General features: G+C 64.0%; 54 protein-coding genes and 1 pseudogene (2 of these 55 running past the window's edge). 19 read left to right on the forward strand and 36 right to left on the reverse strand.

All coding sequences use genetic code 11. From position 1 onward, the window contains the following. From ppsA to QMG80_RS10850, 3 genes are all read left to right on the forward strand, one after another. Positions 1-1821, forward strand: partial view of a phosphoenolpyruvate synthase gene (gene ppsA / locus QMG80_RS10840; RefSeq protein ID WP_085772839.1) — the 3' portion only. It extends 594 nt beyond the left edge of the window; 1821 of the gene's 2415 nt are visible here — the last part of the coding sequence; its start codon lies beyond the left edge, outside the window; it ends in the stop codon at positions 1819-1821. A gap of 140 nt (positions 1822-1961) precedes the next feature. Then, the gene (locus tag QMG80_RS10845; protein WP_210190832.1) at positions 1962-2651 is read left to right on the forward strand and encodes an aldolase/citrate lyase family protein; all 690 of its coding nucleotides are present in this window, start codon (positions 1962-1964) and stop codon (positions 2649-2651) included. Between the two features lie 8 nt (positions 2652-2659). Beyond that, positions 2660-3610 carry an RgsD C-terminal domain-containing protein gene (locus QMG80_RS10850; RefSeq protein ID WP_085772841.1) on the forward strand — a complete coding sequence of 317 codons (951 nt, stop codon included), beginning with the start codon at positions 2660-2662 and terminating at the stop codon, positions 3608-3610. A gap of 39 nt (positions 3611-3649) precedes the next feature. Here QMG80_RS10850 and QMG80_RS10855 read toward each other — a convergent pair whose 3' ends face one another. From QMG80_RS10855 to QMG80_RS10900, 10 genes are all read right to left on the reverse strand, one after another. Then, on the reverse strand, positions 3650-3796 hold the full coding sequence (locus QMG80_RS10855) for a hypothetical protein (protein WP_158658849.1): 147 nt from the start codon (positions 3794-3796) through the stop codon (positions 3650-3652). A gap of 2 nt (positions 3797-3798) precedes the next feature. Continuing rightward, positions 3799-5187: a pyruvate dehydrogenase complex E1 component subunit beta gene (locus QMG80_RS10860; RefSeq protein WP_085772842.1), complete on the reverse strand. Its 1389-nt coding sequence runs from the start codon at positions 5185-5187 to the stop codon at positions 3799-3801. Between the two features lie 199 nt (positions 5188-5386). Continuing rightward, positions 5387-6382, reverse strand: coding sequence for a pyruvate dehydrogenase (acetyl-transferring) E1 component subunit alpha (gene pdhA / locus QMG80_RS10865; RefSeq protein ID WP_102938218.1), 996 nt, complete (start codon positions 6380-6382; stop codon positions 5387-5389). A 232-nt stretch (positions 6383-6614) separates the two neighbouring features. Continuing rightward, positions 6615-7259: a 50S ribosomal protein L25/general stress protein Ctc gene (locus QMG80_RS10870; protein WP_085772844.1), complete on the reverse strand. Its 645-nt coding sequence runs from the start codon at positions 7257-7259 to the stop codon at positions 6615-6617. A 199-nt stretch (positions 7260-7458) separates the two neighbouring features. Beyond that, a complete protein-coding gene (locus QMG80_RS10875; RefSeq protein ID WP_245299973.1) occupies positions 7459-8889 on the reverse strand; it encodes an ArsB/NhaD family transporter in 1431 nt (476 codons plus the stop codon). Further along, complete coding sequence (locus tag QMG80_RS10880) at positions 8889-10196, reverse strand: MFS transporter (protein WP_085772845.1); 1308 nt, start codon at positions 10194-10196, stop codon at positions 8889-8891. Before QMG80_RS10880 ends, QMG80_RS10875 begins: the two co-directional genes overlap by 1 nt. Before the next feature lie 310 nt (positions 10197-10506). Then, complete coding sequence (locus tag QMG80_RS10885) at positions 10507-11160, reverse strand: FABP family protein (protein ID WP_085772846.1); 654 nt, start codon at positions 11158-11160, stop codon at positions 10507-10509. A gap of 155 nt (positions 11161-11315) precedes the next feature. Further along, positions 11316-11807, reverse strand: a complete 492-nt coding sequence (locus QMG80_RS10890; RefSeq protein ID WP_085772847.1) for a DUF4405 domain-containing protein — start codon at positions 11805-11807, stop codon at positions 11316-11318. 135 nt (positions 11808-11942) lie between these two features. Next, a complete protein-coding gene (locus QMG80_RS10895; protein WP_085772848.1) occupies positions 11943-12554 on the reverse strand; it encodes a PadR family transcriptional regulator in 612 nt (203 codons plus the stop codon). A gap of 196 nt (positions 12555-12750) precedes the next feature. Next, complete coding sequence (locus QMG80_RS10900; RefSeq protein ID WP_158658850.1) at positions 12751-12909, reverse strand: hypothetical protein; 159 nt, start codon at positions 12907-12909, stop codon at positions 12751-12753. Positions 12910-12913: 4 nt separating this feature from the next. Here QMG80_RS10900 and QMG80_RS10905 point away from each other — a divergent pair, with 4 nt between their 5' ends. After that, positions 12914-13180 (forward strand): hypothetical protein, encoded by a 267-nt coding sequence (locus QMG80_RS10905; RefSeq protein WP_085772849.1) that lies wholly within the window; start codon positions 12914-12916, stop codon positions 13178-13180. 389 nt (positions 13181-13569) lie between these two features. Here QMG80_RS10905 and ssb read toward each other — a convergent pair whose 3' ends face one another. Next, positions 13570-14094 (reverse strand): single-stranded DNA-binding protein, encoded by a 525-nt coding sequence (gene ssb / locus QMG80_RS10910; protein ID WP_085772850.1) that lies wholly within the window; start codon positions 14092-14094, stop codon positions 13570-13572. Positions 14095-14343: 249 nt separating this feature from the next. Between ssb and uvrA the strand changes: the two genes are divergently transcribed. From uvrA to QMG80_RS10925, 4 genes and pseudogenes are all read left to right on the forward strand, one after another. After that, on the forward strand, positions 14344-17397 hold the full coding sequence (uvrA, locus tag QMG80_RS10915; RefSeq protein ID WP_085772851.1) for an excinuclease ABC subunit UvrA: 3054 nt from the start codon (positions 14344-14346) through the stop codon (positions 17395-17397). 109 nt (positions 17398-17506) lie between these two features. Then, positions 17507-18019: an STM3941 family protein gene (locus QMG80_RS10920; RefSeq protein WP_085772852.1), complete on the forward strand. Its 513-nt coding sequence runs from the start codon at positions 17507-17509 to the stop codon at positions 18017-18019. A 240-nt stretch (positions 18020-18259) separates the two neighbouring features. Beyond that, a pseudogene (locus QMG80_RS21715) lies at positions 18260-18382 on the forward strand (multicopper oxidase domain-containing protein); the annotation flags it as partial. Positions 18383-18584: 202 nt separating this feature from the next. Beyond that, positions 18585-19280 carry a class I SAM-dependent methyltransferase gene (locus QMG80_RS10925; protein WP_085772854.1) on the forward strand — a complete coding sequence of 232 codons (696 nt, stop codon included), beginning with the start codon at positions 18585-18587 and terminating at the stop codon, positions 19278-19280. A gap of 183 nt (positions 19281-19463) precedes the next feature. On the opposite strand, the gene hslU is transcribed toward QMG80_RS10925, so the two are convergent. Together hslU and hslV are read right to left on the reverse strand one after the other, a co-directional pair. Continuing rightward, the gene (gene hslU, locus QMG80_RS10930) at positions 19464-20768 is read right to left on the reverse strand and encodes an ATP-dependent protease ATPase subunit HslU (RefSeq protein WP_085772855.1); all 1305 of its coding nucleotides are present in this window, start codon (positions 20766-20768) and stop codon (positions 19464-19466) included. 89 nt (positions 20769-20857) lie between these two features. Then, complete coding sequence (gene hslV, locus QMG80_RS10935) at positions 20858-21424, reverse strand: ATP-dependent protease subunit HslV (protein ID WP_085772856.1); 567 nt, start codon at positions 21422-21424, stop codon at positions 20858-20860. A gap of 295 nt (positions 21425-21719) precedes the next feature. Between hslV and QMG80_RS10940 the strand changes: the two genes are divergently transcribed. Beyond that, positions 21720-22385, forward strand: coding sequence for a DUF6629 family protein (locus tag QMG80_RS10940; protein WP_085772857.1), 666 nt, complete (start codon positions 21720-21722; stop codon positions 22383-22385). A gap of 229 nt (positions 22386-22614) precedes the next feature. Here QMG80_RS10940 and QMG80_RS10945 read toward each other — a convergent pair whose 3' ends face one another. Next, the gene (locus QMG80_RS10945) at positions 22615-24501 is read right to left on the reverse strand and encodes an ABCB family ABC transporter ATP-binding protein/permease (protein WP_085772858.1); all 1887 of its coding nucleotides are present in this window, start codon (positions 24499-24501) and stop codon (positions 22615-22617) included. A gap of 126 nt (positions 24502-24627) precedes the next feature. Between QMG80_RS10945 and QMG80_RS10950 the strand changes: the two genes are divergently transcribed. After that, positions 24628-25224 carry an LOG family protein gene (locus QMG80_RS10950; protein ID WP_085772859.1) on the forward strand — a complete coding sequence of 199 codons (597 nt, stop codon included), beginning with the start codon at positions 24628-24630 and terminating at the stop codon, positions 25222-25224. 57 nt (positions 25225-25281) lie between these two features. On the opposite strand, the gene cimA is transcribed toward QMG80_RS10950, so the two are convergent. Genes cimA through cysS form a run of 5 tightly spaced genes read right to left on the reverse strand, consistent with a single transcriptional unit; the run spans position 25282 to position 29417 of the window. Beyond that, positions 25282-26877: a citramalate synthase gene (gene cimA, locus QMG80_RS10955; protein WP_085772860.1), complete on the reverse strand. Its 1596-nt coding sequence runs from the start codon at positions 26875-26877 to the stop codon at positions 25282-25284. Beyond that, a complete protein-coding gene (locus QMG80_RS10960; protein WP_085772861.1) occupies positions 26874-27407 on the reverse strand; it encodes a GNAT family N-acetyltransferase in 534 nt (177 codons plus the stop codon). Before QMG80_RS10960 ends, cimA begins: the two co-directional genes overlap by 4 nt. A 2-nt stretch (positions 27408-27409) precedes the next feature. Next, complete coding sequence (locus QMG80_RS10965) at positions 27410-27532, reverse strand: hypothetical protein (protein ID WP_280949996.1); 123 nt, start codon at positions 27530-27532, stop codon at positions 27410-27412. Continuing rightward, positions 27484-28005, reverse strand: a complete 522-nt coding sequence (locus tag QMG80_RS10970; RefSeq protein WP_085772862.1) for a DUF559 domain-containing protein — start codon at positions 28003-28005, stop codon at positions 27484-27486. The genes QMG80_RS10965 and QMG80_RS10970 overlap by 49 nt, the downstream gene beginning before the upstream one ends. Continuing rightward, positions 28002-29417: a cysteine--tRNA ligase gene (gene cysS / locus QMG80_RS10975; RefSeq protein ID WP_085772863.1), complete on the reverse strand. Its 1416-nt coding sequence runs from the start codon at positions 29415-29417 to the stop codon at positions 28002-28004. Before cysS ends, QMG80_RS10970 begins: the two co-directional genes overlap by 4 nt. 258 nt (positions 29418-29675) lie before the next feature. On the opposite strand from cysS, the gene QMG80_RS10980 reads away from it, so the two are divergent. Next, positions 29676-30656 (forward strand): zinc-dependent alcohol dehydrogenase family protein, encoded by a 981-nt coding sequence (locus tag QMG80_RS10980; RefSeq protein WP_085772864.1) that lies wholly within the window; start codon positions 29676-29678, stop codon positions 30654-30656. Positions 30657-30670: 14 nt separating this feature from the next. Here the strand turns inward: QMG80_RS10980 and QMG80_RS10985 are convergent, their stop codons facing one another. Next, positions 30671-32149: an outer membrane protein gene (locus tag QMG80_RS10985; protein ID WP_085772865.1), complete on the reverse strand. Its 1479-nt coding sequence runs from the start codon at positions 32147-32149 to the stop codon at positions 30671-30673. Between the two features lie 60 nt (positions 32150-32209). Further along, positions 32210-34147: a threonine--tRNA ligase gene (gene thrS, locus QMG80_RS10990; RefSeq protein WP_085772866.1), complete on the reverse strand. Its 1938-nt coding sequence runs from the start codon at positions 34145-34147 to the stop codon at positions 32210-32212. Between the two features lie 232 nt (positions 34148-34379). Between thrS and QMG80_RS10995 the strand changes: the two genes are divergently transcribed. Both QMG80_RS10995 and QMG80_RS11000 read left to right on the forward strand, forming a co-directional pair. Continuing rightward, positions 34380-35408: a hypothetical protein gene (locus tag QMG80_RS10995; RefSeq protein ID WP_158658851.1), complete on the forward strand. Its 1029-nt coding sequence runs from the start codon at positions 34380-34382 to the stop codon at positions 35406-35408. Between the two features lie 36 nt (positions 35409-35444). Next, positions 35445-35960 carry a hypothetical protein gene (locus tag QMG80_RS11000; protein ID WP_085772868.1) on the forward strand — a complete coding sequence of 172 codons (516 nt, stop codon included), beginning with the start codon at positions 35445-35447 and terminating at the stop codon, positions 35958-35960. Between the two features lie 32 nt (positions 35961-35992). Here the strand turns inward: QMG80_RS11000 and QMG80_RS11005 are convergent, their stop codons facing one another. Next, positions 35993-37900: a phospholipase D-like domain-containing protein gene (locus QMG80_RS11005; RefSeq protein WP_102938129.1), complete on the reverse strand. Its 1908-nt coding sequence runs from the start codon at positions 37898-37900 to the stop codon at positions 35993-35995. Between the two features lie 316 nt (positions 37901-38216). Here QMG80_RS11005 and QMG80_RS11010 point away from each other — a divergent pair, with 316 nt between their 5' ends. The 4 genes from QMG80_RS11010 (at position 38217) to QMG80_RS11025 (ending at position 42245) form a co-directional block, all read left to right on the forward strand. After that, entirely contained in the window at positions 38217-39254 is a 1038-nt protein-coding gene (locus QMG80_RS11010; RefSeq protein WP_085772869.1) for a sulfate ABC transporter substrate-binding protein, read from the forward strand. Between the two features lie 118 nt (positions 39255-39372). Beyond that, positions 39373-40221 (forward strand): sulfate ABC transporter permease subunit CysT, encoded by an 849-nt coding sequence (gene cysT / locus QMG80_RS11015; protein WP_085773822.1) that lies wholly within the window; start codon positions 39373-39375, stop codon positions 40219-40221. Continuing rightward, positions 40214-41158, forward strand: coding sequence for a sulfate ABC transporter permease subunit CysW (cysW, locus tag QMG80_RS11020; protein ID WP_085772870.1), 945 nt, complete (start codon positions 40214-40216; stop codon positions 41156-41158). Before cysT ends, cysW begins: the two co-directional genes overlap by 8 nt. 25 nt (positions 41159-41183) lie before the next feature. Next, a complete protein-coding gene (locus QMG80_RS11025) occupies positions 41184-42245 on the forward strand; it encodes a sulfate/molybdate ABC transporter ATP-binding protein (RefSeq protein WP_245300279.1) in 1062 nt (353 codons plus the stop codon). Between the two features lie 173 nt (positions 42246-42418). On the opposite strand, the gene QMG80_RS11030 is transcribed toward QMG80_RS11025, so the two are convergent. The 6 genes from QMG80_RS11030 to QMG80_RS11055 form a co-directional block, all read right to left on the reverse strand. Further along, positions 42419-42805 carry a hypothetical protein gene (locus tag QMG80_RS11030; RefSeq protein ID WP_085772871.1) on the reverse strand — a complete coding sequence of 129 codons (387 nt, stop codon included), beginning with the start codon at positions 42803-42805 and terminating at the stop codon, positions 42419-42421. Positions 42806-42944: 139 nt separating this feature from the next. Then, on the reverse strand, positions 42945-43676 hold the full coding sequence (locus QMG80_RS11035; RefSeq protein ID WP_085772872.1) for a cytochrome c biogenesis CcdA family protein: 732 nt from the start codon (positions 43674-43676) through the stop codon (positions 42945-42947). Positions 43677-43828: 152 nt separating this feature from the next. Next, positions 43829-44122, reverse strand: coding sequence for a hypothetical protein (locus QMG80_RS11040; protein WP_085772873.1), 294 nt, complete (start codon positions 44120-44122; stop codon positions 43829-43831). A 259-nt stretch (positions 44123-44381) separates the two neighbouring features. Further along, positions 44382-44711, reverse strand: a complete 330-nt coding sequence (locus QMG80_RS11045) for a hypothetical protein (protein WP_158658852.1) — start codon at positions 44709-44711, stop codon at positions 44382-44384. Between the two features lie 321 nt (positions 44712-45032). Next, a complete protein-coding gene (locus QMG80_RS11050) occupies positions 45033-45383 on the reverse strand; it encodes a hypothetical protein (RefSeq protein WP_158658853.1) in 351 nt (116 codons plus the stop codon). Positions 45384-45763: 380 nt separating this feature from the next. Continuing rightward, positions 45764-46159, reverse strand: coding sequence for a nuclear transport factor 2 family protein (locus QMG80_RS11055; RefSeq protein ID WP_085772876.1), 396 nt, complete (start codon positions 46157-46159; stop codon positions 45764-45766). Positions 46160-46272: 113 nt separating this feature from the next. Here QMG80_RS11055 and QMG80_RS11060 point away from each other — a divergent pair, with 113 nt between their 5' ends. Then, positions 46273-46830 carry a NifU family protein gene (locus QMG80_RS11060; RefSeq protein ID WP_085773824.1) on the forward strand — a complete coding sequence of 186 codons (558 nt, stop codon included), beginning with the start codon at positions 46273-46275 and terminating at the stop codon, positions 46828-46830. Between the two features lie 495 nt (positions 46831-47325). Here the strand turns inward: QMG80_RS11060 and nadC are convergent, their stop codons facing one another. From nadC to QMG80_RS11085, 5 genes are all read right to left on the reverse strand, one after another. Next, complete coding sequence (gene nadC / locus QMG80_RS11065) at positions 47326-48180, reverse strand: carboxylating nicotinate-nucleotide diphosphorylase (protein ID WP_085772877.1); 855 nt, start codon at positions 48178-48180, stop codon at positions 47326-47328. Then, positions 48177-49724, reverse strand: coding sequence for an L-aspartate oxidase (locus QMG80_RS11070; RefSeq protein ID WP_085772878.1), 1548 nt, complete (start codon positions 49722-49724; stop codon positions 48177-48179). Before QMG80_RS11070 ends, nadC begins: the two co-directional genes overlap by 4 nt. A gap of 5 nt (positions 49725-49729) precedes the next feature. Further along, positions 49730-50374 (reverse strand): DUF4202 domain-containing protein, encoded by a 645-nt coding sequence (locus QMG80_RS11075; RefSeq protein WP_085772879.1) that lies wholly within the window; start codon positions 50372-50374, stop codon positions 49730-49732. 51 nt (positions 50375-50425) lie between these two features. Beyond that, positions 50426-51508, reverse strand: a complete 1083-nt coding sequence (gene nadA, locus QMG80_RS11080; RefSeq protein WP_085772880.1) for a quinolinate synthase NadA — start codon at positions 51506-51508, stop codon at positions 50426-50428. Positions 51509-51917: 409 nt separating this feature from the next. Then, complete coding sequence (locus QMG80_RS11085) at positions 51918-52907, reverse strand: NF038122 family metalloprotease (RefSeq protein WP_085772881.1); 990 nt, start codon at positions 52905-52907, stop codon at positions 51918-51920. Positions 52908-53259: 352 nt separating this feature from the next. Here QMG80_RS11085 and pal point away from each other — a divergent pair, with 352 nt between their 5' ends. Further along, positions 53260-53775 (forward strand): peptidoglycan-associated lipoprotein Pal, encoded by a 516-nt coding sequence (gene pal / locus QMG80_RS11090; RefSeq protein WP_085772882.1) that lies wholly within the window; start codon positions 53260-53262, stop codon positions 53773-53775. Between the two features lie 570 nt (positions 53776-54345). Here the strand turns inward: pal and QMG80_RS11095 are convergent. From QMG80_RS11095 to pdxH, 3 genes are all read right to left on the reverse strand, one after another. Beyond that, entirely contained in the window at positions 54346-54603 is a 258-nt protein-coding gene (locus QMG80_RS11095) for a hypothetical protein (RefSeq protein ID WP_085772884.1), read from the reverse strand. Between the two features lie 79 nt (positions 54604-54682). Continuing rightward, positions 54683-55258: a TIGR02301 family protein gene (locus QMG80_RS11100; protein ID WP_085772885.1), complete on the reverse strand. Its 576-nt coding sequence runs from the start codon at positions 55256-55258 to the stop codon at positions 54683-54685. Further along, positions 55255-55299, reverse strand: the 3' end of a protein-coding gene (pdxH, locus tag QMG80_RS11105; RefSeq protein WP_085772886.1) for a pyridoxamine 5'-phosphate oxidase. It continues 570 nt past the right edge of the window; the window shows 45 of its 615 coding nt (coding positions 571-615); the start codon falls outside the window, past its right edge — the gene reads right to left on this strand; it ends in the stop codon at positions 55255-55257. Before pdxH ends, QMG80_RS11100 begins: the two co-directional genes overlap by 4 nt.

The following is a 55299-nucleotide window of genomic DNA, read 5'->3' on the forward strand; positions in this document are numbered from 1 at the left end:
GCGTCGGGCGTCTTGTTCACGCTCGACACGGAAACAGGTTTCGAGGACGTGGTGTTCCTGACCGGCTCCTACGGGCTTGGCGAGAATGTCGTGCAGGGCGCCGTCGATCCCGACGAATTTTATGTCTTCAAGCCGACCTATCGCGCGGGCAAGAGAAGCGTGCTCAAGCGCGAGCTGGGGGCGAAGAAGATCAAGATGATCTTCTCGGAAGGCGGCCTGACGACGACGCGCAATATGCCGACCGACGTGCGCGAGCGCCAAAAATTCTGCCTGAGCGATGAGGAGGTGCTGACCCTCGCCGGTCAGGCGATCACGATCGAGGACCATTACAGCGCGGTCGCGGGCGTGAAGCGGCCCATGGACGTGGAATGGGCGAAGGACGGGCTCGACGGGCGTCTCTACATCGTGCAGGCGCGTCCCGAGACCGTCGCCTCGCGTCGCGACCGCGCCGCGCTCGAAACCTATCGGATCGAGACGCGCACGCCCGTGCGAATCGAGGGTAGGGCGGTCGGAACGAAGATCGCGGTCGGCCGCGCCCGCGTTATTTCGCATTTGAGCGAATTGCCGCAATTCGTCCCCGGCGAGATCCTCGTCGCCGACTCGACCTCGCCCGACTGGGGCACAGTGATGAAATCGGCGGCGGGCGTCGTCACCAATCGCGGCGGCCGCACCTGTCATGCGGCGATCGTCGCGCGCGAGCTCGGCATACCGGCGATCGTCGGGGCCGACGGCGCGACGCGCGCGATCCGCTCGGGCGAGCTGATTTCCGTCTGTTGCGCAGAGGGGGACATTGGCCGGGTTTATGAGGGCGAGATCGGCTTCGTCGTCGAGCGCGTCGATCTTTCGCAACTGCCGCGTCCTCAAACCCATGTCATGCTCAATGTCGGCAATCCCGAGCTCGCCTTCGCGCTCTCGCGCCTCCCCAACGATGGAGTCGGCTTGGCGCGCATGGAGTTCATCGTCGCCGAGTCGATCAAGGCGCATCCGATGGCCCTGGTCCATCCCGAGCGCATCGCCGATGCGGAGGAGCGCGCCGAGATCGCGCGACTGACGGCGAACGACGCGAGCCCGAAGGAGTTCTTCGTGCGCCGGCTCGCCGAAGGGGTTGCGACCATCGCCGCCGCTTTCTATCCCAAGCCCGTCGTGCTGCGCATGTCCGACTTCAAGAGCAATGAGTATGCTCAGCTCCTCGGGGGACGCGCCTTCGAGCCTGTGGAGGCCAATCCGATGATCGGCTTTCGCGGCGCCTCGCGCTATGCGCATCCGGCCTACAAGGAAGGCTTTGCGCTCGAGTGCGCTGGCGTCAAGCGCGTGCGCGAGGAGATGGGCCTTACGAACGTCAAGCTGATGATCCCCTTCTGCCGAAGGATCGACGAGGCCGAACGCGTCGTGGAGACCATGGCCGAGCTCGGCTTGAAGCGCGGCGAGAACGGGCTCGAGATCTATGTGATGTGCGAGATTCCCAACAATGTGCTGCTCATCGACGCCTTCTCGAAGCATTTCGACGGCTTCTCGATCGGCTCGAATGATTTGACGCAGCTTACCCTCGGCGTCGATCGCGACTCGGAGATCGTCGCCTTCGACTTCGACGAGCGCGATCCCGGCGTCAAAGAGATCATCCGTCTCGCGGTCGAGGGCGCGCGGCGCAATCACCGCCATTGCGGCATTTGCGGTCAGGCGCCGTCGGACTATCCCGAGATCGCCGAGTTCCTGGTGCGGCTCGGCATCGACTCGATCAGCCTCAACCCCGATACGGTGCTCGCGACGACGCGGCGGCTTCTCGAGGTGGAGAAGGCGCTGGGGAGACCGGCGCGAGGGTAGGGCGCGCGCTTGCGCCCTCCCACGTTACGCCGCGCTCGGCTCGCTGGCGTTCGAGAAAATCGCCGGCGCCAAATTGAAGGTTTATGATAAAGAGTGATGTGACAGCGAAGACTACGAAGAGCGCCGCAAGCATGTCGCCAATGAGAAGCTGTCTGATCATCCCGAGAGCGCACGTCGCGGAAACGATGTTTACATTCGGCGCCGGCGCGTTGATCTTCGACTTTGCCGACAGCGAAGGAATAAAGCGGCACGCCTCGCTCATCCGCCGCGCGCGCGAGACGCTATGCCCGTCGCGGCTTCTCGCTCGCCTGCCGCGGCTCGACGATCCTGCGTTCGATCTCGCGCTCGAGACGCTGCGCGGCGCGGCTCCCGACGGCGTCGTGCTGCAAGCGGCCGAAGGCGCGGAGACTGTGCAGCAGCTCGGCTCGCGGCTCGCGGTCTTCGAGGCGGAAGCGGATGTGGCCGACGGCGCGATCCGCATTGTCGCCGAGCTCTCGACGCCAGCAGGATTGCTTTCCTGCGCCGCCTTGGCCCGCGCCTCGCCGCGGCTCCACGCCTTGCTCTTCGGACGCGCCGCTTTGGCGTCTGCGCTCGGGACGGAGGAGAATTCGGCCCCCGTGGAGACGGCGCGCGCGCTGCTTGCTCTTGCGGCCGCGGCGGCGGGAGCGCTGGCGCTCGACGCGCCCTGCCGCGACCCCGGCAAGCTCAAGGAAGAATGTGTCGCCGCGCGCCGCGACGGGTTTCTCGGCAAATGCGCGGTGAGCCCGAAAGACATCGGCGTTATCGAGAGCGTCTTCAGCGCCGATAAATCGCCCCATTCCCCGCGCTAGCTCCCGCAATGAAACGCCTCGCGTCGCTCCTCTGCCTCCCCCTTGCGCTTCTGGCCGCGCCCAGCGCCTTTGCCCAAAGCGCCGCGCACGCGCGCCCCGCAAAATCATCGGGCGAAGCCCCCGCCGGCGGCGTGCGCCTGTCCGCCGCGCTGACGGCCGGCGAGGCGGCGAGCATCAAGGGCGGCTTGATTTGGCGCGTCTTCGATGAGCAGGCGCAAGCCGACGGCTCGCACCGCCTCGTCGCGGAGTCGCGCGAGGCGACACCGAGCTTGGCGCTGCCGGACGGGGCTTATGTCGTGCATGCGTCGCTCGGCCTCGCGGGCGCGACGAAACGCGTCGTCGTCGATGGACGCTTCGCGCATGAGCAGCTGATTCTTAACGCCGGCGGGCTCAAGCTCATCGACAAGCTCGGCGACGCGACGATCCCGGCGCAACGGCTCGCCATCTCGATCTATGTGCCGGAGCGCAACAATTCGGAGGCGAAGCTCGTGCTCGCCAACGCCCGCGCCGGCGAGGTCATCTCGCTTCCCGAAGGCCCCTATCACATCGTCGCGACTTTGCTCGACACGAGCGGCGCGGCGCCGGGCGAGAACAATGCGACCAATTCGGTCGTGACCACCGATTTACGCGTGCCGGCCGGCAAGCTCATCGAGGCGACGCTGCGCCATCGCGCCGCGACGATCACGCTGAAGCTCGTCAACTCGCCGGGAGGCGAGGCGCTCGCCAACACGTCCTTTTCGGTGCTGACGCCCGGCGGCGACGTGATCCGCGAATTGATCGGCGCCTTTCCCTCTCTGGTGCTCGCCGAAGGCGAGTATGTCGCCATCGCGCGCCACGACGGCAAGACCTATCAAAACAGCTTCAAGGTCGTCTCGACGAAGGACTCGGATGTCGAGGTGGTCGTCGGCAAGAGCTTGCCCAAGCAGCCCGACTCGGTCGAGCCGGCAGGAATGCAGTAGGCGGCGCGCCCAGTCCCAGCCCCGCACGGGAGCAGGGGATTAGCCGCCCGCGGTTGTTCCGCCCGAGAGGCCGAACAGCGCCTTCAACAGATCGACGGCAAAGTCGCGCTCCTCGAGCCAGAGGTAGAGCAGAGCAGCGGCCGCGAGCGCGGCGACGATCAGGGCGTCGCGCGTGCGAAAGGGCATGATCAGCGATAGGTCACGGCCCGCGCCGCGGCGACGATCTCGTCGATCGACGGCAAGGCGAGCTGCTCCAGATTGGCGGCGTAGGGCATCGGCACGTCCTTGCCGGTGACGCGCGCGACGGGGGCGTCGAGCCAGTCGAACGCTTCTTCCTGCACGCGCGCGGCGATCTCCGAGGCGATTCCGCAGCACGGCCAACCCTGCTCGATCGCGACGACGCGATGCGTCTTCTGGACCGACTGGACGATCGTTGCGACATCCATCGGACGCAGCGACCGAAGATCGATGACCTCCGCCTCGATGCCGTCCTTGGCGAGCGCCTCGGCCGCGCCGAGCGCGAAAGTCACGCCGATCGAGAAGGAGACGAGCGTCACGTCGCGGCCCGGCCGCGCGACGCGCGCCTTGCCGATGGGGATGAGGAAGTCGTCGAGCGCGGGCACGTCGCCCGACTTGCCGTAGAGGATTTCATTCTCGAGGAAGACGACGGGATTGGGATCGCGGATCGCGCTTTTGAGCAGCCCCTTGGCGTCGGAAGGATTCGACGGCGCGACGACCTTCAAACCTGGCACTTGCGCGTACCAGGCCGCGTAATCCTGGCTGTGCTGCGCGGCGACGCGCGCAGCGGCTCCGTTGGGGCCGCGGAACACGATCGGGCAATTGATCTGCCCGCCCGACATATAAAGCGTCTTCGCCGCGGAATTGACGATGTGGTCGATGGCCTGCATCGCGAAATTGAAGGTCATGAACTCGACGATGGGCCGCAAGCCCGCGAAGGCCGCGCCGACGCCGAGCCCCGCAAAGCCATATTCGGTGATGGGCGCATCGACGATGCGGCGCGCGCCGAATTCCTGCAGCAGGCCCTGCGTGACCTTATAGGCGCCCTGATACTCGCCGACCTCCTCGCCGAGCACGAAGATCGCCTCGTCGCGCCGCATCTCCTCGGCCATCGCGTCGCGCAGCGCCTCGCGCATGGTCATCTGCAGCATGCGCGTGCCGGGCGGAACCTCGGGCTGCGCAATTTCTGGCTCAGGCGTTGGCGTTGGCTTCGGCGCCGGCGTCGCGACGGTTTGGGCCGGGGCGGCAGGAGTCGGCGCCGCGGGGGCCGGCGCCGGCGGCTGCGGGGCCGGGCCTGGCGGCGCCTCAGCGGCTTCTCCCTCCAGCGCGATGACCGCGATCGGCGTGTTGACGGCGACATTTTCGGTCCCGCCCGGCACGAGGATGCGGGCCAGCACGCCTTCGTCGACGGCCTCGACCTCCATCGTCGCCTTGTCGGTCTCGATCTCGGCGACGACGTCGCCGGATTTAACCGGGTCGCCTTCGTTCTTGAGCCATTTGGCGAGCTTGCCGCTCTCCATCGTCGGCGAGAGCGCGGGCATGAGGATGTTGACGGTCATGCGTGAAGGCCCCGAATTTCAAAAGCTCGATGGCCCCCTCCCCAACCCTCCCCCGGTTCCCGGGAGAGGGAGCAGACTCGAAGCTTGACGAAGAACTTGCGCAACGTCGGCCGTCCCCTCTCCCGCGAGAGCGGGGGAGGGAAGGGGAGGGGGCGACGGCCGTCGCCAACCAGCCGCGTAATTATTTGCGCTTTGACGTTCACGCCCACACATCCGTGTAAAGCTCGCTCGGATCGGGCTCCTTGTCGGCCGTCGCGAAATCGGAGGCTTCGGAGACGATCTTGCGCACCTCGGCGTCGATTTTTTTCAGCTCGTCCTCGGACACGCCGCCCGCGATGAGGCGCAGCCGCACCTGCTCGATCGGATCATGCTCCTCGCGCATGCGCGAGACTTCCTCCTTGGAGCGATATTTCGCCGGATCCGACATGGAATGGCCGCGGTAGCGATAGGTCTGCGCCTCAAGGATGTAGGGACCGTTGCCCTTGCGGCACCAGTCGATCGCCTCTCGCGCCGCGCTATGCACCGCGCGCACGTCCATGCCGTCCACCCGCGCGCCCGGAATGTTGAAGGCGACGCCGCGTTTGGCGAAATCGGACTGCGCCGAGGAGCGCTCGACCGAGGTGCCCATCGCATAGCGGTTGTTTTCGACAATGAAGACAACCGGCAGGCGCCAGAGCTCCGCCATGTTGAACGTCTCGTAGACTTGGCCCTGATTGGCGGCCCCGTCGCCAAAGAAGGTCAGCGACACGCGGCCGTCGTCGCGATAGCGATTGGCGAAAGCCACGCCGGCGCCGATCGGGACCGGCGCGCCGACGATGCCGTGCCCGCCGTAGAAATGCTTCTCGCGCGAGAACATGTGCATCGAGCCGCCCTTGCCCTTGGAGACGCCGTGGCGGCGCCCTGCAAGCTCGGCCATGACGGCCCTCGGGTCCATGCCGCAGGCGAGCATGTGGCCGTGGTCTCTGTAGGAGGTGACGATCTGGTCGCCGTCCTTCGCCGCCATTTTGACGCCGACGACGACCGCCTCCTGGCCGATGTAGAGATGACAGAAGCCGGCGATGACGCCCATGCCGTAGAGCTGCCCCGCCTTTTCCTCGAAACGGCGGATCAACAGCATCTTGCGAAAGGCGGCTCGCTCTTCGTCGAGCGAGAAGGACGGCCCAGCTTGTGGAGTAGTGTCCGTGCCGGCCGTCATCGCTCCCCCGTCGTAAAGTCTGTAGAAGCCGAACATAGACCAAGAGTCGGCCGAAAACGAGCCGCCTCTAGAGCACGACGCGAAAAAGTGGAGACCGGTTTTTCGCACAAATCGCGCTGCTCTAAGGCGAAATTGCGAAAGGCTCCAAGCGAGAACCGCGCCAAGGCGGAAAAACGAAAAAACCCTCCTCGCGTCGCCGGGAGGAGGGTCGAAGGACGGCCTCGCGGCCCCCTTATTTCTTGGCGGGAGCCTTGGCTGCGCCTTTGGCGGGCGCGGCTGCCGCGGCTGCGGGCGCCGCCTCCTCACCGCCGCCGACGGGCGGCGAGATGCTCACCACGGTGAAGTTCTTGTCCGGGTTCGTGGGCTTCGCCCCCCTGGGCAGGGCGATGGCGCTGATGTGGACCGAATCGTTGAAGTCCAATCCGGTCAGATCGATGGTGATCGCCTCCGGAATATCGTCGGCCGGGACCCACATCTGGATCGTGTGGTAGACGATGTTGAGCGCGCCGCCGCGCTTAAGGCCGGGCGAAGCCTCCTGATTGACGAAATGCACCGGCACTTCGAGCTTGACCCGCTGGCCGGGCTTCAAACGCAGGAAATCGACGTGAACCGGAAAATCCTTCACGACATCGAGCTGATAGTCGCGCGGGATGGCGCGCTCCTTCTTGCCGTCGATGTCGAGCTCGAAGATCGTCGTGAGGAAGTGCCCCGCGAAGATGAGCCTCGTGACGTCGCGCGAATTGAGCGAGAGCGGGGTGGGATCTTCGCCGCCTCCGTAGAGGACGGCGGGCGTGCGGCCTTCGCGGCGTGTCGAGCGGGCGGCCCCCTTGCCTGTCCCGCTGCGAACCGCGGCCGCGAGAGTCTTGGTCTCGGCCATGGCTGGTTCCTTTAGTCAAAAGAAAAGCGCGCCTCTCGCCTCCAGGGGTGTCGGAAACACGGCGCGCGGCGCCAGTCTATAGGGGAGGGCGGGGAGAGAGGCAAGACGGGGCAAACAGGGTCAAGAACGGCGGCGGGGTCGGCTCGCCGCCCCGAGAGAGGCGTCCTCCTACGCGGGAACCAGCGTTTCGCATGACTTTTCACAACCACCAGGCGCCAAAGACAATGGTGAGAAGCGTCAGTGGCGCGCCGACCTTGAAATAGGTCCAAAAGTCGATGTCGACGCCTTGGGCCCGGGCGCGCTGGGCGACGATGAGATTTGCGACCGATCCGACGAGCGTCAGATTGCCGGCGAGCGTCGAGGCCATCGCGACGATGAGCCAGGCTCTTTTCGGATCGGCGAGACCGTCGACGAAAGGCCGCATCACGAGCACCGCCGGCACATTGCTAACGAGGTTCGACAGACCGGCTGTGATCGCGGTCAAGACCGGCGCCGATGCGAGGTCGAGCCGTCCGAGCTTGCCGACCAGCTCCGGCGTCAACAGAGTCGTCTCCAACCCGGTGACGACGATGAAAAGGCCGACGAACATGAGCAACAGCGGCCAGTCGATCTCGCGATAGACTTTGTCGGCCTTGACCTTGCGCGTGAGGAGCAGCAGCGCGCCGCCGACGATCGCGACCTTGGCGACGGGCTCTCCCGCAAAGAACAGGATCATCATCCCCACGGTCACGAGCACCGCCTTCATCGCGAGCGCGCGGTGATAACGGGTTGGACGCTGCGCGAGGATCGGGAGCCGCGCGGCGACGAGAAACTCGCGGCGATAGGCCAGGGCGATCAGCGCTGTCGTGGCCAACAGGCCGACGAGAGCCACGGGCCAGAGGGCGGCGGCGAAGGCTCCATAAGGAATCCGCGAGAAGGCGCCGATGATCATGTTTTGCGGATTGCCGGTGATCGTGGCCGTGCTGCCGACGTTGGAAGCCATCGCCACGGCCAGGAGATAAGGAACGGGATCGCGCTTCAGCCTCCTGACGAGCTGGAGCACGATCGGAGTCATGACAAGGCAGATCGCGTCATTGACCAGAAAGGCGGAAAGCAAGCCCGAAACCAAGATGATGGCGAAGAGAAGCAGCAAGGGGTGATGAGCCCGGGTCACCGCATAATTGCTGACGAGTCGGAAAAAGCCCGAGAGCCGCAAATTGGCGACGACGATCATCATGCCGAGGAGCAGCGTGATCGCGTCGAAATCGATCGCGTGGTACGCCTCGTCGAGCGAGACGACGCCGAGCCCGACCATGAAGCTCGCCCCGAGCAGCGCCGCGCCGGCGCGGTCGAGCTGATAGCCCGGAAGCTTGCCGATCGCGATGATCACGTAGGTCGCGATGAAGACGAGGGTTGCAACCGCGGTCTTGCCGTTTCCGCCGTTCGGCGCCGATTGCAGCGCGAAGGTGATCGCCTTCCCCGCCACGAAGAAAAGAGCGGCGGCGAGGAGCGACCCGAGAACGACGAGCGCGACGCCCGAAAGCGCCGCCCGCAAACCGACTGGAGCGTTTTTGGCTGAAGTCGCAAGCGCGAGCGCGTGGGGTTCGGCGCCTTCGCTTTTTGCCGAGGGCGCGCTCGAATTCATGTCCATCAAGCAAGACTCTGTCGCGGATCGGAAGCGAAGTTAGCATCCCTCGGCGCGGCGCCAAATCCGCGCGTCTCGGGCATCGCCAAGGCAAGGATCAAGAACGCCGCGAAGGCTATGGCGGCGAGGGTCAGGAATGTTGCGCTATATCCCGCGCTGACCACGATTAGCCCCGCGACCATGTTGCTCAATGACGCGCCGATCCCTTGCGTCGTCGCGATCACGCCCTGGCTGACATTGTAGCGGCCCGTGCCGCGCATGAGGTCGGCGAGCATGAGCGGGACCAGGGCGCTCAATATTCCGGCGCCGACGCCGTCGAGGAGCTGGACGCCGATCAGCCAGGAACGGTCGTCGGAGAAGGTGTAGAGAACGCCGCGGATCGGGAGAATCCCAAACGCAGCGAGGCATAGGGGCTTGCGTCCCCAGGCCTCGGCTCTGCGGCCGACGAGGATCGCCATAGGCAGCATGACGAGCTGCGCAGCGACGACACAGGCCGACATGAGCGCGGTTTCCTGTCCCTTATTGGCAAGAGCCAGCTTTTGTCCAATCAGCGGCAGCATCGCCGCGTTGGCGAAGTGGAAGAGGGCGATGCAGGAAGCGAAGATAAGGAGCGGCTTGCAGGTGAAGAGCACGCGCCATCCGGACGGCTGAGGAAGACCGCGATCGCCATCGCCGTCGAGACCTCGCGCGCGCGCGTCATCGATCACGCCGGGTGGAATGGCCAGGACAGACCAAGCCGCGAGCAGCGAGAAAAGCGGAACGAGGAAGAACACGGCGGTCTGGGAATACGCCCAACCGACGAGACCCGCGATTAGAGCAATCGAGATATTGCCCGCGTGGTCGAAGGCGGCGTTCCTGCCGAGCCTGGACGCGAGGCCGTGCGAGCCGAGAATGCCGAGCGTGATGGCGGCCACCGCGGGGGGAAATAAATCGCCGGCGACGCCCATGACGGCTTGCGCCGTCAGCACGACGGGAAAATTGGGCGCCAAGGCGATCGCCAGGGCGCTGAAGCTCACCATAACCACGCCCACGACGATGATCGCGCGCTTGCGATGACTGGCGTCGATGAAGGCGCCGATCGGCGTCTGAAGCGCAAGTCCGAGGACGCCCGCGACGGTGGCGACCACGCCGATCTCCGCTTGGTTCCAGTGCTGTTCCGTGAGCAGGAACACGCCCACATAGGGCCCCAGTCCTCCTCTCACATCCGCCAGGAAACAGTTGAGCCAATCGAGCGGCGAGCGAAACGGCTGCGCCGCTACGAGCGGAACATGCGCCCCCGGGCGCGGCGTATCGGTCTCGTTCGCGGCTTTCATGTCTGCGTGGGTGTCGTCAGCGGGAAGGCGGGCTTCGCGGTTTTGGCGAAACGCGGAACGGTGATGAGATAGCGCCGCTCGAGGGGCCGAGCACCTTCCCCTTGTCGAAACCGACCTCGCTCTTTTACCTAAAACATGTCCCGGAACAGTGCGAAGCGGTTTTCCAGACAAGCTCTAAGTTTCTGACTTGGCGCAATTCCCTATCGCTCGAACGATTCCGTTCAAGCGGGAAACGCGCGCTAGGTCCTTAGCCGAGGGTCAGTCTCGCGCGGCGCTTGCACGGCCAGAGGGCCATCGTGAAGAAGGTCCGCTATCGATCGCCACCAGGCCTCGCCAGCGGATTGGGCGTCGGCTCGGCGATCTTGATCAGCGTGTCCTTGTCCGTGTGCTTGAATTCCTTGCGGCCGCCGAGCATCAAGATGGTGGTTTCGTCGTAGGACCATGTCCCATCGGCGTTGATCGACACCTTGATGCGATATTCGTCCGTGCGGAAAGCCTCTTCGAGAAACGGATTGGAGCAGATGCCGTAGGTCGTGAGACCCCGAGTGGCGACAAGCTCGAACGTCTTTGCGTTCGGCGCGGCCTTGCCGACCGCCATCGCCGTCTGCCCACGCGGAATCGTCATCGTCTGAATGACGGTCCCCGTCGCGGGCTCCCAGAGCCAATAGCCGAGCTGATCGTGATAGGTTTCCACCTCTCCCGGCTTCACGACATGCTGGTGATAGCGCAGCCCATAAAACAGTTGCGGGCCATTTGTCTGCGGGTCGATTGGCTGAAGCTCCAGGCGCTCGACATAGGTCTGCGTATGCGGTCCGTCCGCCTTGGGCTTGACGTCCATACCTTTCGAGCCGCGCCACACGCCCGCCATGGGCCCCAAGGGACCGAGGTTGCTGAGCGTGTGGATGTCGACGTTCGACGGTTCCGTGTAAATGTCTGTGTAGTCGCCGGCGTGAACGTCCGACATGCTGGCCTCCGCTCTTCTCGAGCATGTCCCGGAAAGCCCAAAGCGATTTTCCGGTAGCAAGGGGAGGCGTCGCGGAGTCCTGAGACGATTTCGCGACGCCGAGCTCAAGGCGCATCATACACAAGGTCGCGCCGTTCACGAAGCAGGCGAGCGCTCTATTTGGCGCCGAAAATTACGGCGATGGCCTTTGCCTGCAAGCCGCGGTCGGGCGCCGCGCTGTCGATGCTCGCATTGGCGCTCGGCAAATTGATCCCGGCCTTGGCGAGCTCATCGATGAGTTCCTCGACCGGACGCCCCGCCAAGGGCGCGACTTTGGCGATCGGCGCTTTCGTCAGCGCCCTCAACGCCAGGACTTGCGGCGGCGGGCCTTTCTGGCCGGGAAGCGAGACGAAGGTGAGAGCCAGCACGACGGCGCTGACGCCGATGATGGCGCGGCCCATCCGGCTTGAGGTGAAGTAGCGCTTGAAGGCAGGCCAATTGACGATGGCGTGCGTCGCGACGCCGCCGATCATCACCCAGGACAGCCATTGATGCGCGAGCTTGTTCAGCCCCGAGTCGAGATGGAAAAACATGAGCAGGCCCGTCACGCTCATGAGGCCGAAGGCGCCGATGGTGAGCGGCGTGGCCCATTCTCTCGAGATCTTCACCGATCGATGTCCTTTCTCTGATCGACCGCTTGCAAGAAGGCGTCGTCGCCGTTCTTGCAGTCAGTCATTGTTTTGGCGGTCGCAAGCCGCCTCGCAGGCCTCTGCGGCCGGCGGCGCGCCGCGCTTCGACTCCCGCTACAGCCGCTCTATTTTTCGCGCGGCCTCGTCGATGAGATCGGCGACGGAAAACAGAAGCTCCTTCTCCGGCTGACCCGACAAGCGCTCGCGCAGCACGGCTTTGAGATTGCTCATCGCCCGAAAGACCGGACCCGCATCCACGACCTCGTTCCTTTGGCGCAACTCTTCGAGGCGCGCCAGCGCGATCTCGGCGTCCTTGCGGTTCTCGGCGAGATGCGCCGCGCCGGCTGCGGTGATTGCATAGAGCTTTTTGGCGCCTTCCGTCGCTCGCGCCTCGATGTGTCCGAGCTCCTCGAGGAGGGTGAGCGTCGGATAAACGATGCCGGGGCTCGGCGCATAGGCGCCGCCGGTGCGCGTTTCGATTTCGCGAATGATGTCGTAGCCGTGCCGGGGCTCGCTCTCGGTGAGAAGCAGGATGACGAGGCGAAGCTCGCCCCCCTCGAACATGCGACGTCTCCCGCCGCCTCTGCCGCCCCGTTCGCCGTCACCGAAGCGTCCGCCAAATCCTCTGTGGCCGAAGCCCTCGTCATGACGTCCCCCGCGCATGGCGCGCGGGCCTTCAAAGCCGGGCCAGGGGTGATGGCCCCCCTGCCAATGACTGTGTCTCATAAAACATGTCTCCTTTTGTTTAGACAGATATAAGATATATCTTAAAGCTATCGCGTCAACCGCTTCCAGCTAAAATTGTGCGCCGGCTGCGCGGGCCAGATCGCGGTCCCCCGCCTCGAGCCGCCGGGTCGCGCCGCGTTCAGGCGCTTCGCCGAGCGCAAACGATGGGAATAATTCGCTTTTTCGGCGTCGGGAGCTAGAGGAGCGCCTCACGGCGCCCCGCGCCGCGGCCAAGATCGACGCGGCGATCGAGGCCGAGGACGCAGAGCTGGCGGAGAGCTTCCTCGCGCTCGCGCATCAGCGCGGGGTTCCCATCGATCCTGCGATCGAGGCGCGCGTCGCTGCCGGAGCGCATAGGTTTGAGCGCTCTCAAGATCGCGCAAAAGACCGGACGCTTGTCGCGCGCGCTGACCGCATCATTGGCGCGCCTCGCCGCCGCAGCCCTCGACCGCGACGCCTTGGGAGCAATGCTCGCGGCGATTGGACGGGCCAATGTCGCGGCCGGAGGCGTGCTGCGTCCGGCGGCATTCAAGGGTTTGCAGGCTGTGGGACGCGACGCTGGCGAAATCTACGCGAGGGCCGGCGCGCGCGGCTTGAATGACGCGCTGGCGCTCGCCCAGTCCTAGGGAGAGCTGCGCCAAGCGGCGCGGCTTGCGGCCAAAGAGGGCGTAAAGACCCGCGCCATACTGACGCTGCTCGGCCGCTCGGCTCTCCTCGTCGCCTCCGTCGCGGCGACGACGGCTTTCTGGACTCTCGCCCTGCTCGCGCAGCTCGTCGCGCTGGCGGCGATAACGCAGCGCCTAGAGCATGTCACGGAAAAGCGCGGAGCGGTTTTCCGGGCAGGACATGCTCTAACTTCTTGAGTTTGCGCGATTCCTTATCGCTCGAACGATGCCGTTCGAGCGGAAAACGCGCTAGGCTGGCGGCTTGGCGAACAGCTCTTCGGGACGCACAGGAGAGGGAGCGGGCTTCTTCCCTCCTCCGCGTGAGCGGGGCAGGGCCGGCGAGCCGCCTCTCAGAACGGAATGTCGTCGTCGAGCTCGTTCGAGAGCCTCGAGGTTGCGCCGACCGGCGCGGGGCGACGCTCGCCTCCCGAGCGCTCCATGGGCGAGGAGCGGCCGAAGCTGCCGGCGCCGGCGCCGGCGCCATAGCCGGCCTGGTCGTAGTCTCCGCCCTCGGAGCGAGAGCCCTTGCTGTCCAGAAGCGTCAGCTCGCCGCGGAATTTCTGCAGCACGACGTCCGTCGCCTTGCGGGAATTGCCGTCTTTGTCGGTATACTCGCGCGTCTGCAGCGACCCTTCGAGGTAAATCTTCGAGCCTTTGCGGCAGTACTGCTCTGCGATCTTGCCCAGATTATCGTTGAAAATCGAAACATTATGCCATTCGGTGCGATCCTTGCGCTCGCCCGTGTTGCGATCGCGCCAGCTCTCGGTCGTCGCGACCGAGAAGGACACGACGCGGTCGCCGGAAGGCAAGGTGCGCACTTCCGGATCGCGGCCCAGATTGCCGACGAGGATTACTTTGTTGACGCTGCCCGCCATCTCACTCTCCTTCACGCTGGATCCCACCCTAGAGCAACGCGCTCCTTCCCGCCCGGCGGGAAGGGCGTTTATCCACAGCTGGGTCGCCGAGGCGGATGTTCCATATTTGTTCTAGACCTAGACCGCGCCGCGCGCAAGCGGCATTTTTCTGAATTTACCCTAGCGCAAGCGTGGATTCATCTTAAGTCGCGTGGCAAAGGAGAAAGCCAAGGCCCGCGTGGCTCCTCCTCTGCCAGGTCAAAGCTTTAGATGGCCAGTTCCCGAAAATCGACCGCGCTCGCGAAGAACGCAGATGCGCCGCAACTCGCCTTCGACGCGCAAAGGGCCGACGACCGCGTCATCGCGATCCGCGGCGCGCGTGAGCACAATCTGAAAAACGTCGATCTCGTCATCCCGCGCGACAAGCTCGTCGTCTTCACTGGGCTTTCCGGCTCCGGCAAGTCGTCGCTCGCTTTCGACACGATCTATGCGGAAGGCCAACGCCGCTATGTCGAGTCGCTTTCGGCCTATGCGCGTCAGTTTCTGGAGATGATGCAGAAGCCTGACGTCGATCAGATCGACGGGCTCTCGCCGGCGATCTCGATCGAGCAGAAGACGACCTCGAAGAATCCGCGCTCGACGGTCGGCACGGTGACCGAGATCCACGACTATATGCGGCTGCTTTGGGCGCGCGTCGGCGTGCCTTATTCGCCCGCGACGGGGCTGCCAATCGAGAGCCAGACTGTCTCGCAAATGGTCGACCGCGTGCTGGCGCTTCCACAGGGAACGCGGCTCTATTTGCTCGCGCCGGTCGTGCGCGGGCGCAAGGGCGAATATAAAAAAGAGCTTGCCGAATTCACGCGCCGCGGTTTCCAGCGCGTCAAGATCGACGGCGCTTATCATGAGATCGTCGAGGCGCCGGCGCTGGACAAGAAGCTGAAGCACGACATCGACGTCGTCGTGGATCGCATCGTCGTGCGTCCCGACATGGCCTCGCGTATCGCCGACAGCTTTGAGACGGCGCTGGAGCTGGCGGGCGGACTGGCGGTGGTGGAGTTTGCGGATGCAGGGCAGTCGGCAGTCGGCAATGGGCAGTCGAATCCAAGTCCGACTGCCGATCTGCCGACTGCCCAGTCGCCGACTGCCGCCAACGTCTCCACTCATTACGGAGACCACATCCTCTTCTCCTCCAAATTCGCCTGTCCCGTGTCCGGCTTCACGATTCCCGAGATCGAGCCGCGGCTCTTCTCCTTCAACAATCCCTTCGGCGCCTGTCCCAAATGCGGCGGCATCGGCCATGAGCAGAAGATTGATCCCGAGCTCGTCGTGCCGGACCCGAAGACAACGTTGCGGAAGGGCGCGATCGCGCCTTGGGCAAAATCCTCCTCGCCCTACTACATGCAGACGCTGGAAGCCTTGGCGCGCCATTACAAGTTCCGGATGGAGACGCCTTTCGCGCAATTGCCGGAGAAAGCGCAACGCGCGATCCTCTACGGCTCGGGCGACGAGGAGATTCGCTTCACCTATGACGATAGCTTCCGCTCATACGACGTGAAGAAGCCCTTCGAGGGCGTCGTGCCGAACCTCGAGCGGCGTTGGCTCGAGACGGAAAGCGAATGGTCGCGTGAGGAGATCGGCCGCTATATGTCGGCGACCCCGTGCAAGGCTTGCGCCGGATTTCGCCTGAAGCCCGAGGCGCTCGCCGTGAAGATCGCGCAAAAGCACATTGGCGAGATCTCGGAGACGTCGGTGCGCGCCGCCGCCGACTGGTTTTCCGCGCTGCCGGAAAAGCTCAACAAAAAGCAAAATGAGATCGCCTATCGCATCCTCAAGGAGATACGCGAGCGGCTCACTTTTCTCATCGACGTCGGTCTCGATTATCTGACTTTGTCGCGCAGTTCCGGGACGCTTTCCGGCGGGGAAAGCCAGCGAATCCGTCTGGCTTCGCAAATCGGCTCGGGATTGACCGGCGTGCTCTATGTGCTCGACGAGCCCTCGATCGGCCTGCATCAGCGCGACAACGACCGGCTGCTCGACACGCTCAGACGCCTTCGCGACCTCGGCAACAGCGTGATCGTCGTCGAGCATGACGAGGATGCGATCCTTGCCGCCGACTATGTGGTGGACGTCGGCCCCGGCGCCGGCATTCATGGCGGCGAGATCGTTGCGCAGGGAACGCCCGCCGAAATCATGGCGAACCCCAAATCGCTGACCGGCCAATATCTGACCGGCGCGAAGCAGGTGAAGCTCACGCATAAGCTGCGCAAGCCGACGCCCGGCCGTTGGCTCAAGCTCTTCGGCGCCAAGGGCAACAATCTCAAGAACGTCGACGCGCAAATTCCGCTCGGCCTCTTCACGTGCATCACCGGCGTCTCGGGCGGCGGCAAGTCGACGCTCGTGATTGAGACGCTCTACAAGGCCGTGGCGAAGCGTTTGAGCGGCGCGCATGAGCATCCCGCGCCCTTCGACCGGCTGGAAGGCCTGGAGCAGATCGACAAGATCATCGACATCGACCAGTCGCCGATCGGCCGCACGCCGCGCTCGAACCCCGCGACCTATACGGGCGCCTTCACGCCGATCCGCGAATGGTTCGCGGGCCTGCCCGAGGCCAAGGCGCGCGGCTATGCGGCGGGACGCTTCTCCTTCAACGTGAAGGGCGGACGCTGCGAGGCCTGCCAGGGCGACGGCGTCATCAAGATCGAGATGCATTTTCTGCCCGACGTCTATGTCACCTGCGACGTCTGCAAGGGCAAGCGTTACGACCGCGAGACGCTGGAGGTGAAATATAGGGAGAAGTCGATCGCCGACGTGCTGGCGATGACGGTCGAGGAGGCGGCTTCGCTCTTCAAGGCCGCGCCGGCGATCCGGGACAGGCTGGAGACCTTGAAACGCGTCGGTCTCGAATATATCAGCGTCGGCCAGCAGGCGACGACGCTTTCGGGTGGCGAGGCGCAGCGCGTCAAGCTCGCCAAGGAGCTCGCGCGCCGCTCGACCGGCCGCACACTTTACATTCTGGACGAGCCGACGACCGGCCTGCATTTCCACGATGTGGCGAAGCTTCTGGAGGTGCTGCACGAGCTCGTCGAGCAGGGCAATAGCGTTGTCGTGATCGAGCACAATCTCGAAGTGATCAAGACGGCGGATTGGGTGATTGATCTTGGGCCGGAAGGCGGCGACGGCGGCGGCGAGATCGTCGCGAGCGGCCCGCCCGCGGAGATCGCGAGCAATGCGCGTAGCCACACGGGGCGATATCTCGCCGAGGCGATGGCGAGGAGAGGTCGCGAACCAACGGAAGCGGCGTCGGGCGGTCGAAAAAAGCGATAGCTGAATCATCGCGCGGCTCGGGCCCTCCAAGCGTTCGCCGCCGCGCTTCTTGAAAAGGTGCTAGACCTCTATCCCGCACAATCCTTTGGCTCCTTTGAGGGAGGCTAGAATGGTCCACAATCCGCCCTCTGACGCGCCGATCGCGCTCACGACCGAAGTCTATCGCCAATCCCTGCTCAAAGTAATCGGGCTTGGGTTGGGAAGCTTAGCTTTTGTCGTCATCGGCGTCTCCATGCTCGGTGACCCCACGGTGGAGGAGAACTGGACGGCCTGGGCGGTCATTGCGTTTTTCGGCTTTTGCGGGCTTGTCGCCCTTGCTCTGGCGATCCGCCCGCAGACGCTAACGCTCGACAGGAACGGCTTTACGGTAGCAGGCGGTTTCGTACCCAAACCGCATCACACCCGTTGGAGCGACGTCCAGGGCTTTTTCGTCTACAGCCCACAATTTGGCGTGAAGATGATCGGGTTCAATTATGCGCCAGGCAAAGCGCCGCAGAGCGTGCTTGTAAAGATCAGTCGCTGTCTTGGCCCCGAAGCCGGCATCGCTGGAGGCTGGGAATTGTCGCCAGGTGACCTCGTCGAAAAATTGAACGACTACCAACGCCGCGCCCTCGGCGCCTAGTTATCGACGGCTCAGCCAACCCGAGAACACCCTCTGCTGACGCGACGAAACCTGCTTCTAAACGCCTCCGCGCTCGCCCTCGCCGCGCCGCGTCCGTCCTATGCGGAGGAAGCGCCGCCGACGATCCTAAAACTGCGGCGGCGCACGATCGAGGTGAACGGCAAACCCGCTTCACTGCTTGGCATTGAGTGAGACGGCGGCGTTCAGGGCGTCACGACGCATGTCGGCGATCGGTTTCGCGTGCGTGTCGAGAACGAGCTCAGCGAGCCGAGCCTCGTTCATTGGCATGGCATGACGCCACCCTGGCGCGAGGACGGCGCGCCCTTCGTCTCCGCGCCGCCCATTCCGCCCGGAGGCAAGGCCGATTATGATTTTCCGCTGACCTTCGGCGGCACTTATTGGATGCATTCGCTCTGGAATCGCGGGAAGGCGCAATTGCACGGCGGCGATGCAGGCGACGCCAAAGTCAACTCACTTTTCAGCGCAAGAATGCGCTACCCGTCCGCCGGCGCCGCGACAAAGGCGTCGGCGAAGTCCGAGACTGCATGCACGAAAGTTCCACCGCATGACCTCGCCCCATTCCGAAACCATCCGCGTCGCCTTCGACTCCGCTGCCGCGAACTACGACGCGCAGCGGCGCAAGCTCATTCCGGATTTCGACAGCTTCTACGGAATCGCGCTCAACCTCCTGGAGGAGGCGGTGGGCGATCGGCCCTTCGCCTGCATTGATCTCGGCGTCGGGACCGGTCTCTTCTCCGAGATGGTCCTACAACGCTTTCCGCGCGCGACCATCGAAGGCTTAGACTTCGCGCCCAAGATGATCGAGACGGCGCGGGGGCGCCTTGCGGGTTACGGCGAGCGCATGCGCCTGCGCCTTGCGGATTATGATCGAGCGCCGCTCGGCGGCCCGGTCGAGGCTGTCGTCTCGGCGCTGTCGATCCATCATTTGGAGCATGAGGCGAAGCGCCGTCTGTTCCGCGAGATCCATGCGGCGCTCGCGGCAGGCGGCGTCTTCGTCAATGCGGATCAGTCGCTCGGCGTCACGCCCGAGGTGGAGGCTGCCTATCAGGCGCGCTGGGAGCACGACGTCAAGGCCGCGGGCGTGAGCGACGAGGACTTCGCGGCAGCGCAGGGACGCGTAGCGCTCGATCGCAGCGCGACCTTCGCCGATCAGCTCGCTTGGCTCGAAGAGGCGGGCTTCGCCGACGCCGACATCGCCTGGAAGCGCCATCGCTTCACGGTGTTTTGCGCACGTAAGTGATACGACTTCGGAAATGATGGATGAATGCGAGCCAGAGGCTCGCGGTCCAAAGGAGCCCGGACCGCGAGCCTCTGGCTCGCATTCATCCCGAAGGCGTCAAGCTGGTTCCGCGCGGGCGCGAGACTTTCATTGAAATCCCTCAGCCCGTCGCAAATCACTTCTTCGGCCGCCTGCCGCAACCGCTTACAGAATGAACCGGCTCAGATCCCTGTTCCTCGCCAGATCGCCGATGTGCTTCTCGACGAACTCGCCGTCGACGACGATTTTTTCGCCATGGCGGTCGGAGGCGGTGAAGCTGATGTCGTCCAGCACGCGCTCCATCACGGTTTGCAGCCGGCGCGCGCCGATGTTCTCGACCGAAGTGTTGACCTCCACGGCGACCTTGGCGATCTCCGAGATTGCGCTCGGCAGAAATTCTAGCTCGACGCCTTCCGTGCCGAGCAGCGCCGTATATTGCTTGGTCAGGCAGGCCTCCGTCTCCGTGAGAATCCGCCGGAAATCATCCTCATTGAGCGAGGCCAGCTCGACGCGGATCGGCAGGCGGCCCTGCAGCTCCGGCAGCAGATCCGAGGGCTTGGCGACGTGAAAGGCGCCGGATGCGATGAACAGCACGTGGTCGGTTTTGACCGAGCCATGCTTGGTCGAAACCGTCGTGCCTTCGATCAGCGGCAGCAAGTCGCGCTGCACGCCCTCGCGCGAGACGTCGGCGCCTCCGCGTCCCTCGCGCGCGCAAATCTTGTCCATCTCGTCGATGAAGACGATGCCGTTGTTCTCGACGTCGCTGATCGCCTCGCGCACACATTCGTCATTGTCGATGAGCTTGTCGCTCTCCTCCGCGATGAGCGGCCCGATCGCGTCCTTCACATGCAGGCGCCGCTTCTTGGCGCGACCCTGGAACGCCTTGCCGAATATGTCGCCGATCGAGAAAGCCGTGACGTTCCCGGGCATGTTGGGCAGCTCGAACATGGGGCCGGAGGGACCCGTGGAGGCGATCTCGATCTCGATCTCCTTCTCGCCCAGCTCGCCCGCGCGGTAGCGCTTGCGAAAGGTCTCGCGCGTCTGCGGCGAAGCGGCCGGACCGACAAGCGCGTCGAGCACGCGTTCCTCGGCGGCGAGCTCCGCGCGCGCTGCGACGTCCTTGCGCTTTCTGTCCTTGACGAGGCTAATGGCGACCTCGACGAGATCGCGCACGATCTGCTCGACGTCGCGCCCGACATAGCCGACCTCGGTGAATTTCGTCGCCTCGACTTTTAGAAACGGCGCCTCTGCGAGCTTGGCGAGGCGTCTGGCGATCTCCGTCTTGCCGCAGCCGGTCGGGCCGATCATCAGAATGTTCTTGGGCAGAACCTCCTCGCGCATCGCTCCTTCCAGCCGCAGGCGGCGCCAACGATTGCGCAGGGCGATGGCGACGGCGCGCTTGGCCTCTCGCTGTCCGACGATGTAGCGATCAAGTTCGGAGACGATCTCGCGCGGCGAGAAATCGGCCATGGGATTTTCCTTTGTAACGGCAATCGGCAGCGGGCAGTCGGCAGTCGAGGAATCTGCGTTCATCGAATGCCTATTGCCGACTGTCGGAATTAAATCGTCTCCACGACCACATTGTGGTTGGTGTAGACGCAGATTTCCGCGGCGATCGTCATGGCGCGACGGGCGATGGTCTCGGCGTCATGCCCGCTGTCGAGCAGGGCGCGCGCCGCCGCGAGCGCGTAATTGCCGCCCGAGCCGATCGCGGCGACCGCTCCGTTCGCGTCGCCCTCGGGCTCCAGCACGTCGCCGGAGCCGGTGAGGACGAGGCCCGCTTCCTTGTCGGCGACAAGCATCATGGCTTCGAGGCGTCGCAGATAGCGATCCATGCGCCAATCCTTAGCGAGCTCGACGCAGGCGCGGGTGAGCTGACCCGGATATTGCTCGAGCTTCGATTCGAGCCGCTCGAACAATGTGAAGGCGTCGGCGGTCGCGCCGGCGAAGCCCGCGATGACCTCGCCCTTGCCGAGTCTCCTGACCTTCTTGGCGTTCCCCTTCATGATCGTCTGGCCGAGGCTGACTTGGCCGTCGCCGGCGATGACGGTCTTGCCGCCCTTCTTCACCATGACGATCGTGGTCGCGCGCCAGATTCCGCCACGCGCTTCTTTTTCCTTGTCCATTCCTGCCTCGATGATGGGACCTTAGGGTGAGCATCTAAGAAGTTCGCGGCCTTCGGGCAAGTGCGAGGCTGCGAAGGCAAGTGCGAGGCTGCGCAGGCAAGTGCGAGGCTGCGACCCTCGGCGGCCTTCGCGCGGCGCCCTTGTCCTTCTATTTCTTCCTCACAGTATTTCTCCCTATTTCGCCATCGTCGAATTCGTCACAGAATTGACAGGCGCGCTTCACGAAGCTGAGGCAAAAAGGGGCGCTTGAGCGGCGGCGGCGGGCAACGAATATTTCAAGAGAGGGCTCCCTGCCATGTGCTTTTCCTTTGCCGCGAGCATCAACGCCAGCCTTTCGCTGGCGGTCATCGGCGGGGCGACCGTTTATAAGGCGGCGCGAAATGATCCCCGGATGCTCGGGTTTGCCGTCTTTCCCCTGGTCTTTGCGATTCACCAGGCCGTCGAGGCGGTTGTCTGGCGCTCGGTCGCCCATCCCTTCCCGGGCGATGAAATATTCCGCTATCTTTACACAGGCATCGCTTTTCTCGTCTGGCCGGTGCTCACGCCCTTCGCCGCGGCCTATGCGGAAACCGATCCTTTCCGGCGGCGCCTCTGGACCCAGATGCTCTATGTCGGCGAAGCCTTGGCGCTTTACCTCTTCATCAAGCTGGCCCTGGCCGACGGCATCGACCTGACGGTCTACGAACATGCGCTGGCTTATGATCCCGGGTTCGAGCGCCCGCCGCTCCTCGCTCACTTCCTCTATGTGGCGCTGACGGTCGTCCCGCTCGTTTGCTTCAACAATCGCGCACTGCGTCTCTTCGGCGTCCTCGTGTTCCTTTCCTTCATCTACGCGCTCGCGAACAACCGCCCCGCCTGGTACTCTCTCTGGTGCATGTCCGCGGCGGTCTTCAGCTTCATTCTCGCTTTCGCGATCAAAGAGAGCGCGAAGTCCTCCGTGGACCAAAAAGTCCGAGCATAGAGCGCGATCCAGGCGTCCCTCGCTTCCTTCGCCAAGGGGATTGGCGTCATGGCGAGCGCAGCGAAGCAATCCAGGAGTAAAAGCCGGTATCCAGTTTTTCGCATCGCAAAGTGCGAAGAGCTTTCCGGTCAGGCCATCCTCCACCTTTTTGATTTGGCGCGTTTCCTTATCGCTCGAACGATCCCGTTCGAGCGGGAAACGCGCTAAGTTTCTGATGTGGAGCGAGTCTCTATTCGGCGAGGCCTTCCGCTTGCGCGACCTCGAGAACCGCTTGCGCCTCGGAGGCCTCGCGCTGGCGATTCCACATGGCTGCATAAGCGCCGCCTTCGGCGAGAAGCGCCTGATGGGAACCGCGTTCGACGATCCGTCCCTTGTCGAGAAATATGATCTCATCGGCGTCCACGATCGTCGACAGCCGATGTGCGATGACGAGCGTCGTCCGCCCCTTGGAGACGCCGCGCAGCGCGCCTTGAATTTCATGCTCCGTGAAGCTGTCGAGCGCCGACGTCGCCTCGTCGAGCACCAATATGCGCGGCTCCTTGAGGATCGTGCGCGCGATGGCCACACGCTGCTTCTCGCCGCCCGAGAGTTTTAGGCCGCGTTCGCCGACCTGCGCGTCATAACCGGCCGGAATGGACTCGATGAAGCGATCGATCTGCGCAAGCCGCGCCGCTTCGCGGATCTCCGCCTCGCTTGCCTCCCAACGGCCGTAGCGAATGTTGTAACCGATCGTGTCGTTGAAGAGCACCGTGTCCTGCGGCACCATGCCGATCGCCGCGCGAAGGCTCTTTTGCGTGACCGTCAGAATGTCCTGTCCGTCGATCAGGATGCGGCCGCTTTGCGGCTCGTAAAAGCGAAAGATCAGACGCGAGATCGTCGATTTTCCCGCTCCGGATGGGCCCACGATCGCAAGCGTCTTGCCGGGCTGCACGCAAAAGCTCACCTGATCGAGGATCGGACGAGCTCTCTCATAGCCAAACGTCACCTCGTCGAAGACGATGCGACCTTTCGAGATGGCAAGGCCGGTCGCGCCGGGGCGGTCGTCGATCTCGGGATGCCGGCTGAGAATCTGGAACATGCGCTCGATGTCGATGACCGCTTGGCGGACCTCGCGATAGAAGGTGCCCATGAAGTTCAAGGGTTGATAAAGCTGGATCATTGTCGCGTTGATCAGCACGAAATCGCCGACGCTCGCCTCAGAGTCCTTCAGATCGCTCACACACATCAGCATCATGAGCGCCAGACCAAGGGTAAATATCGCCGCCTGGCCGGCGTTCAGCACGGCGAGCGAGGTATAGGACTCGACGCTCGCGCGCCGGTAGCGCTCCATGGACTTTTCATAGCGCGCCGACTCGCGTTCCTCGGCGCAGAAATATTTGACGGTCTCGTAGTTCAGAAGACTGTCGATCGCTTTGACGTTGGCGTCGATGTCGCTATCGTTCATCTTGCGTCGGATGTCGATGCGCCAATTGGTGGCGAGCGTCGTGTAGGCGAGGTAAACGGCAATCGTGGTGGCCGCGGCCAACGAATAACGCCAGTTGAACTGCCAGGCGAAAATGCCGAGCACGAGCAGGAATTCGACGATGGTCGGGAGGCCTGTCGACATCACGAGCCGCGCCAGCGTCTCGATCGCGTCACGTCCGCGCTCCAATATGCGCGTCAGACCGCCTGTCTTGCGGCTCACGTGATAGCGCATCGATAGTCGATGCATGTGGTCGAAGACGTCGATTGCGAGCTTTTTCACGGCGTGCATCGCGACGGCGGCGAAGATCGCGTCGCGCGCCTGCGTCAGCAGCGAATAGAGCGCGCGCAACATTCCATAAAGGACAGTGAAGCCGGCCGCTCCGACGAGAAGATTGGTCGCAGAGGCGTCGAGATGGCTTTGAAGCGCGTCGGTCGCCCATTTGAACGTGTAGGGCACGAGCGCATTGACGAGCTTGCCGATGATGAGCAGCGCGAAGCAATAGAGCACGCGTCTCTCGAGCTCAGGCTGGCCTTTCGGCCATATATAGGGCCATAGATGCAAGATGGTCGTGACGAGGCTGAATTTGCCGAACGGCGCGCCCTCATCAATAGCGGTTCTGTTTCCTCTCGCGCTTGTCGCTCCCCTCAGCATCGGCCCTTCCGTATTGTCACCTGCTTGACGTCTGTCATCGCGCTTTCATATAGCTCTTTATGCTTACGGGACACCACTGTTGATCTCCTCAGCGGCTTGGGTGTAAGCCGCGCATAAGCGCGAGTCATGACCAGCATCCGAAACATCTGTGTGTATTGCGGCTCGTCTCCGGGCCACGATCCCCGCCATGAAGCTGCCGCGAAAGCGCTCGGCGCTGCGATCGCCCGAGCGGGCATCGGTCTCGTGTTCGGGGGCGGGTCCTGCGGACTCATGGGCGTCGTCGCACGCGCGGCGCTCGACGCAGGCGGCGAGGTCTGCGGGATCATCCCCGATTTTCTAGGCAAGCGCGAGATCGCGCTCGCTGGGCTGACGGAGCTTTGCGTTGTCGCCGACATGCACCAGCGCAAGCGCCTCATGTTCGAGAAGTCCGACGCGTTTGTCGCATTACCGGGCGGAATCGGAACCCTGGAGGAGCTCGCGGAGCAACTGACCTGGATCCAGCTCGGCCGTCATGAGAAGCCGCTCGTCATCGCTGACATTGGCGGATTTTGGCGCCCCTTGCTGCGGCTCTTCGCCCATATGCGCGAGGAGGGCTTCATCCGGGCGAACTATGAGATACGCTACCTCGTGGCCGAACGCGTCGAGGACATCGTTCCGATGATCATCGGCGCCGCGAGCCATCGGCGCTCGGCTGCTGAAGCCGAGATGGTCGAACGATTTTAGGACGCGGTTCCGCAAGTCTCGTGGTTCTGAAGCTGCTTGACGCTTTTGCAGACAGCACTACCTCGCCCCGTCGCGCAGCAGCTTGTAGTTGATCGCGTCGATCAGCGCCTCGAAGGACGCGTCGATCACATTGGCGGAGACGCCCACCGTCGACCAGCGCTCGCCCTTGGCGTCCGCGCATTCGACGAGCACACGCGTCACCGCGTCGGTGCCGCCTTGAAACACGCGCACGCGATAATCGACGAGCTTCACGTCGTCGATATAGCGCTGATAGTCGCCAAGGTCTTTTCGTAGCGCGAGGTCCAATGCGTTGATCGGTCCATTGCCTTCGGCTGCGGAAATCTTCGATTGGCCGTTGACATGGAGCTTGACGATCGCCTCGGCCCCGGCGTCCTCGAGCCCGCCGCTGCGCGCAAAGCGTCGATCCACGGCGACGCTGTAGCGCTCGACGTCGAAGAAATGCGGCGCCTCGCCCAGCAAGCGCTTGGCCAGGAGATAAAAGGAGGCGTCGGCGCCCTCGTAGGCGTAGCCCTGCGACTCTTTTTCCTTGACCTCGTCCAACAAGCGCCCGAGGCGCGGATCGTCCCTGTCGAGCGCGACGCCGAGGCGCGTGAGCTCGGCGACGATATTCGATTTCCCCGCCTGGTCGGAGACGAGCACGCGACGCCGATTGCCGACGCTCTCGGGCGGCACATGCTCATAGGTGCGCGAGTCCGTGAGCACCGCGGAGGCGTGAATTCCGGCCTTTGTCGCAAAGGCGCTGGCGCCGACATAAGGCGCATGCCGGTTCGGCGCGCGGTTCAACAGCTCGTCCAGCGCGTGACTGACGCGCGTCAGATGCTGGAGCGTCTCTCGCGAGACGCCGATCTCGAAGTTTTGGCCGAATTCGTCCTTGAGCAGCAGAGTGGGGATGATCGTCGTGAGATTGGCGTTGCCGCAACGTTCGCCGAGGCCATTGAGCGAACCTTGAATTTGCCGGGCGCCCGCACGAACCGCGGCGAGGGAATTGGCGACTGCCTGGCCCGTGTCGTCATGAGCATGGACGCCGAGCCGATCGCCGGGGATATGTTTCGTCACCGCGCGGACGATGCGCTCGACCTCATGAGGGAGCGAGCCGCCATTGGTGTCGCAAAGCACGATCCATCGCGCGCCGGCTTCCATTGCGGCCTGGGCGCAGGCGAGCGCATAGCTTTCATTGCCCTTGAAGCCGTCGAAGAAGTGCTCGCAATCGACGATCGCTTCCTTGCCGCGCGTGACGACAGCGCGCACAGACTGCGTGATGGCTTGAAGATTGTCCTCCTCCGTCGAGCGCAGCGCGACGCGCACCTGATAGTCCCAAGTCTTGGCGACAAGGACGACGGCGTCGGACGCACAATCGAGCAGCGCCGCGACGCCCGGATCGTTCTCGACCGAGCGGCCTTGTCGGCGCGTCATGCCGAAGGCCGCGAAACGCGCTTTGAGGGGCGGACGCGTGGCGAAGAATTCCGTGTCGAGCGGATTGGCGCCGGGATAGCCGCCCTCGATATAGTCAATCCCGAGTTCGTCGAGCATCGTCGCGATCTGGCGCTTGTCGTCGAGCGAGAAGTCGACGCCGACGGTCTGAGCGCCGTCCCGCAATGTCGTGTCGAGGAGCGTGAGCCTTTCCTTCGTCATTGCGGGCGGCCCGTCGGGGCTGCGAGCCGTGGGTCGACTTCTGGCTTGACGAGCTCCTTGGTCATGCGCGTGCGCCCGAGCCATTCGCCGTCGAGCTCGACTGTGTTGCGGCTTTGCGCCGTAAAGCCGCGGTTCGCGAAAAAATTGCGCGCGGCGTCGGAGGCCTCGACCTCTAGTCTCGCAGCTCTTCTCGCGGCGGCGAGCTTTTCCAATGCGTCGAGCAGCGCCGAGCCGACGCCTCGGCGCGCGAAATCGGGGTGAACATAGAGCATCTCGACCCTCTCGTTTTTTTCGAGCGCCGCGAAGCCGGCGATTTCCTTTTCGACGAGGGCGACGAGGGTGAGCGCTTTCGCGAGCTTGGCCGTGAAGGCCGCCTCGTCGTCGGCGCGCGCGGCCCAGGCGGCGCGCTGACCCTCATCGTAAAAATCCTCGGTGAGCGCCTCGATGCTCTCACGAAAGAGCACGGCGAGACGCGGCGCGTCGGCGAGTAGGAAGGGTCGCAGCGTAGGCGCGGCGTGGAAGCTTCCCATCTTTAAAAGACGCCCAGGAGATGGAGGGCGATTGCGGATGCGAAGACCAACACGAGCAGCTTGAAGCTCAGATAGCTCAGCCAGTGCGCCGGAAAGGGCAGGGATTTCTTCCAATCGTCAGCCATGGGGAGACTCCTTTGGGTTGCGCGCCTCTTGTGTCGTGAGCGCGAGCCATAATGGTTTCGACGACGCCGTCGAGGTTTTCGTCTATCTCAGGGTTCCAGAAGCGCAGGGTTAGAAAACCAAGCTCAGCGAAATGCGCGTCGCGGCCCGCATCATGGGCGATGCCGCCGCAGCCGTCATGGCCGGGCTTGTCCCGGCCATCCACGCCGAGACGATGAGGCGTGCTGTGAGAATTCGCGCGAACGTCTTGCGACTTCACTAAGAACCTGTCCCGCGCGCGACCCTGGAGGCATGAAGCTTCCGTTTGATTGCCAATGATTCGGAAGCCGCCCGGCGTGGATGGCCGGGACAAGCCCGGCCATGACGGGTTCCGGAGATTAGCGATTTCCTTAGCCCTTGCGGGGAGGGTGGCGAGCGAAGCGAGCCGGGTGGGGGGTGTTCTCGCGAACCGGGTGGGGGACTGCAACGCGATCATCGCTTCACCTCCCAGGTCGTCGTGCCGTCCTTATTGTCCTTGAGCGCGACGCCCATGCTCGCCAGCTCGTCGCGGATGCGGTCGGACTCGGCCCAGTTTTTTGCGGCGCGCGCAGCGAGGCGGGCTGAGATCAGAGACCCGACGAGCGAGATGTCGACCGACAGATTCGCTTCTCGCTCGACCCAAGCGGCGTACGATCTTAAATCTATGCCGAGCAACTTCAGGGAGAATTCAAGTTCTCGTCCATCGTCAATCGCGTGGATGACCGTGAGGGCAAACGGCGTGTTTAGGTCGTCAGAGAGCGCTTCCAACACTGTTTCGACTCCGGCGAGCCCACCGCCGTAACCACTCCCGTCAGGCGCGCCGAATCCCACTCCGAAGCCATCGTTCGCCATGTCAGCGAGTCCCGCTTCCGCGGTCCATTTTCGCAGGCTAAGCTCCGCCTCCTCCAACGCCTTCACGGTAAAATCAATTGGCTGGCGGTAGTGCGTGCGCAGCATGGCGAGGCGCAGCACCTCGCCCGGCCATTTGCGGCCGCCAAACTTCTCCGTGTGCAGCAGCTCATGGATCGTGATGAAATTCCCCAGGCTCTTGGACATTTTCTCGCCCTCGACCTGCAGGAATCCGTTGTGCATCCAGACATTCGCCATCACGTCGGAATGAAACGCGCAGCGCGACTGCGCGATCTCGTTCTCGTGATGCGGGAAGACGAGATCGATGCCGCCGCCGTGGATGTCGAAACTCTCGCCGAGATGCTTCCAGCTCATCGCCGAGCATTCGAGATGCCAGCCCGGCCGCCCATAGCCCCAGGGGCTTTCCCAGCCCGGCTCGTTTTCTTTTGAGGGCTTCCACAAAACGAAGTCCATCTCGCCGCGCTTATAGGGCGCGACCTCGACCCGCGCGCCGGCGAGCATCTCGTCGAGCGAACGGCGTGACAAGCGGCCATAATCCGACATCGACGGCACGTCGAAGAGCACGTGTCCATCCGCCGCATAGGCGTGGCCCGAGGCGATGAGTTTTTCGACGATCGCGATCATCTCAGCGATATGCTCTGTCGCGCGCGGCTGCACGGTCGGCTCGAGGCAGCCCAGCGCCTTCACGTCTTCTTGGAAGATCTTGTTCGTCTCTTCCGTCAGCGCGCGGATCGAGATGCCGCGATCGGCGGCGCGGGCGTTGATCTTGTCGTCGACGTCGGTGATGTTGCGCACGTAGCGCACATGCTCCGGCCCGTAGAGATGTCGCAGCAGACGATAGAGCAGGTCGAAGACGATGAGCGGCCGCGCATTGCCGATATGGGCGTAGTCGTAGACCGTCGGCCCGCAGACATACATGCGCACGTTCTTTTCGTCCAAGGGGCGAAAGACCTCCTTGGAGCGTGTCAGCGTGTTATAGAGCTTCAATTGCGGCGACATGAGAATTTCCGGGCCTTTCGGCCGGGCGTCGCTCTGGATGTCAAGCAGTCGTGACGGCGCCGGCCAGCTTTTGGGCTAGCGAATAATGATCCGGCCGCAGCAGAGCGGGAGACGGAGGCGGAGCGTCATGCAAAGACCTTGCCCTCGGGGCGCGCTCCCGTCAAGCGAAACCCGAGCGCGGCGCCGCATTCTTCGTCCCGAGCTTAAGGATGTCGAAATTTCTCCCGCTCCGGGCTCTTCGGCGCTAGGTTTAGTCTCATGCGCGCGATGGTGTTGAAACAGCCGGGCGAGCGGCTCGTCCTGGAGGAGCGGCTGGAGCCCCGTCCGGGGCCGGGCGAGCTGCTGCTTCAGGTCGAAGCCTGCGGCGTCTGCCGCACGGATCTCCACGTCGTCGACGGCGATCTGCCTGACCCGCGCCTTCCCATCGTGCCCGGGCATGAGATCGTCGGCCACGTCGTCGCCCAAGGCCAAGGCGTCGCCGCGCCCCTCGGCGGGCGCTTTGGCGCGCCTTGGCTGGGCCATACCTGCGGCCATTGTCCCTATTGCATGAGCGGCCACGAGAACCTCTGCGACACGCCGCTCTTCACCGGCTACACGCGCGACGGGGGCTTCGCGACCCATGTCGTGGTCGATGCGGCCTATGCCTTTCCGCTGCCCGAGGACGCCGACCCGGTCGCTTTGGCCCCGCTGCTCTGCGCGGGACTCATCGGTTGGCGTTCGCTTAAGGCCGCTGGCGGCGCGCCGCGGATCGGGCTCTACGGCTTCGGCGCAGCGGCGCATATCGTCGCGCAGGTCTGCCGCTGGCAGGGGAGGCGCGTCTTTGCTTTCACCAAGCCCGGCGACGCGACGTCACAAAATTTCGCGCGCGCGCTCGGGGCGGAATGGGCGGGCGGCTCCGACGAGGCGCCGCCGGAAAAGCTCGACGCGGCGATCCTCTATGCGCCGGTCGGCGCGCTCGTGCCCTTGGCCTTGAAGGCTCTGCGCAAGGGAGGCCGCGTCGTCTGCGCCGGCATCCATATGAGCGACATTCCGAGCTTCCCTTATGATTTGATCTGGGGCGAGCGCAGTGTCGTCTCGGTCGCGAATCTCACGCGCGCCGACGGCGATGAGTTTCTCGACGTCGCCCGCCGCGCCAAAATCGAGACGGTGACGCGAAGCTATCCGCTGGAGCGCGCCAACGAAGCGCTCGACGATCTGCGCGCGGGGCGCTTCGACGGCGCCGCCGTTCTGACGATGTGAGAGCGTCTCGCCTTTCAGTCGAGGCCCGGCGGCAGAAAGTCGAAACGATACAGTGCGCCGAAGTGCAACGAATTTTGCCGCGGGCGCCAGCGCGCGCTCGCGCGATCGTCATGGCCGGAGTCGAGCTGAATTCCGCCGAACTCCGCGTGGCGGAACTCGATGCGCGCGGCCCAATGCGCGTCGAGCGCATAATCGACGCCGCCGCCCACCGTCCATCCGACATGCGCCGCGTCGAAACTCGTTCCAAAGGCCGATGCGAAGAAATTCTGGCCCACCGCGCCGCCCGAGCCAAAGAACAGGAAGCGATCCACGGGCAAGCCAATGCGGCCGCGGCCCCAGGCCTGCGCATCGACGCGCGGCGCGAGCGTCGCGCCGAACCGCTGTCTCGCGCTCAGATCGCCGTCGGCGGCGACTTCCGTCTCGACGCCGAAGACGATCTGGCCGAAGCGCCAGTTCACGCCGGAGAAGGGGCCGCCGAAGATGCGCGTTCCGTAAAGCGTGGCGCTGATCGGCGGGAAATCGCTCAGCGCGTCGGTTTCATCGCTTAACGTGTTGGTTTCTCTGACATGCCAGCGCGCAAGCCCGGCGCCGGCGCCGACGTAAAAGCCCGACCATTCGGAGAATGGGTGTGAGACTTCCACCTTCTCTTTGGGCTTTGGCGACGCCTTTTCCTCGCCTCCGGTCGCGGAGAGTCCGAGATACCAGGAGTATTTGTTGGTCTGCTCTGCGTTCTGGATGCCGCGCCCCGCCGAGGCATAGATCTTCAGATGCTCGGTGATCTTGTAGGTCGCGCCGACGTTGAACGCGCTCGAGTCGCGATCGTCCGGAGCGTCCGCTGACTCGTGATTGAGCTCGACGCCGACCGAGAGATCGTCCGTGATCTTGCGTTGCAGCACCGCGCCAGCGAACCAGTAATTCTTGTTGCCCGGACCGGGATTGATCCAGTAGCCGCCGCCGCCGTAAAGCGTCCAATCGCCAAACTCTCTTTGCGCCCAAACGGGAAAAAAGGCGTGGACGTACCCTGTGCCGAGGTTGCGCTTGGAATCGCCAGTAGGGGGCTCGATCGCCGGCACGATGCTGATCGTCAGCGGCGAGCCGTTCTCATCTTGCTTGAAAAGCTCCTGCTTCCAGCTGATGTCGACGTCCCCCGTTCCCCAGTCGTTCGGCGCGTCCTTCTGGGGCTGGTAGACCATCGGCGCAACGACCGCGATACTGGTTCCGGTGAAAGGCGAGAAGTTGAATTCGACGCCCGGCGTCGCGCCGGAAGAAACATGCAACGCGCGATTATTCGCGCCGAAGGTGATGAGCTCCCAATCCCCGGGCTTGCCGGGGTCAGGATCGTCTGTGCTGAAAGGCGGACCGGCCGACGCCGGCGGCGGGCGAAGCAGCAAAGCCAGAAAGGCCGCGGTTAAGCCCGCGAGACCGCCGCTTCGTCGCCTGCGTCGCACCTCGATCTCCGCATTGTCGGTCTTGGCGAGGGTGTTGACTATCAACGGATTGTGGCGGCTTTGGCGCCCTGGACCGCGGGCCTTCAGCCCGCGGTCCAGCCTGCGTCAGCTTTGAGTCTTCAAGTCCGGCGGGGTGGCCTCCTCGACCAAAGCCGCGAGCGCCGCCTCAAGCGTCTCGACCTTTTGCTCTTGCGAGCCGAGCCGTCGGATCGAGATCTTGCGCTCGGCCGCCTCCTTCTTGCCGGCGATGAGCAGCACGGGGATCTTGGTCAGCGAATGCTCGCGCACCTTATAGGAGATCTTCTCGTTTCGAAGATCGACCTCGACGTTGAGCCCGCGCTTTCTCGCTTCCGCCGCGATTTCGAGCGCATAATCGTCGGCGTCCTGCACGATCGTGCAGACCATGATCTGCACGGGCGAGAGCCACAGCGGCAGATGGCCGGCGTAATGCTCGATCAATATGCCGGTGAAGCGTTCGAGCGAGCCGAACATGGCGCGATGCACCATGACGGGAGTCTTCTTCTCGGAATCCGCGCCGATGTAGAAGGCTCCGAAGCGTCCGGGCAGGTTGAAGTCGACCTGCGTCGTGCCGCATTGCCATTCCCGGCCGATCGCGTCGCGCAGCGTATATTCGAGCTTTGGACCATAGAAGGCCCCTTCGCCCGGCTGCACCGAGGTCTTCATCCCGCGCTTCGCCAGCTCGTCCAGCACCTTCGAGAGCGCGGCCTCCGCCTTGTCCCAGGCCTCGTCCGAGCCGACGCGCTTCTCCGGCCGCGTCGAGAGCTTCACGACGATGTCGTCGAAGCCGAAGTCGCCATAGATCGACAGGATCAGATCGTTGATCTCCAGCGCCTGCGCCATGATCTGCTCCTCGGAGCAGAAAATATGCGCGTCGTCTTGTGTGAAGGCGCGCACGCGCATGACGCCGTGCAGCGCGCCCGAGGGCTCATAGCGATGCACGACGCCGAACTCGGCGATCTTCACGGGGAGGTCGCGATAGGACTTCAGACCGTTCTTGAAGAGCGCGACATGGCCCGGGCAGTTCATGGGCTTTAGCGCGAAGATGCGCTCGTCCTCGGTTTTGGTGAGGAACATGTTCTCGCGATAGGTCTGCCAATGGCCAGACGTCTCCCACAGCGCGCGGTCCAGCACCTGCGGCGTGTTGACCTCCTGATAGCCCACGGCCTTCTGTCGGCGGCGCATGTAGGAGACGAGCGTTTGGAACAGCGTCCAGCCCTTGGCGTGCCAGAAGACCGCGCCCGGCCCCTCCTCCTGGAAGTGGAAGAGACCCATCTCGCGCCCGAGGCGCCGATGGTCGCGTCGCTCGGCTTCCTCGAGACGATGCAGATAGGCGTCAAGCTCTTCCTGCTTGGTCCAGGCCGTGCCGTAAATGCGTGAGAGCATCGGGCGGTTGCTGTCCCCGCGCCAATAGGCTCCGGCGACCTTCATCAGCTTGAAGGCCGTCCCGATCTTGCCCGTCGAGGTCAGATGCGGGCCGCGGCAGAGGTCGAGCCAATCGCCCTGCTTGTAGATCGAGAGGTCCTCGCTGCCGGGGATGGATTCAATGAGCTCGCCCTTGAAGGCCTCGCCCTTCTTTTCAAAAAAGTCGAGCGCTTCGTTGCGCGACCAGACCTCGCGCACGATCGGGCGATCGCGCGCGATGATCTCGCGCATCTTCTTCTCGATGCCAGGCAGGTCCTCGGGCGTGAAAGGCTCGTTGCGATAGAAGTCGTAGTAGAAGCCGTTCTCGATGACGGGGCCGATCGTCACCTGCGTGCCGGGATAAAGCTCCTGCACCGCTTCGGCGAGCACATGCGCGCAATCATGGCGAATGAGCTCCAGCGCACGCGGATCGTCGCGGGAGACGAATTCTATCTTCGCGTCTCGCTTCAGCGGCGTCGAGAGGTCGCTGAGCGTCCCGTCGACGGTCATGGCGACCGTGCGCTTGGCGAGCGAGGGCGAGATGGATTTGGCGATGTCGAGCCCGGAGACGCCCGGCTCGAACGGACGGGAGGCCCCGTCCGGGAAGGTGACGTGGATCATGGTCTCTCCTTTGCGCTCAGTCGCCGCTGCGAGCCGGCGTGAGGCGCGAAAATCGCCCGCAGAAAGCGGGCGAGATGGATTTAGCGGCAGGGCAGGGGGCGTGGCAATGGCCGAGAGGGAGAGCAAGCGCCGTCCGGACTGGAAATCAAGCGCTGCCGCGCAACGTAACAGCAGCGGATCTGTGTAGCGAGCAGCCAAGTTACAGGCGCTCGCCCTCCTTATGGAGGCGGCCATGCAGCGTCGACGACTGATTTTGTCGCTTTTTTACTTGCTCGCGCCGCAGGGCGCGCAGGCGGCTGGCGTGACTTCCATCACGCCGAACCCATCGCCCGGAATAGCCTGCAAGTTGAACACGATAAAAATCGCAGGCGCCGGGACCTGCAGCGGTGTGCAGTTCAATCTCGGTGACGGAACGAACATTGTGAATTTGCCGGGAACATTCCCGCTGCTCGTCTATCACACCTATAGATCCGCCGGATCCTATCCGCTGACCGCCCAAGGCGAGGGACAATGCGCTGGCGCGGTCCACGCAAGCCTTCAGGTCATCGGACCGACGATCACCTCGGTGTTTCCCTTCTCCGTCATCAAGCCGGGCGGCTCGATCATTCTGCAGGGCGAGAACTTTGGCAGCTTGCCGGGCCAGATCGTCATCAGATTCCAAGGCCAGTTGATCGGAACCAATCTCGAAAACATTCAGTGGGGAGACGCCTTCGCCGCGGGAACGATTCCCCAAGGCATAAGCGGTCAGCCCGACCAGAGGGCTTCGATCTATGTCGTCGCGAGCTGCGGCGCGGTAAGCAATTCGATCACCGCGCAATTCACGGCGAGTCGCGATCTCGTCGCACTTCCCTTCGACGACATTGGCTGCTCGTCGACGGCTACGCTTGGCAACAGCGACGCCTGCCAGAAGAACGGGAGCTACGGCACGCCCTTGGAGTGCGCGCTCTCCCCCACCTTTGGCCTGGAGCCTGGGCCTACGGGATTTCAAGGTTATCACGCCTCCGGCTGGGGCTTTTCGGGGGAGGCGGGCAATGATCAGTTTTCGGGGCCGAGCCTAAAGAACGGCTGGGGGTTCGCTTCGGCGTCGTCGTTCTCGGGGGACTATATCGGGACCTTCTATCAGCCTACCTATTGGTTTCAGAGCTCTGTCGGCGATGCGAATCCGAAAGTCTCCGTAAACTGGCAGGCCGACAACTGCGGCCTGATCTTCTATTATGCGGATATCTACATATCCGGCCCCACGGGTGTGCCTTATCAATGAGCGCATCGCGCCGAATGCATTGAGAGGGGACAGGTCATGACGCGCTATCTTGCTTTCATCTTGCTCTCGCTTCTCGTCCTCGTGGGAAGCGGCGCGCGATCGGCGCGGGCCGTCGAGACGGGGTCTTCGGCGCCCCTATCCGCGGAGAAGATGAGCAAGGAGCAATTTATCGCGCTTCCGCCAACGGCCGTCATAGATTTCAAGGGCGCGCAAATGACGAAGGCCGAGTTTCAGGCCCGCAGGGCGCAGGCGTTCGGGCTGGCCGCCAAAGAGGCGCAAAATCGGAAAGCCGAGGCGCGCGCGCGGTTCGAGGCGGCGCGCGCGAGCTTCCGGAAGGACGAGGCGGACAGGTTGAAAGCTGCGAATCAGAAGGCGCAGGCCGAGATCGATCGGCTGGTCGCCGCTGACAATGCGAGCCACGGCGCAAACTGGTCGGAACGCAAGAGACAGGCGGCCGAGTTGTTGAGCGAAGCCGCGACGGCGCCGCCCGAGCGACGCTCGCAATTGGAGAAAAGCGCTGGGGAACTGCTGGCGCCCGCCAATTCCCCTTGATTGAAATCGGCTGTGGAGAGTCGCGCGGCGGATCAACTCTCCTTACGCGAAGAGCGACGCGACGCCGGCTTGGCCGCATGCGGCCCGACGGCGGGAGAGAGGCCAGCCGTCTGCTTTTGCAAGCCGGGACGTCGGCGCGTGGAGCCGTCGACGGTGGGCGTCGGCAAAGCGTCGGCGATCGTGTTCGCAGAGAGCCAGAAATTCAATTCGGCCGACTTCACTGTGTCGTCAGCCGAGAAATAGGCGTCCTGCCAGGCGTCGTTCTCGGCGAGGAAATGCCAAGCCTTGTCATCGTCCTTTTGCAGCCAGTAACGCCAGGCGTAATGATCGTAGACATCGAGGCAGTGGGCCGCGTAGGCCTCGGCTGCGGCGCGGTGGCCCTTGATGATGTTGAGATTTTCGTCGTTGTTGTATGACGCCTTGTAGCCGTCGTTGTGGCTGCCCGTCGCCACCACGCAATTATCCGAAAACGGGTCGATCACGACGATCTTATCGTGGATCACGGCGTGTCCGGCTTGATTGAGCTCGTTCGTCCATTGGCCGAAGGCGTCGCCTTTGGTGACTCCCCGCGTGTGAATCACGCGAAAATCCTCGGGCAGGGGCGGCTCGCCTTTGGCCGGCTTCTTCACGGGAGTCTGACCGCCGTTGACGGCGGTGTAGAATTCGCCGGAGGCGCTAGCGTCGGTCACCGCGCCGCGCACGAACAGCGAGGGGCGCGCCCGAAGCGCTTCGGCGATAGCGTCGACGATGCTCGGATGGCCAGGCTCGAAGACGAGGAACAGGATCGCCTGCTGCGCCTGACTGATGAGCGTGAAGAGCGCGTCGAGATCCGGCGGGCGCGGCTCATCCGCCGTGGGTTTGCTGACGCGCGCTTTCGGCGTGTTGGGCGAGAACCAGACGTCGATCGCGCCGCTCCCATCTTCTAGATCGACGCTGACGGGGCCTTTGGCGTTGGCGCTTCGCAAGGGCTCGGCTTGGGGCCCCGTCACGCTCGGGCCGGGAGGAAGCGTGTCGGCCTTCAGCCGGTCCCAATAGCCCTTATAGGCGGCGGCGACCTTGGGCGAGCGCGCGATGATCGTATTGTTGGTTTGGGCGCAGAGCCCATGCGCGGTGACGTTGGTCGAACCGAACAAGGCGGCCTGCGGGCCCTCTTTCGTGACGAGAACCTGGAACTTGTTGTGGCCGATGTGATTGCTGGCCGTGAAGCGGTCCGTGACGCGCGCGTCCGCGGATTTCATCTCATCGCGTTGCGCCGAATAAGTGTCCTTGGTCTTCTCGCCGTCGACCTCGCCCGGCATGTTGGAAAGAATGAGCTCGAGCGCGCCCGCGAGAGGCTTGAGCGTCTTGATCACCTCGGGATCGTCGAGCTCATAGAAGGCGCAATAAAGGCTCGCGCCCGTGTCGGCCGCCTCCTTGGGCAGCGCGGTCAGCGCCTCGATCATCTTGCCGGCGAGGTCCTCGCGGAGCGCGTCTCCGATCTCGTAGATGTGGTTCTCGAGCTTGTCGGCCGGCGCGCCGCCGCCAGGCGTCGCGTCGAGCGCGCGCGCTGTCGATTGCGTGGCGAGGATGCCGCGATTGAAATAGACCGACAGCGCCCCGTAGTGCGGCGTGAGATGCACCTGGTTGGAGATCAGCGGGCCGTAGGGCATTGGCTGCAAGGCTCCCGGCGTTCCGCCAAGCGGGACGATCTTGTATTTGTATGCGGCGCCGCGCTTGGCGGTGACGTCCTTCCAGAAGAACTTCTGGATCGGATCGTCGGCGGTGGTGCGCCCTGCGTCCGCCGATTGTCCCTTGAAGGTCGCCATCGCCGGCAGGGCGGTCTCGGTTCCGGCGAGCACGTCGATCCGGTAGATCGCGAAGCCCAGACACCCCTCGAGCTTGCCGCCGAAGGTCCAGGCGACGACCGCGATGTCGTTATTGGCGAAGGCGATGGCTTTCATGAGCTGAAATCCTTTCTTGCAATGCGGGATCGCCGGCGGGCGACGCCCCGCTTGAGATTACGCCCGCCGGAATGATTGTCCAGCGCGTTCCCCGCCCGAACCGAAGCCGTCGAGCGATAGGAATCGCGCTAAATCAGAAGGTTGGAGCGAATTCTGATCGCAAAAGTCTGTTCCTCGCGCCGAAGCGAGCCTTCGCGCGGGGCCGGCCGGATGAGCCCGGGCGCGAAATCCTCTTGCAATTTTCGAGTGTTTCATTAAACCACTAAAACTGTAGACTTGGTGTGGCTATCCGCCGAGATGGAATGAGAGGACGATCATGGGTTGGGTCCAGTCGAAGACGTCGAAGCTGGCGCGTGCGCTCGCGCTCTTTCTCTCAGTCGCGATCCCCAGCGTGGCCGTCGCGGATCAGACGCTCCTCAACGTCTCCTATGATCCGACGCGCGAGCTCTACAAGGCGATCAATCCCGCCTTCGCCGCCGAGTGGAAGGCCAAAACCGGAGAGAGTGTCGTGGTGCAGGCCTCGCATGGCGGTTCCGGCGCCCAGGCGCGCGGCGTGATCGACGGGCTGAAAGCCGATGTCGTGACGCTGGCGCTCGCCGCCGATATCGACGCGATCTCCGCCAAGACCGGCAAGATCCCGGCCGACTGGCAAAAGCTGCTGCCCAATAATTCGACGCCTTACGCCTCGACGATCGTCTTCGTCGTGCGCAAGGGTAACCCGAAGGGGATCAAAGACTTCGAGGATCTCGCCAAGCCCGGCGTCGGCGTCGTGACTCCCAATCCCAAGACCTCGGGCGGCGCGCGCTGGAATTATCTCGCGCTTTGGGGCTATGGCCTCAAGAAATTCAACGGCGACGAGGCGAAGACGAAGGATTTCGTGCAGGCGGTCTACAAAAACGCTCCCGTTCTCGACACCGGCGCGCGCGGCGCGACGATCAGCTTCGCGCAGCGCGGCCTCGGCGACGTGTTGATCGGCTGGGAGAACGAGGCCTATCTCGTGCTGCAGGAATTCGGCGCCGATCAGTTCGAGATCGTCTCGCCGCCGCGGTCGATTCTCGCGGAGCCGCCGGTCGCGGTCGTCGAGGCGAACGCCAAGGCGCATGGGGCGGAAAAGGCGGCGCACGCCTATCTCGACTTCCTCTATACGAAGCCGGCGCAGGCGATCATCGCCAAGAATTTCTATCGTCCGGCTCATCCTGAGTTTGCGGCGAAGGAGGATCTGGCGCGCCTGCCCAAGATCGAGTTCTTCACGGTGGACAAGACCTTCGGCGGCTGGGCCAAAGCGCAGAAGACGCATTTCGCGGACGGCGGCGTCTTCGACGACATCCAAAAGCAGATCGCCCCGCAGCGCTGATGCGCTACTCTGATATATCGCTTTGGCCTAACGCGGCCTTTTCCCGCCCCGTCTCGCCCGTAAGGCAGACGGGGCGCATCCTCGAAATCGGAGCCCGCTTCCCGTGAGCGTCGCCGCCATGAGGCCAAGAACCTGGCGTTTCAAACAGCCGAGCGTATTGCCGGGATTTGCGCCCGCTTTCGGTTTCACGCTGCTTTATCTCGGGCTGATCGTGCTGCTGCCGCTCTCGGCCCTGGTGTGGCGCGCCTCGGGGCTAGGCTTCGGCGGCCTCTACAGCATAGCCACGGAGCCTCGCGTCGCGGCGGGTCTATGGACAAGCTTCTCGATCTCGCTCTCCGCAGCAGCGATCGATGTCGTCTTTGGGTTTCTCGCGGCCTGGGTGCTGACGCGCTACAGATTTCCCGGACGCAGCCTGCTCGACGCCGCGATTGATCTTCCCTTCGCGCTGCCTACCGCTGTCGCCGGCATTTCGCTGGCCGCGCTCTATGGGCCGAAGGGTTTTTTCGGCGCGCCGCTGCTGCAGCTCTTCGGCCTGAAGATCGCGTTCACGCGGCTCGGCATCCTCGTCGCGCTGATCTTCGTCGGCCTGCCTTTCATCGTGCGGACGGTTCAACCGGTGATCGTCGATTTCGAGCCGGAGCTCGAGGAAGCCGCGGCGACGCTCGGGGCCTCGCGCACGCGGGTTTTCTGGACCGTGATCCTGCCGCCGCTCCTGCCGGCGCTGTTGACGGGTTTCGCGCTCGCCTTCGCCCGCGCTGTCGGCGAATATGGATCCGTGATCTTCATCGCCGGAAACATCGCTTATGTGTCCGAAATCGCGCCGCTGCTCATCGTCGTGAAGCTCGAGCAATATGACTATGCGGGCGCGACGGCGATCGCGACGATCATGCTGGCTTTCTCCTTCCTGGCGCTGCTCCTGATCAATCTGATCCAGGCGTGGGGCCGCAAGAGGCTGGGGCATGTCTGAGACAGCGCAGGCCATTCCGACGCAGAGCGACGCGGCGCCCGGCGGCCGCGAGCCGCCCCGCCGCAAGGCCGTGCGCGGCGAGACCACCTTCTTCGCCTTGAGCGACGTGCGCACCGAACGCCCGGCGACGCGTCGCGCGCTGACCGCGGCGGCGATCGTGTTTCTTTCGCTCTTCCTGCTCTCGCCTTTCGTCATCGTCTTCATCGAAGCCTTCTCCAAAGGCTTGGGCGTCTTCATCGAGAGCCTGACGGAGCCCGACGCGCTCGCGGCGATCTGGCTCACGCTGCTCGTCGCCGCGATCGCCGTGCCGGCGAACCTCGTCTTCGGCCTCGCCGCCGCGTGGTCCATCGCGAAGTTCTCCTTTCCCGGCAAGGCGCTGTTGATCACGCTGATCGACCTGCCGTTCTCGGTCTCGCCAGTCGTCGCAGGCCTTGTCTATGTGCTGCTGTTCGGGGCGCAGGGCCTGTTCGGCCCCTGGCTCACGGCGCATAATTTGGAGATCGTCTTCGCCGTGCCGGGCATCGTGCTGGCGACGATTTTCGTCACCTTTCCTTTTGTCGCGCGCGAGCTGATCCCGCTCATGCAGGACCAGGGAACGGTCGAGGAGGAAGCGGCGTTGACGCTCGGCGCCTCAGGGCTGCGCACCTTCTTCACGGTGACCTTGCCCAATGTGAAATGGGCGCTGCTCTATGGCGTCCTGCTTTGCAACGCGCGCGCCATGGGCGAGTTCGGCGCCGTCTCGGTCGTCTCGGGACACATTCGCGGCTTCACCAACACCATGCCTCTCCAGGTGGAGATTCTCTACAATGAGTACCATTCCGTCGCGGCTTTCGCGCTGGCCGCTCTCCTGGCGAGCCTCGCTCTCGTCACTCTCGGCCTTAAGACCCTTCTCGAATGGCGTCACGGCGACGCGCTCAAGCGCCGCCACGGCCACTGAGTCTCATCAAGCCGTTCGAATCCGCATCGAGGGGGTCGAGCTCGACTTCGGCTCCTATCCGGCGCTACGTGACGTCTCGCTCGACATTGCAGGCGGCGAGCTCGTTGCGTTGCTGGGGCCCTCGGGCTCGGGGAAGACGACGCTGCTGCGCGTCATCGCCGGCCTCAACTCGCCCCACCGCGGCGCCGTGTTCTTCGACGCGCTCAACGCGACGAGCCTTTCCGTGCAGGAGCGGCGCGTCGGCTTCGTGTTCCAGAACTACGCGCTCTTCAAGCACATGAGCGTCGCCGACAATGTCGCCTTCGGCCTCAAGGCGCGACCGCGCGCCTCGCGCCCGCCGAAGCGGGAGATCGCCGCCCGCGTCGCCGAGCTCTTGGAGCTCGTGCAGCTCGAGGGGCTTGGTCAGCGCTATCCGGCGCAGCTTTCCGGCGGACAGCGGCAGCGCGTGGCGCTCGCGCGGGCGCTGGCGATCGAGCCGCGCGTTCTCTTGCTCGACGAGCCCTTCGGCGCGCTCGATGCGCGCGTGCGCAAGGATTTGCGGCGCTGGCTCCGCGAGATCCACAAGCGCACGGGCTTGACCACGGTCTTCGTCACCCACGACCAGGACGAGGCGATGGAGCTTGCCGATCGTGTCGTCGTGCTCAATCAGGGCCGCATCGAGCAGGCGGGTTCGCCCGCGGCGCTTTACGATCGTCCGGCGTCGGCCTTTGTGCTCTCCTTTGTGGGGGAGGCGGTGGCGCTGCCGGTGACGGTCAAGCAAGGCCATGTGTCGCTCGGCGGACGCGAGCTGCATGTCGACGCGCATAATCTGCGCGATGGGCAGGCGCGAGTCTTCTTCCGTCCGGCCGATATCGCGATCGCCGGCGCGGGGCCAAGCGCGCTCGAAGGGCGCGTCGAGGCGCTGCGGCGCACGCCTTCGGGCGTGCGCGCGACGATCTCGATCGACGGCTCGGATCAGCGCCTCGAGATCGACCAGGCGCTGGAGAACGCCGCCGAGGTGGGCGCGATCGTGCCGCTCTCCCTCTCCAACGCGCGCGTTTTCGCTCACGGCCAGGCCGAATATGAAGACGCGGGCGAGGGGATATGACACTGCGCGTCGTGACGCGGTCAAAAATCAGTCATTTCGGTAGGTTAGAAAGCACTCCAGAACGAAGCGCGCTTACGCGATGCGGAGTTCGAAACGCCGGGCCGGATGTACGCCCGGCGTTTTTTATTGCGCGGCGGTCGAGCGGAGGCGGGTCGGCGAGTATCCTATAATCCCTAACGTCTTCGGCCCATTCCCACCGGTCGGGGCGGCATTGGCTCCGGCACGATATATCCGGCGAAATCATTGATGGCCGTTTTCGGCGCCCAGACACATTCGAGATCGCCCGGTGGCCGCACGCAGGCGAAGCCCTCGCGCTCCTCATCGATGACGACGGTTCCCCTGTGGCGATACATCTTGCAGGCGCCGGCCTGGATTCTCTCCTGCCCGAACGCTCTCCAGGCCTCGGCTTTCCCGCCTTTGATAAGCTCCATCGCTTTCTGGATGTCCGCCAGCTCGCGGCAAACGAGCTGATCGAACTTCATTGCGGAATTCACGGCCAGCGCCGGCGAGGCCGCGAAGAAAGCAACCGCGAGAACGAAGGAACAGGAGCGAGATCGCACGCGAAACTCCCACGAGGCGGCCCTCTCCGTGCAAACCGCTGTTAATATTGCGTTTTTTCAGCAAAACGGCGGCGCGCGCTTGTCCAGAAGTCCGTTGGCGCGCGTCGATCACGCGCGACTCCGCTGGAAGCCGCTGGCCTCACCCCAAATTCGAGAGCCCTGGAAACGTCTGCAGAAGCCAGAAGGAGACATTCTGCATGCCGCCGGTGAGAAAAGCGATTCCGGTCAGGACGAGCAGTCCTCCGACGACGCGCTCAACCTTGAGGAAATGGCGTTTGAAGCGCGTAACGAACCCCAGAAAGGGCTCGAGCGCCAAGGCGGCGAGCAGGAAGGGGACGCCGAGGCCCATCGAATAGACCGCAAGGAGCAGCGCTCCGAGGCTGACCGTCTCCTGCGCGCCCGCGATCGCCAGAATCGCGGCCAGGATCGGGCCGATGCAGGGGGTCCAGCCGAAGGCGAAGGCGAGGCCCATCACATAGGCGCCGAAGAGACCGAAGGGCTTCTCCACCTGCGCGCGTTTTTCGCGATAGAGCAGGCCGATCTTGAACACGCCGAGAAAGTGCAGGCCCATCGCAATGATGATCGCGCCCGCGACATAGGAGAGGATCTGCAGATTTTCGCGCAGCGCCTGCCCAAAGAAGCTCGCCGTGGCGCCGAGCGCCGTGAAGATGGTGCCAAAGCCCAGGATAAAGAACAGGGCCGATAAGAATACGTCGCGGCGCGCGCCGGCGCGGCCTTCCGCCGAGAGATCCTCCACCGTCACGCCGGCGAGGAACGTGAGATAGGGGGGCACGAGCGGCAGGACGCAGGGCGAAAGGAAGGATAGCAGGCCCGCCGCCGCAGCGGCCGGCAAAGTCACGTCCGTCGCCATGTTTCTCCTCGCGCTCGGTGCATAAAAATCTTTTGCCACAGGCGCGAAGCGCGGGCAAACGGAGAGCTAGGACCGCGCACCGTTCGCCTGTTGGCGGGGGGCAGGCCGCCGCCGGCTTCCTCCGTGGAAAAAGCGACGGCGCCGAGCAGGGATCAGAGGAAGGGGAAAAGGCCGCCCAAGGGGAACGGGGCGCCCCAACCCCAGCCCCAGCCCGCATAGGGATAGTACGCGGGGTAGACCAGAACGGGGGCGTAAGCATGCCAGTGGTGATGGTGGTGGCGGCACCAACCGTAGCGATGATAGACTGACTCAACCGGCGACTCGGTGGAGACGGCGGTCTTCGTCGTCGGCGCGATGACGCCGGCGAGGCTCGGAGCGACGGTCAGCGCGCCCAGCGCCGTCGCGCAGGACAGCGCGATCACAGTTTTCTTTGAAAACAAGCTCATTTTTCACCCTCCAGCTCTTTCGCGGCGACATCGGCCTCCATCGCAGCGACCGCATCCTGCAATTTACGTATTTGCCGCTAGGCTTCAGGCAAGGGGCCGGGGCCGAAAAACTTGAACGTGACCACCTCTCCAAAAATCGACGCGGCCTCGAGCCTGCGCCAAAAGAAATGCGTTCCGCCCCAGCACGTCGCCGTGGCGAAACGCCTTGTTTGATGCGCGTCTGCTCCCTGAAGCGGGAGGGAGCGCCAGCGCTGGCCGATCACAGAATGCCGAACAAGCCGCCGAATAGGCCGCCGCCGCCCCAGCCAGCGCCCCAGCCGCCGCCCCAACCGGGGCCCCAGCCCGCCGTCATCCCATAGGGGTAGGCGTAGGTGTAGGTGGGATAGCTCCAAGCCGCATGGCAGCCGCGATAGTAGTGATAGTGATGGCGACGCCAGGGGCACCCGCCATAATAGACGGAGTCGATCGGCGACGCGGCGGTGACGGCTGCGCTATTGGTCGGCGAGATGACGCCTGCAAGGCTCGGGGCGACGCTCAACCCGGCGGCGCAAGCGAGCGCGATCGCAGTGCTTTTCAACAAGACGTGCATTTTCATCCTCCAGCGATGTCGCGGCGACGTTGACCTCTCGCCGCGTGCCACATCGTTGTTCTAGCTAGCTCGCGTCGGGGCTCAATCAAGTAAAAATTATGTAAATTCCTGAATTATGGAAGCTTATACGTAGCTAATCATGTATATTGCATAGCAACAACAAGCAAAGCTTTAGTGTGTAATCCTGTTCAAATTCATGCAGTTCCATTTGTGCTTTGCAAAGCTTCAAGGTCGGCGAGCGCATGCGCTTCCGTGACAAGACGCGCAGTCTGCCGCTCGCCCCCGCTCCGCGGGACAGAGAGGGGGCGCTGGCGCTATCGATCAGAGGAAGGGGAACAGGCCGCCCCAGCCCCAGCCGCCACCCCAGCCCCAGTCCCAAGCCGGGTACGTTACGACATATACAGGGGTATAATCGCAGTAATGGCGGCGGTGGCACCATCCGTAACGCGGATAATCCGCGGCGACGACGCATCGGTGGCTCGGGCGCCATGCCCAGTGGCAGTGATAATGGCAGATCCGGCGCCAGCCTACGAAATCAAGCGGCGATTCGGCCGCGACCGTCTCCTTGTCTGCCGGCGTGATAACGCCAGCGACGCTCGGCGTGGCGGCGAACCCGCCCAACACGGTCGCGCAAGTTAAGGCGATCGCGGTTTTCCTTGAAAACACACTCATTTCACCCTCCAGCAATTTTGCGGCGACGATGGCTTTTCGTCGTCGCGCGCCGCATCCGTAAATTAAGTGTATCGCGGAAAATCTGGGTCAAGCACGGCCGAGCTTATTTATTCCAGAATAGCTTAAGCTATTCGTTGTTTTTCATTGTCTGGAAGAGGCGTTTGAGCATCATCAAGAACTGTGTTCCGGCGCAGACGGGATCGTGGAAGAAGGGTTTATCAATTACATGTTGATATTTGCGTTCACTGCGCTGGCGCTATAGGTGAAATTCATAGCCGCCTGGTCGATTCCGTGGCTGATATTCCTGAAATCGCGCTCTAAATCTTTGAAGTCGTTCACGTCAGCCTCTTTTGAGCGATTCTGCTCAAACGCAGCATGATCTAGTGCCGCGTCGAGGCCGCGTCGGCTTCGGCGGGGCCGCTGGCGAGCGGGCTCGCCTGATGATGCGCAAGCCGCCATACCGAATCGACTCGCCGGAACCAATTGGTTGCAACGAGCAGCCCCTCTCCAACCTTCTCAAAGCAGACGATCCGCCCGTCGTCTGCGTCTCGAATGAGCGTCTCGGCATGCGCCTCGATCGCTTCCTGGAGGGGATTACGGAAAATCTCGCGGTAGGAGGCGAGAACCGCCTCGCGTCCAAAAATCGGCGGCCAGCCTGGATGGATGCAGGACACCCCCTGTTGCGCCCAGAGGCGCGCCATCGCGTCGGCGTCGCGATGAGCGAACGCCCGATAATAGGCGGTGTTGGCGGCTCGAAGGGCGTCATCTTCGGTCATGGCGTCAGCTTTGCGGATTTTTATCTGGAAGGCAAACGATTAAAGGACTCGCGGCGCCGACATTGCGTCATTATCTCGATCAGACCAAACGGCGAAAAGAGGCGAGCCCGACGATGTTCATCCAGACCGAGACCACGCCCAATCCTTCGACCCTGAAGTTTTTGCCCGGCTGCGTCGTGCTTCCGGCGGGAGCGCGAGAGTTTCGAACGAGGGAGAGCGCCGCCTGCGCGCCGCTCGTCGAGGCGCTTTTCGAGCTCGCGGGAGTCGAGGCCGTGATGCTCGGTTCGGATTTCGTCTCGGTGACGAAGGGCGACGTGGACTGGGCGCATTTAAAGCCCGCCGCGCTTGGGCTCATCATGATGCATTTTTCGAGCGGAGAGCCTCTTTTTCGAGAAGGCGACGAGAGCGCCGAGGGGACGAGCGAATTTTTCGATCCCGCCGACGCGCCCGTGGTCGAGACGATCAAGAATCTCATTGAGACCCGCGTGCGCCCCGCCGTCGCGCGCGACGGCGGCGACATCACCTTTCGCGGGCTGCGCGACGGCGTCGTCTATCTGTCGATGAAAGGCGCCTGCTCGGGCTGTCCCTCCTCCGCCGCGACGCTGAAAAGCGGCGTCGAGAACCTCCTGCGCCATTACGTGCCGCAGGTGCGGGCCGTCGAACAGGCGTGAACCTGCTGCGGCTTGGCGGGTCCTCTGAGGGGCAGGGATATACGACGGCGGCATGGGCTGAGGAGAGCCTGTTCCGCATGCGGGACCTGTCTTCCGGCCGTCTCGCTGACTTCCACTGCTGCGGCGAGCGGCTCGATCGTGCTGTAAACGTTGCGACTGTCCAACATGTTCGCGCGCCTCATCCGTACAAACCCGAATGACAAAGATCAGCTTTTGTCATAATGAAGGTCCCGCCAGTTAGGTCGGGGAGCCCAAGCGCCGAAGGGCGCGCGGGGAGACCGGGCTTAAGGTCCGAGTCGGGGAGGACGCCGGCTGGAAGCTCCTTCGCTGTGTCGGCAAACGATGCAGCGATGAGGCCCTAGAAGCGCCAAAAAAATGCGCTCGGGCCCTAAGAGTTCCGGTCGGTCAAGGACGAGGCGCCAGAGAGCGGGGATGGGCGTTTCGCCTTCCTCGCTCTTTGTGTTTCAGTTTCGCTCAATGCAGTCGTCCCGCTTCTTACACCGCCATGTCGAGCCCGATGTCGAGCGCGCGCGCCGAATGGGTGAGGGCGCCGACCGAAATCAGATCGACGCCTGTCTCGGCGATGGGTGCGATTGTCTCGAGCGTCACCCCGCCCGAGGCTTCGACGACGGCGCGCTTGTCGATCATCTCCACGGCCTGGCGCATCGTCGCGATCGGCATGTTGTCGAGCAGGATGGCGTCGACGCCGATCTCCAGCGCCTGCTCGAGCTGCTCGAGAGACTCCACCTCGATCTCGATCTTCGTCAGGTGGCCGGCGTAGGCTTTCGCCGCCCTCAGGGCGGGGCCGACGCCGCCGGCGACAGCGATGTGATTGTCCTTGATGAGGATCGCGTCATCGAGGCCGAATCGGTGATTGGCTCCCCCGCCGCAGCGCACCGCGTATTTCTCGAGCGCGCGCAGAAGCGGCGTGGTCTTGCGCGTGTCGCAGACCTTGGCCTTGGTGTGGGCGATGCGGCCGGCGTATCGGGCCGTGAGGCTCGCGACGCCGCAGAGGCGTCCGAGGAAGTTGAGGGCCACGCGCTCGGCCGCGAGCACGCCCCGTGCAGGGCCCTCGATGAAGGCGATTGCGCCGCCAGGCGCGACGCCGCCGCCATCTGCAAGCGCCGACTCGAAGCCGATCTCCGGATCGATCTGCCGGAACGCCTCGCGCGCCAAAGCAAGGCCCGCGACGACGCCCGGCTCGCGCGCGGCGATGACCGCGCGGGCGCGAGCCTCGGCTGGCACGACTGCCTGGCTCGTCAGATCGCCGGCGCGGCCGAGATCCTCGGCGAGCGCTGCGCGCGTCAGATCCTCGATGAGACCGGGAGGAAAAAAGGGCTTCAACGTCATGTATCCTCTTGAAAAATGGCTGCGCGACGCAGGATCGAATCAAGATCGAAGAGCGAGCGCTTCGCCTGCGCGGGCTCGGACTTTGGAAAATCCGCGCGAAAATGAGCGCCACGGCTCTCGCGTCGACTATAGGCCGCGCAGGCGATGCAAAGCGAGGTGGTCAGCATTGCAGCCGTCCCTTCATCGGCGGCCTCTTTCTTCAGCCGGAGGATCGTGCGGATGGCGCGTGCGAGTCCCGACTCGTCGCGAATGACGCCGACGTCCCTCGACATCGTCGTCCGCAATTCCTCTATCAGCTCGGCTTGCGGCTTGGCGGCGTCGCGCGGGGGACAGCGAACGTCGACGGCCTCGGGCGCAGGCGGGCTGGAAAGCGCGATGTCCTCGGCGATGCGAGCGCCGAAAACAACCGCCTCGAGCAGCGAGTTGGAGGCGAGGCGATTGGCGCCGTGGACGCCGGTCGAAGCGACCTCGCCCGCGGCCCAAAGGCCGGGCAGGGTGGTGCGGCCGCGCGCGTCCGTCCATACGCCGCCCATGTGATAATGGGCGGCCGGCGCGATCGGGATCGGCGCCGCTCTTGGGTCGAGGCCGGCGGCCATGCAGCGTGAGAACACATTGGGGAAGCGCTCGGGGAAGGCCGAGCCGACGGCTTCGCGCGTATCGAGAAACGCGCCGTCGCCGCGCGCGATCGAAGCGAATATTCCGCGCGCCACGATGTCGCGCGGCGCAAGCTCGCCCAAGGGATCGATGTCGAGCAGAAAGCGGCGGCCGTCGCGATCGACGATGATCGCGCCTTCTCCGCGCAGCGCTTCGGTCGCGAGCGGCGCTGGATCCTCGCCGACGTCGATGGCGGTCGGATGGAACTGCACGAATTCTACGTCGGCGATGCGTGCGCCAGCCTCCGCCGCCATCGCTACGCCTTCGCCGCAGCTCTCCGGCGGATTGGTCGTAACGCGATAGAGGCGGCCGATCCCGCCCGTCGCGAGCACCAGCGCCGCGGCAGGCAGGAATGAGGCTTCGCCTTTTTCGTCGCGGGTCATGACGCCGATCGCGCGGCCGCCCTGCGTGACGATGCGTCGGGCGACGCGCCCTTCGACGATGCGGATCGACTCCGTGCGCGCCGCGGCCGCAGCGAGGGTTTCCATGATGGCTCGCCCCGCGCCGTCGCCCTGAACGCGCACGACGCGCCGATGCGTGTGCGCGGCCTCGCGCGAGGGCGCGAGCAGGCCCATCTCGCCGCGATCGAAAGGAACGCCGAAGGCGAGCAGGTCTTCGACGCGCGCCCGCGCCTCACGCGCCATGCCGAGCGCCATGTTCTCGTCGACCAGTCCCGCCCCGGCGCGGATCGTGTCCTCGGCATGGACTTCGGGGGTGTCGGTTTCCTCCACCGCGGCGGCGATGCCGCCCTGCGCCCAGAAGGAGCTGGAGGCGGGACCGACGCCGTGGGGCGCGAGCACCGTGACGGGCGTCGGCGCGAGCTTCAGGGCGCAGAAAAGCCCGGCGAGGCCGCCGCCGATGACGATGATTGAGGACTCGTCACGCTTCATCGCGTTCAATCAACCGCGACCTCGGCGAGACGCGCAAGCGCCGCGGCTTCCCGCTCGACCGCCTTGGCGACGAGCGCTTTCGCCCGCGGCGCGAGAGACAGCGTGAGGGCGGCCGCATGGCCTCGCGGAGACATTTTGCACAGGGTCTTGCCGAGGATGTCGACGAGTTTGTCATCGTCGTAGCTTTGATACTTCGCCAGGAAGTCGTCGAAGTAATGCTCGAGGAACACGAGCGCCGCAATGTTCTCCAGCGCCTGGGATTCGGGGTCCTTCTTGAGCCGCTCCTTGCGGATCAACGCGCCGACCCGCTCGGCGTCCTCTTCGCTCCAGCCCGCGGCGCGCATGATCGCGCCGGCGCGTTCCGCGTGATGCGCCCGGCAGGTCTTGCGCCAATCATTGTAGCCGTGTCGCCCGTCTGGGAAATCGGCGCGAGGAATCTCCCAGCGGCGGAGATGTTGGGCGCGCGCGGCGATCTGCAAAAGCTCGGAAGCCTCGGGATAGACGCGCGAGAGCGCCTCGCTCATGCGCCGGGCGTAGAGCTCTTCGAAGCCGATCTCGCCGTTATTCGTCTCGAGTCTGCGCGGATCCTCGGCGTTCGCTGCGTCAATCGCGGCGAACGTCGCTGCGAGGCGGCTGGTCGAAACGGACATGCGACTCTCCCATCAAGGAGCGGGCGAGAGCGTTCGAAGCGCGGGCCTCGCTCAACCGACGTCGATCATGCGCTGCACACTCGCGCGGGCGCGGTCGGCCAGCGCCGGATCGATCGTCACTTCCTCTCGCATGTAAATGAGACTGTCGAGAATTTTCGGCAGCGTGATGCGCTTCATATGCGGGCAGAAGTTGCAGGGGCGGATGAATTCGACCCCCGTCGTCTCCGCCGCGACATTGTCCGCCATCGAGCATTCCGTCACCAGCAAAGCCCGCGTCGGCTTCCTGTTACGGACGTAATCGATCATCGCGGCAGTCGAGCCGGCGAAATCCGAGACCTCGATCACCTCGCGCGGGCATTCCGGATGCGCCAATATCTTCACGCCCGGATGGTCGGCGCGATAGCTCTCGATCTCTTCCGCGGTGAAGCGCTCGTGCACTTCGCAGGCGCCATGCCAAGCGATGATCTTCACGCTTGTCTGCGCCGCCACATTCTGCGCGAGATAGCGGTCCGGGACCATGATAACCTTGTCGACCCCGAGGCTCTCGACGATTTTGACCGCGTTGGACGAGGTGCAGCAGATGTCGACCTCGGCCTTCACCTCGGCCGAGGTGTTCACATAGGCGACGATCGGAACGCCAGGATACTGCTTGCGCAGCGCGCGCACGTCGGCGCCGTCGATCGAGGCCGCGAGCGAGCAGCCGGCCTCGGAATCCGGGATGAGCACCGTCTTCGCCGGATTGAGGATTTTCGAGGTCTCCGCCATGAAATGCACGCCGCCCTGCACAATCACCGCGGCGTCGGAAGCCGCCGCGAGCTTGGCGAGTTGGAGACTGTCGCCGACATAGTCCGCGACGCAGTGATAGATCTCGGGCGTCTGATAATTATGGGCGAGGATGACGGCGCCGCGCGCTTTCTTGAGCTCGTTGATCGCCTTGACGTAGGGCGCGTGGAACGGCCACTCGATGGGCGGCATGACCTTCGCGACGCGCGCATAGAGATGTGCGGTCGCGGCCTCGACCTCGGGCGTCCAATCGAGATTGGGGCGGGGAAGAATGGGGAAAAGCGGCGCCCCCAAGGCGGCGGGCGGCGCGGGGGTGAGCCCGGCCCTGGTCGTTGTGAGGTTGTAACCCATGACGCGTCCTCGACAATTCTCGCCGCCAGAGGAAGTTGAGCGCGCCGTTTAGGCTCACTTTGAGCATAAGTCGGGCGTGCTCAATACACGGAACTCGCCCTGTTACGGCTTAAGGGTGAGACGCGCGCCTCGCACGGAAGAGCGAAGGTGGCCAATGGTTATACTCGTTAAGAGTATATGTCAAGCCAAGCGACTGGCTTTCTCGCGGGGATCTGCTCGAGCGAGTGCGATCCCTTATCGCGCGAGCGGAACCGCTCGTGCGATAAGGGATCAGTATGAATCACAGGGTTGAAGCGAGTTCGGATCGCGAAAGGCTGCCAACTTTTGCGCAGTTCGCTCAAGATCACGCTGTGTTCAGGCGGAACCGCCTGAACACAGAAAACGTGAACCGGTTTCTGCTTTTCGCGCTCTAGAGACGGGCGGCGCGAGAACGTCGGCTTTCGATTTTCGCCGCGGCTCCTACGACAGTCAGGAAGAATAAGCTCGCCAAGCCCTCGCCGGAGCTGGGAGCGGGCGCCGCGCTGATGAACGCGGTCCCACCCACGAGGTCGTAGCCGATCGACTGGAGCATCGTGCTTTCGATGCTGCCGGCGAAAGCCTCTGGCGTATGGCCGGGACAGCCCGCGTAATTCTGAATGAGGCATGTGTTGTAGAAATCGCCGTAATCGCCCCGGCCCGTTTGGTTGAAAGCAACGAGAGAGGTCGCGCCGCCGTTGATCGAGTAATAGGCCGAGCTCGAGCTGTTCGTCGTGTAGCTCGCCGTTCCGGAAGCGGAATAGCGGTAGAGGTCGAGCGAGCCGTAATAATAGCCTTGAAGGCTCGTGCCGAGCGTCGACCCCGCGCCGCCGCCGCCCAGAATCTCGTCGATTTCATGCTGAATGACGGCCGTGCCGCTGTAAAGGCCGGACGGCGTTTGCCCCGTTCCGAAATACATCAGGGAGCTGTTGAGATAGACCGTGCCGCCGGCGCTCACATTGCCGAGACCAAGCGCGTCAACGAGCGAAGACGTCAGGGCGATGGGCGTTTTGCCCCCCGCGTCATTGCCCTTCGACAAGTTGGTCACGGCTGTCGCCAAAGTCGTATTGCCGGAATGAGAGGAAGAATCGTTCTTGAGCGCCTGAGTGTAAGAGGCGTAACTCACCGCATAGAGATTTTGGCTGCTCCCGCCCAGACCCGTGCTCGTGAGCTGAAAGTTGATCGTCGCCGTGAAGGCATTGGAATAGAGCGATGCGATCGCGTTCGAGGCCGACTGGATTGTCGCTTCGATCTGCGCCGCATTGGCGGCGCTGGTCACGGAGCCGCTGAATGTGTCGACAATGGTGAGCGCTTGGGCGGGCGCGGCGCCGGTCAAGAGAACAATCAGTAAAACGCTAGACGAAATGCCATGGTAGCGACGCATGGGACAACTCCTCGCAATCAATGTTCGCCGCTCGAAGTAAGCGGCCCCCTAAACAGCCTCGGGTTCTTCGGCGCCTTCACGCCTTTGAGAGGCTAGCTTGGGCTAAGCAATAATGCCTCAAACTGCGTGAAATGCAAGATCTCGTTCCCGCTGTCTGAACAAATTTTCTTGGGCCGCCCTCTTTCGGCCACGTCGATGGAGTTGGCTCTTAACGGGTCGTTAGCCATTTCCCCCTCGAATGCGAGGGCGAGGCTTCTCTCCGCACCCCGTCAAGGTTGATGGAACCTTCGCTTAACCCTGTCCGACTAGGAAGGACTAAAGGGGCTGGCTCGACCCGCGAGGAGTTCGCTTGATGCAAATCGTCCAAATGCTGCGCGCCGCTGGACTGCTCGTCGCCTTAGGCGCGGCGCTGTCGCTTGGCGCTTGCGCCAAGAACGCGGCGGAGGAGGACCCGGGGGCTTTCGGCGCGGGGGCCGGCGCCGGACGAGGCGCGGGCGCGCCCGGCAGTCCCCAGGACTTTGCTGCGAACGTCGGGGATCGCGTGTTCTTCGAAACCGATTCGACTGAGCTGACCGCGGCCGCCCAATCGACGCTCGACCGCCAGGCCGCGTGGCTGAACCGATATGGGCGTTACGCCTTCGCCGTAGAGGGCCACGCCGACGAGCGCGGCACGCGCGAGTACAACTTCGCGCTCGGGGCGCAGCGCGCGGAGGCTGTGAAGAACTATCTCGCTTCGCACGGCGTCGCGGCTTCGCGCATTCGCACAACAAGCTTCGGCAAGGAGCGCCCCGTCGCGGTCTGCGACGACATTTCTTGTTGGTCGCAAAATCGGCGCGCCGTGACCGTGCTCAGCGGCGGAAACTCTTGAGATGAATGAATAGGGCGCCGCCCCCAAGCGGCGCCCAGACCGAAGCTTTTCTTACCAGCAGCCGCCATAGCGGTAGGCCGTGGCGTACGTCGGATTGCCGTAGCTATAACCCCCGTAGTACGGGTAGGCCGAGGCGTAACCCAGGCCGTAGCCGAGACCCAGTCCCAGGCCCAGTCCGCCCCACGGGCCGCCCCAACCCCAACCGGAGCGGTGGCCCCAGCCACCCCAACCCCAGCCTCGTCCTCCCCAATAAGCGGAGGCCCCGGACACCGACCCCGCGAGGGTGGCGCCGACCAATAGAACGACGGCAAGCTTGCGCAGCATGATCTCTGCCTCCTGTTTCATCGAGCCCTATCTGGGCGAGTTTCCACGAAGGCTCGCGCCCAAAGGCCACGGCGGAAGTATCTATTACGGAGATGCGGAGCGGCGAGCTAAGCTGCCCGTTTGATGATCTCGTACAAATACGCAGGAAGCTGGCGGTGGTCCTAGAGTGCGAGCTTCAACAGGTGCGAAATCATGGAAAGCCAAAGCGCCGTCTTGCAGTCTCCGATGGAGAAGCCGGCGATCTCGTCAATGCCGTGCGCCGCAGGAGAACTCCCCGTCGCGCACCCGCGCAGGCAGTCGTTCGACGAAGCTCGCGACGCGTTCTTCGCCGTGGGTCGCGACGAGCTCGCGAAGCGCTGCCCGCAAAGCGGCATGGGCGAAGGCCGCGCTCTCGATCCCCGCAAGAATGGCTTCGGCGTAGGCTTCGGTGACATAGGCAAGCGCGACGAGCTGTTGCTCGGCGATGGCGTCGTCCAGGGCAGCCGGTGGGCGAGAATGCGTCATGCGCCCAAAAATAGCTAAGCGCCTTCGCGTGCGCGACTCGCGTCTTTCCCAAGGGTTAACGTCGAAGGGTCATTGTTCGTCAAGGCGTCGCATAGCGCGTCGCCACGCTGCTCGCGACCTGCTGGGCCTCCTGGAGATAGCGCGCGATCACGAGCTTCGCGTTGGGCGTGCAGCTATGATAGGTGAGCTCATATCCTGAGAAGCCGCGATTGAAAGCGGCAGTCAGCTTTGCGCGTCGCGAGCCCGACGGCGTGTCCGCATCGCGCAGCGTCGCGAGTTTCGCGCGCCAGTCGGCGCCGTCGCCGTCGCCGCACAAGTCCCGCAAATAGGAGAGGCCGCCGAGGATTTCGGCGAGACGCTGCGTCTGTGCGTCATAAGGCGCGGGCGGCGTGTCCGGGCCCGTTTTCGCTTGCTCCCCGGCGGCGGGCGCCGTCGCGGGTTTCGGCGCCACGAGCTTCGGCTTCTCGATTCGGCGCACGCGCGGGCGGCGCTCGGCTCTTCCCCAATCGCCCCGCTCCGAGCCCCAGGAGCGCGATGCGCGGCCGCCGCCGAAGCCGCCGAAGAGATCGGAGAAGAAATCCTGCGAAAGCGCCGGAGTCGCGAGCAGCGTCAAAGCCACCGCGAGCGCGCCGGAACGCGAGAAGGCCCGGATCATGGGTAAAGGCGCTCCTTTTTCCAGGGCTCGGTCAGTCCCTC

The sequence above is a fragment of the Methylocystis bryophila genome (assembly GCF_027925445.1).
Lineage (GTDB): Bacteria > Pseudomonadota > Alphaproteobacteria > Rhizobiales > Beijerinckiaceae > Methylocystis > Methylocystis bryophila.

What these genes read in the sequence shown, in the direction of transcription:
- QMG80_RS10845 (WP_210190832.1), top strand. Translation starts at nt 1,962, where the DNA reads ATGAGAAGCTGTCTGATCATCCCGAGAGCGCACGTCGCGGAAACGATG.
- QMG80_RS10850 (WP_085772841.1), top strand. Translation starts at nt 2,660, where the DNA reads ATGAAACGCCTCGCGTCGCTCCTCTGCCTCCCCCTTGCGCTTCTGGCC.
- QMG80_RS10855 (WP_158658849.1), bottom strand. Translation starts at nt 3,796, where the DNA reads ATGCCCTTTCGCACGCGCGACGCCCTGATCGTCGCCGCGCTCGCGGCC.
- QMG80_RS10860 (WP_085772842.1), bottom strand. Translation starts at nt 5,187, where the DNA reads ATGACCGTCAACATCCTCATGCCCGCGCTCTCGCCGACGATGGAGAGC.
- pdhA (WP_102938218.1), bottom strand. Translation starts at nt 6,382, where the DNA reads ATGACGGCCGGCACGGACACTACTCCACAAGCTGGGCCGTCCTTCTCG.
- QMG80_RS10870 (WP_085772844.1), bottom strand. Translation starts at nt 7,259, where the DNA reads ATGGCCGAGACCAAGACTCTCGCGGCCGCGGTTCGCAGCGGGACAGGC.
- QMG80_RS10875 (WP_245299973.1), bottom strand. Translation starts at nt 8,889, where the DNA reads ATGGACATGAATTCGAGCGCGCCCTCGGCAAAAAGCGAAGGCGCCGAA.
- QMG80_RS10880 (WP_085772845.1), bottom strand. Translation starts at nt 10,196, where the DNA reads ATGAAAGCCGCGAACGAGACCGATACGCCGCGCCCGGGGGCGCATGTT.
- QMG80_RS10885 (WP_085772846.1), bottom strand. Translation starts at nt 11,160, where the DNA reads ATGTCGGACGTTCACGCCGGCGACTACACAGACATTTACACGGAACCG.
- QMG80_RS10895 (WP_085772848.1), bottom strand. Translation starts at nt 12,554, where the DNA reads ATGAGACACAGTCATTGGCAGGGGGGCCATCACCCCTGGCCCGGCTTT.
- QMG80_RS10900 (WP_158658850.1), bottom strand. Translation starts at nt 12,909, where the DNA reads ATGCGCTCCGGCAGCGACGCGCGCCTCGATCGCAGGATCGATGGGAAC.
- ssb (WP_085772850.1), bottom strand. Translation starts at nt 14,094, where the DNA reads ATGGCGGGCAGCGTCAACAAAGTAATCCTCGTCGGCAATCTGGGCCGC.
- uvrA (WP_085772851.1), top strand. Translation starts at nt 14,344, where the DNA reads ATGGCCAGTTCCCGAAAATCGACCGCGCTCGCGAAGAACGCAGATGCG.
- QMG80_RS10920 (WP_085772852.1), top strand. Translation starts at nt 17,507, where the DNA reads ATGGTCCACAATCCGCCCTCTGACGCGCCGATCGCGCTCACGACCGAA.
- QMG80_RS10925 (WP_085772854.1), top strand. Translation starts at nt 18,585, where the DNA reads ATGACCTCGCCCCATTCCGAAACCATCCGCGTCGCCTTCGACTCCGCT.
- hslU (WP_085772855.1), bottom strand. Translation starts at nt 20,768, where the DNA reads ATGGCCGATTTCTCGCCGCGCGAGATCGTCTCCGAACTTGATCGCTAC.
- hslV (WP_085772856.1), bottom strand. Translation starts at nt 21,424, where the DNA reads ATGGACAAGGAAAAAGAAGCGCGTGGCGGAATCTGGCGCGCGACCACG.
- QMG80_RS10940 (WP_085772857.1), top strand. Translation starts at nt 21,720, where the DNA reads ATGTGCTTTTCCTTTGCCGCGAGCATCAACGCCAGCCTTTCGCTGGCG.
- QMG80_RS10945 (WP_085772858.1), bottom strand. Translation starts at nt 24,501, where the DNA reads ATGCTGAGGGGAGCGACAAGCGCGAGAGGAAACAGAACCGCTATTGAT.
- QMG80_RS10950 (WP_085772859.1), top strand. Translation starts at nt 24,628, where the DNA reads ATGACCAGCATCCGAAACATCTGTGTGTATTGCGGCTCGTCTCCGGGC.
- cimA (WP_085772860.1), bottom strand. Translation starts at nt 26,877, where the DNA reads ATGACGAAGGAAAGGCTCACGCTCCTCGACACGACATTGCGGGACGGC.
- QMG80_RS10960 (WP_085772861.1), bottom strand. Translation starts at nt 27,407, where the DNA reads ATGGGAAGCTTCCACGCCGCGCCTACGCTGCGACCCTTCCTACTCGCC.
- QMG80_RS10965 (WP_280949996.1), bottom strand. Translation starts at nt 27,532, where the DNA reads ATGGCTGACGATTGGAAGAAATCCCTGCCCTTTCCGGCGCACTGGCTG.
- QMG80_RS10970 (WP_085772862.1), bottom strand. Translation starts at nt 28,005, where the DNA reads ATGATCGCGTTGCAGTCCCCCACCCGGTTCGCGAGAACACCCCCCACC.
- cysS (WP_085772863.1), bottom strand. Translation starts at nt 29,417, where the DNA reads ATGTCGCCGCAATTGAAGCTCTATAACACGCTGACACGCTCCAAGGAG.
- QMG80_RS10980 (WP_085772864.1), top strand. Translation starts at nt 29,676, where the DNA reads ATGCGCGCGATGGTGTTGAAACAGCCGGGCGAGCGGCTCGTCCTGGAG.
- thrS (WP_085772866.1), bottom strand. Translation starts at nt 34,147, where the DNA reads ATGATCCACGTCACCTTCCCGGACGGGGCCTCCCGTCCGTTCGAGCCG.
- QMG80_RS10995 (WP_158658851.1), top strand. Translation starts at nt 34,380, where the DNA reads ATGCAGCGTCGACGACTGATTTTGTCGCTTTTTTACTTGCTCGCGCCG.
- QMG80_RS11000 (WP_085772868.1), top strand. Translation starts at nt 35,445, where the DNA reads ATGACGCGCTATCTTGCTTTCATCTTGCTCTCGCTTCTCGTCCTCGTG.
- QMG80_RS11005 (WP_102938129.1), bottom strand. Translation starts at nt 37,900, where the DNA reads ATGAAAGCCATCGCCTTCGCCAATAACGACATCGCGGTCGTCGCCTGG.
- QMG80_RS11010 (WP_085772869.1), top strand. Translation starts at nt 38,217, where the DNA reads ATGGGTTGGGTCCAGTCGAAGACGTCGAAGCTGGCGCGTGCGCTCGCG.
- cysT (WP_085773822.1), top strand. Translation starts at nt 39,373, where the DNA reads ATGAGGCCAAGAACCTGGCGTTTCAAACAGCCGAGCGTATTGCCGGGA.
- cysW (WP_085772870.1), top strand. Translation starts at nt 40,214, where the DNA reads ATGTCTGAGACAGCGCAGGCCATTCCGACGCAGAGCGACGCGGCGCCC.
- QMG80_RS11035 (WP_085772872.1), bottom strand. Translation starts at nt 43,676, where the DNA reads ATGGCGACGGACGTGACTTTGCCGGCCGCTGCGGCGGCGGGCCTGCTA.
- QMG80_RS11040 (WP_085772873.1), bottom strand. Translation starts at nt 44,122, where the DNA reads ATGAGCTTGTTTTCAAAGAAAACTGTGATCGCGCTGTCCTGCGCGACG.
- QMG80_RS11045 (WP_158658852.1), bottom strand. Translation starts at nt 44,711, where the DNA reads ATGCACGTCTTGTTGAAAAGCACTGCGATCGCGCTCGCTTGCGCCGCC.
- QMG80_RS11050 (WP_158658853.1), bottom strand. Translation starts at nt 45,383, where the DNA reads ATGAGTGTGTTTTCAAGGAAAACCGCGATCGCCTTAACTTGCGCGACC.
- QMG80_RS11055 (WP_085772876.1), bottom strand. Translation starts at nt 46,159, where the DNA reads ATGACCGAAGATGACGCCCTTCGAGCCGCCAACACCGCCTATTATCGG.
- QMG80_RS11060 (WP_085773824.1), top strand. Translation starts at nt 46,273, where the DNA reads ATGTTCATCCAGACCGAGACCACGCCCAATCCTTCGACCCTGAAGTTT.
- nadC (WP_085772877.1), bottom strand. Translation starts at nt 48,180, where the DNA reads ATGACGTTGAAGCCCTTTTTTCCTCCCGGTCTCATCGAGGATCTGACG.
- QMG80_RS11070 (WP_085772878.1), bottom strand. Translation starts at nt 49,724, where the DNA reads ATGAAGCGTGACGAGTCCTCAATCATCGTCATCGGCGGCGGCCTCGCC.
- QMG80_RS11075 (WP_085772879.1), bottom strand. Translation starts at nt 50,374, where the DNA reads ATGTCCGTTTCGACCAGCCGCCTCGCAGCGACGTTCGCCGCGATTGAC.
- nadA (WP_085772880.1), bottom strand. Translation starts at nt 51,508, where the DNA reads ATGGGTTACAACCTCACAACGACCAGGGCCGGGCTCACCCCCGCGCCG.
- QMG80_RS11085 (WP_085772881.1), bottom strand. Translation starts at nt 52,907, where the DNA reads ATGCGTCGCTACCATGGCATTTCGTCTAGCGTTTTACTGATTGTTCTC.
- pal (WP_085772882.1), top strand. Translation starts at nt 53,260, where the DNA reads ATGCAAATCGTCCAAATGCTGCGCGCCGCTGGACTGCTCGTCGCCTTA.
- QMG80_RS11095 (WP_085772884.1), bottom strand. Translation starts at nt 54,603, where the DNA reads ATGACGCATTCTCGCCCACCGGCTGCCCTGGACGACGCCATCGCCGAG.
- QMG80_RS11100 (WP_085772885.1), bottom strand. Translation starts at nt 55,258, where the DNA reads ATGATCCGGGCCTTCTCGCGTTCCGGCGCGCTCGCGGTGGCTTTGACG.